We start from the raw sequence: 57,671 nt of genomic DNA on the forward strand, positions 1-57,671 counted from the left end.
TGACGACACTAAAAGAAATAACTTTGTAAGTAAATTATTTAATATAATAACAAATATACACAATCATGAAAATACAAATTGGGATTACAGAAGCACATTTAAAAAACAGCATTTCGATTCTTTCTTCAATTTTGGCGAATGAAATGACTTTATACATTAAAATTCGAAAATTTCATTGGAATGTATCTGGCCAAAGTTTTATGGAACTTCACAAATTATTTGAAGGTCAATACACACAATTGGAAAAATCCATTGATGAAGTAGCGGAACGCATAAGTAAATTGGGCGGAAAAACGATTGGGACAATGAAAGAGTTTGCTGAGCTGACAATTATCAAAGAATCTCCAAATCAGTATCCTGCACAAAAAGATATGATCAAGGAATTAGTGGAAGACCATGAGACTGTTATCGTTCAATTGCGTAAAGATGTAGATACCAGTGCAGATGAAAACAAAGATGCCGTAACTGCCGATTTCCTAACAGGATTGATGGAAGCACACGAAACAATGGCATGGACGCTAAGAAGGTATTTAGAATAAAAAAATTAGTAAATTAAAAAAGACATGGAAAATTCAAGCTATGAAGCTATATATCATTGGGAAAGTTATTGCAGGGTGGGAAAAACATCTTCAAAAACTAATTGGGATGAAGAACAAATAACACTTCAAGATGATGGAAAAGTAGAAGATTTGACAGAACCATCACATCTTCAGAAATAATTTTTCTCGCTATTTTTTAGTCCTTCAGTAGTTCAGATTTTTCAGTAAATTAAAGATAAACCTAGTAAAATGTGTGAATAACACAACATATTCGAAAAGTTTTATAACTTAAATTCGTGCAAAATGAGTAACCTTTGCATAAAATAATTAAACACAATCAAAATGAAAAAAATCTTATTAGTATGTACCTGCTTAGCATTTACATTTATTTCGAAAGCGCAAACCGAAGACAAGAAATGGAATGTCGGTCTTCATGGCGGAGTAACACAATATCAAGGTGATTTAGGTAATAATTTTTATAAAACCGATAAAGCATTTTACGGTTTTGGTGGAGTTTCGGTGTCTAGATATTTAGGTCGTTATTTTGATTTAAATCTTTTACTTTCAAAAGGAACCGTTGGATTCAATAATAATCCTGCAGGAAGTTTTAAAAGTGATTTTAATGCCGCCTCGTTAAATTTAAGATTTAACATGACTGGTCCTGAATCAATTGTTAGACCTTATGTGTTTGCAGGTGTAGGTGCAATGTTGTTTGACAAAAACCTAAACTTTAAAGAAGAAAATATTGACTACATGTTGCCAAATGTTGGTGGTGGTTTAAACTTCAGATTAAGCCCTGTAGTTACCCTTAATCTACAAGAAACATTCAGCTATTCTAATAAAGATAGAAGAGACGGTGTTGTAAGCGGTAAAAAAGATGCTTTTTTATCTCACATGGCTGGACTTACTTTCAATTTAGGAGAAGTAAAAGATGCTGATAATGATGGTGTTTCTGATCGTAAAGATACTTGTCCTGACACTCCGGCTGGAGTAGTTGTTGACGAAAATGGTTGTCCATTAGACAGAGACAAAGATGGTGTTCCTGATTATTTAGATACTTGTCCTGACACTGCAGGATCTGCAGCAATGAATGGTTGTCCAGATTCTGATAATGATGGAGTTGCTGATATCAATGACAAATGTCCAGATACCCAAATGGGAACTAAAGTAGATGCTACCGGATGTCCTATGGATAATGATAAAGATGGTATTCCAAATGATTTAGACCGTTGTCCTGATGTTGCTGGACCAGCAAGTTTAAACGGATGTCCAGATACTGACGGAGATGGTGTTGCTGATATTGATGACCGTTGTCCAACTGTAAAAGGAACAATGGAAAACAAAGGATGTCCTGAAATTACAAAACAAGATATCGAAAGAATCACTTATTTAGGAAGTAAACTATTCTTTGAGAATAACAGTGCTAAACTAAAAGTGGGTTCATTAGTTCAATTAGATGAACTAGTAAGTCTGATCAATAAATATAACGCTTCTAACTTAGTAATTGAAGGTCATGCAGATTCTAATGGTAGCGATGCTATGAATTTAGAATTATCTCAAAAACGTACTGAATCTGTTAAAAATTATTTAATGGAAAAAGGAATTGATGGTTCTAGATTAACTGCAATTGGATACGGAGAAAGCAGACCTATTGCTACAAATGCTACGGCCATAGGACGTGCAAAAAACAGAAGAGTAGAGTTGAAAATGACTTACGAAAAATAGTATTATTTAAGTTGAGTTTAGATTGCATATTTAAAAGGGCTGTTGGAAACAACAGCCCTTTTTTTATGTTTAAAAATGAGAATACGTTTAAAATATCATTTACTGGATTCTATTATAATCTGTGAATTATATAATTCTTGTTTAAAATTATATAATATTTTTTCGCGCTATAATACTGAACTTTAATTCATTATAAAAAAAATTAAATCAATACGTTCCACGATCGCATTCTTACTACAATCAAATTAAGAATATTATGAAATCAACAAAAAAATTAGGCATTTGGATGGATCATTCGTTTGCCCATATAATGGAATTCACCTCCAGGCATTTTGAGATTGAAACCATTGAATCGGAATTTATAACCCAGAAGCATAGCACTAAAACAACTACAAAGTGCAGTGATATTGATAATACGCAGAAAAAGAAACTTTCTGTTTACTACAAAAAGATTGGCGACTACATCCAAAATTACCACCGTGTAATCTTATTTGGCCCCACAAATGCAAAAATAGAACTGTTTGATTTTCTCAGTGAAGATGAACGATTTTTAAAAATAAAATTTGAAATTAAGGACACCGACAAAATGACTCAAAGCCAGCAGCACTCTTTTGTTAAAGAATACTTTTCATAAGCCTAATGTACAATTCGTTTTCACAATAAATTTTAAAAACAAAAAAAATGAAAATACGATCTATCGGAATCATACTGATTATTTTGGGAATAATTATGTTGCTCTACAATACCTTCAATTATGTTACTACCGAAAAAGTAGTTGATATTGGTCCTATCGAAATAAATAAAGAAGTAAATCACCCCATTACATGGTCACCCGTTATAGGTATTGTTCTCGCTGCCGGCGGTGTTGCTCTTTTAATTATCAGCACTAAAAAAAATGTCTGATTTTCGCAGGTTTTTAATTTACTTATCTGTGAATAATGCAACATTTATAAATATTTGTATAACAAATTTTTCGGCCAACAGCGTGAAATTTGTATCATAAAATACTTTAAAAAAAAACTATAATGACTTTACAATTACAATCAACTTTAAAAAAATCCATTTTAGCTTTTTCTGCTATTGTGATGGTGTGGTCTTTCGTATCATGCTCGAAAAATGTTGCTTTTCAAAATTCATCGGCGGTTCCTGCTGCCCAAGGTAATGTAACTGTAAAAAAGGATAGTAATAAAAACTATCTGATAAAAATAAAAATAGCAAACCTGGCAGAAGTAAACAGACTGGAGCCTTCAAGAAATTTTTATGTAGTTTGGATGGAAACTGATGAAGCTGTGATTAAAAATATTGGACAGATAAAAAGCGACAGCGGATTTATGTCTTCAAAACTGAAAGCATCTTTTGAAACGGTTACTTCCTTCAAGCCGGAAAAAATATTTATTACCGCCGAAGATCATGCAGATATCACAACTCCCGGTACACAGCTTATTTTATCTACAAGCAAATTTTAGATAAATTCTACTTTGAATATTAAAAAATTTATGAACAAATTTTATTATTCAAAGTTTATAATTTTTAAAATATAATACAAGTTAATATTTAATACAGATATAAGATGAATACAGAAAAGTCAATCGTAGCGTTAAATAATCTTATTGAAATCAATAGTGAACTAATTGAGGTATATAAAACTGCCACAAAAGTAACTGAAGAGAATGATTTAAAAGATTTGTTTAGTGAATTTGAAAAAACCAGTAAAATTTTCAAATCAGAACTTACAGAGGAGGTACAAAAAATGGGAGGTATTCCGGTCATTAGAACGAAAAGAAATAACGTGGTTATCGCTTTTTGGAGCATTGTGCGATCGAGAACTATTGGTAGAGATAGAGAGGATATTTTGAATACTCTTGAATACAATGAGTTCGTAGCTGTCAAAAGTTATAAAGATACGCTGTCCGCTAATTTTGATTATCTCACTTCTGAAATGCATCAAAAACTTAAAACTCAGCAAAATTTATTAAAGGAACACCACGACAGGGTTAAAAAATTAGGAGACTTAATGTTATCGTATAAATAAAATTTTAGACTTGATTGCATTTTTTAAAAAATGTACTTCATTCTTCACTAATTTAAAATAGTACCTTAATCCAAATTGTAGTCAATAATTATGAAAAAACAATTACCTATCCCTACTTTTTAATATATTTGACTAGCTCAAATTTAAAAAGCCCAAAAAATTAAGAAAAACAGTGATACATGAATGAAATATTAACATCAAAGAAGGAAAGTATTATTACCTCCGTAAAAGAAACTTTTAATGATGTAGGGAAAGTTACATTGTTTGCCGCAAGGTTTTTTACAGAGGTACTCAAGCCTCCGTATGAAATGAAGGAATTCATTAAGCAATGTTACGTTATTGGGTATAAATCTTTGCCATTAGTTACTATTACTGGTTTCATCATGGGTTTAGTTCTTACCTTACAATCCAGACCGACGTTAGCTGAATTTGGTGCCGAGTCCTGGTTGCCAAGCATGGTTGCATTATCTTTGATCAGAGAAATAGCTCCTGTTATCACCGCTTTAATATGTGCCGGTAAAGTTTCCTCTGGAATTGGCGCTGAATTGGGGTCTATGAAGGTTACTGAGCAAATAGATGCCATGGAAGTTTCGGCCATAAATCCTTTCAAATATTTAGTCGTTACAAGAATTTTGGCAACTACACTTATGATTCCTTTATTGGTAATATATGCCGACGGAATTGGAATTATGGGAGGATATGTGGGTATAAATATTAATAGCGACGTGAATTTTTATAGATATACCTCACAAGTCATAGAATCTATTACCTTTTTAGATATTTTTCCTGCTTTGATTAAAACTTTTTTCTTCGGATTTTTTATCGGTATGATCGGATGTTACAAAGGTTTTAACGCAGCTAACGGAACAGAAAGCGTTGGAAAAGCAGCAAACTCAGCTGTAGTAACTGCTTCTCTTTCTATATTTATTATTGACATGCTTGCAGTACAAATAACAGATTTATTTTTCTAAAATGATGCAAGAAAAACCAACAACGGACACCACCCCTATTTCTAAATCCGAGGCCCCAGTTATTGAAATTAAGGATTTGTATAAATCCTTCGGAAAAAACGAAGTTTTGAAAGGCGTAACTTTTTCCGTGAAAAAAGGAGAAAACTTAGTCGTATTAGGAAAATCCGGGTCTGGAAAATCCATTGCTATAAAATGTCTGGTAGGATTAGTAAGCGCTGATAAAGGCATTATCAATGTTTTTGGAACCGATATCACTAAACTGAATAACAATGAACTCAACGAAATCAGAATTCGAATTGGATTTCTGTTTCAAAATGCCGCTTTATATGATTCAATGAGTGTTCGCGAGAATTTGGGTTTTACCCTTAAAAGGCATGCAAAAGACTTATCGGCTGAGGACCTTGAAAATCGAATAATAGACGTTTTGGAAAGTGTGGGATTAGGCGAGGCAATTGATAAAATGCCTTCGGAATTATCCGGTGGTATGCGAAAAAGAATTGGACTTGCACGAACGCTGATCCTAAAACCCGAAATTATATTATATGATGAGCCTACTACAGGATTAGACACTATTACTTCACGAGAAATCAGTGAACTAATGATGGAAATCCAAAAGAAAAACAAAACATCTTCTATCATTATTACCCATGATATGCCGTGTGCAAAACGTACTAGCGACCGCATCATTATATTAAAAGATGGTGTAATACATATCGAGGGGACTTACGAAGAATTAGAGAAAAGTGAGGACGAATGGGTCCGCTCTTTTTTCATATAACCACTAAAAAATAAAAAATGGATAAAGAATCTGGATTCCAATGGAAATTGGGAATGTTTGTAGTAATTGGTTTGTCACTGTTTTTTCTAACCATTTATTTTGTTGGAAAACAAAAAAATTTATTTGGATCTACATTTGAATTAAACTCAAAATTTAATTCTGTAAGCGGCCTTGAGGTGGGAAATAATGTTCTCATTTCAGGTATTAATGTTGGTACTGTAGAACAAATCGAATTTTTAACGGATACTTCTGTAGTAATAAAATTAATTATAAGAGAAGAAGTTCGTAAATACATTAAAAAAGATGCTATTGCAAGTATTAGTTCGGACGGTTTGATGGGTGACAAAATACTGACAATATCCTCGGGAAAAAACTCGAAAATATTGGTCGAAGACAACGATTACATCGCTTCTTCGAGAGCTGTTGATATGGACGATTTGATGATTAGCGTTAAGAAAAGTGTCGATAATGCAGGAGTTATCACAGCACAACTTGCTCAGTTTAGTTACAGCATGAATAATGGAAATGGTGCGTTATCACGATTGGTTTCTGACGAGCAATTTGGAAACAGTATTAAAAACATGGTTACTAATCTCGAAAATAGCTCAAATGAATTTAAAAAATTCACATTAAATATGAACAATGGAAAAGGAGCTTTGTCGAAGTTGGTTAGTGATGAACGAATGGGTAAGGTCATCGACTCTTCTTTAACTAATGTTAAAACAGCAACTAAAGGACTGAACGAAGTTATTGAGGCTGCAAAAAATAATTTTTTATTGCGTGGCTATTTTAACAAAAAGAAAAAAGAAGAAGACAAAAAACTAGAAGAAGCGGCTGATTTAGAGGAGGAAGAGATGAAAAAGGAATTGAAAATAGGCACTGAAAATGATTCTTTAAAATAATTGAAAAGACAACAACAGTTTCAAAAAAATTCAAATTCAAATGTTTTAGTATCTAAAGAATTATTGATAAGAAATTACTCAATTATCAGATGATCAAAGTGTAAATTCCATAACTTAATACCACAGTATTGTAATATCAGTTATGCAGTTGCCTTTATCTTTGCTTTCAACAAATCTCTTAATAACCTAAATAAAATGAAAATGAAAAAAATGAAAACAATAATATCTTTTATCATGCTCGGTTTGCTTATAACTTCCTGCAGCAATAATGATGATCAAAAGGGTAATTATCCGTATGCTGTAAGAATGACTGATGCTCCAGGTCCTTATGATGAAGTAAATGTAGATGTACAGGGAGTAGAAGTTATGGGAGAAGGTGGAAAAACTACCATCCTAAATGTGAATGAAGGAATTTATAATTTATTGGAACTTTCAAATGGAGTTGACGCATTAATTGCTACTGATTCATTAGAAATGTCTAATATTACACAGATAAGACTTATATTAGGAAGTCGAAATACGGTAGTTGTAGACGGTGTAAGTTTTCCTTTAAGTACTACCAGCGCTGAACAAAGCGGGTTAAAACTTAAAGTTAATCAATCACTTCAAGAAGGGATTTTGTATACTGTTCTTCTAGATTTTGATGCCAATAAATCTATTGTAAAATTAGGCAATGGAGGATATCAGTTGAAACCTGTTATCAGAACAATAGAGAGAGCAACAAGCGGTTCTATAAGTGGTAAGATTACAGCTGGTGTAATGGCTGTAGTGGAAGTAAAATCAAATTCAACCCAGTTAACGTACGCTTCTAACGTGAATGCTAATGGCGACTTTATGGTGATGGGGCTTCCGCCTGGAATCTATACGCTGACTGTTACTCCAGCCTTACCTTTAGTGGCTGTAGTAAAAAATAATATTACCGTTACGGCTGGTTTAACTTCGGACATCGGTATTTTAGCAGGATTATAAAAAAGCTAATCAATTATAAATAAGCGCTCCTTTTTCATATGAGAAAGGAGCGTTTTCATAAATAGTCAAAATATATAAAATCATTAAAAGCATCATCCAGCAATACGATATTTTTAATGATTTTTTTTTTGCACTCCTAAAATATATTCACTTTAATACTCTAAATATAATCCAATATGAAAACCGAAAAAGAACTCAACGAAGCCATACTTACAATCACGTTAAAAATTCGCAATGATTATCCCGAATTATTAAAATTCCTTGAAGAAATCCCTATCACAATTCCCGACGTTTCAAATCCTGAAATCAACATAAAAACGCTTACCGATTATTACGAGTCTTTAGAAAACATAGTAAAAAAATACATTTCGAACCATAAAGATTCACCGAAGTAAACTTATTTCATACGGTAGCGGACTTAAAAATAAAGAACGATCAGTTTTTCTAATTGTGTATAATAATCCTGTCATTATTTTAAAATCAGTGAATAATACAACGAATATTTAAAGTTATACAACTACTGTTTTGCCCAAATTCTTCAACTTTGTAAAGTGAAAATTATTTCGCAAGCAATAAGAAAAGTATGAATACACCACAATTAGATGGAAATTGGGAAGTGCAAAAAACAAAATTAAAAGAAAAATTTGCTGCTTTAACTGATAATGACATACTTTTTGCACAGTATAAGAATAAAGAAATGTTAAAAAAACTTCAAATCCAACTTGGGAAGACAAAAGAAGAATTACTTAAAATATTTAAAGAAATTTAAATTTTTGTAACGTATCGCATTTTATAATAGTAATATGATTTAAAAAAATTGTGTCCTATAAATTATTTTATTATCTTTAAACTACTTAACAACAACGAATTAAAGCCAAAATAAATAACTTGACAATAATCAATTTGTCAAAAAAAAAATAAACCAACATGAAAAAATCGATTTTCACATTCGCATTAACAGCCTTTATAATAGCGACAGTTTTAGTAAGTTGTCAGGATACTTCTAAGAAAGAAGAACAGGCCCGAGACAATGTAGAAGATGCAAGAAGAGATCTTGACGATGCAAAAAAAGAACTTTCAGATGCAAGGCAAGCAGCAACTGCCGAAGAATGGAAATCATTTAGAGCGAGCACTGATTCGACAATCAGACAAAATGAACTGCAAATTGCTAAAATGAAAGCCAATATGAAAAATAAAGGTAAATCTATTGATGCTATGTATGCTAAGAAAATTGAAGAGTTAGAACAAAAAAACAATAATATAAAGCTCCAGGTTCAAGCTTATAAAAATGATACTAACAGCGATTGGGAAGCGTTCAAAGAGGAGTACAATCGTGACATAAATGAATTGGGTACTGCAATGAAGAACTTTACAGTAGATAATAAATAATGAATAAAACAAGGCGTGTTCTATACTCGCCTTTTTTATTGGTAAAAAGTATGGCTATCGTATCAACCTCAGATAAATATACACATTAGTATACTACAAAGTGTGAATAATGTAAAATTATCAAAAAGTATTGTAACAATGCTAATAGGTAAGATGCGGATATTTGTAGTATAATAATTCAAAAAATAAATAAGATGAATAATTCAGGAAAACTAATTTTAGCTTCATTAGTATGTAGCTTTATGACTTTCACAAGTGCGCAAGCGCAAGAAAAAACAGCAGCTTATGGTTTCAAAGGAGGACTTAACTTCTCCAATCTTTATACTGATACTGTAGACGATAATAACGTATTAACAGGTTTTAATGCTGGATTATATGCGAAATTCCCTATAACTAACAGCATTGCTATTCAGCCAGAAATTAGTTACACTACCAAAGGTGCAGAATTTGTATACAATAATGCTATTGCAAATGGGACTTCTACATTTAATGTAAACTATATTGAAGTGCCAGTATTATTGGTAGTAAATGTTACTGATAATTTTAATATACATGCTGGTCCGTACGCAGCTTACATGGTTAGTGGAAAAACTACAAACGATTCTAATTTTGGATCTACTCAAAGAGAATTAGATACTGACGATTTTAATAAGTTTGACGCTGGTATTTCTGGTGGAGTGGGAATTGATTTAGATGTAGTAAATTTTGGTGTTCGTTACAACTATGGTTTAACTAAAATAGGGAAAGATAATAGTTTTCTTTCTTCTGACGCAAAAAATAGTGTCTTAAACGTTTATGTAGGACTAAGACTTAATTAATAAATACAAACTAATCTTTAAAAATTAAAAATCATGAGCAATCTTCTTTACACCATCGCAGTAATTCTGGTCATTTTCTGGGCAATTGGATTTTTTGCATTCAGTGCCGGATCAATTATTCATGTTCTTCTTGTAATTGCAGTTATTGCAATTATTTTTAGACTAATACAAGGGCGAAGCCTTTAATTTTACCGCATTATAAAAAATAATCAAAACAAAAAAATAATATTTTAATCATTTAAAACAAATCATTATGAGTAACCTTCTTTACACAATCGCAGTAATTTTAGTAATTTTTTGGGCAATTGGATTTTTTGCATTCAGTCTCGGATCAATAATTCACGTTCTTCTTGTTATTGCAGTAATTGCAATTCTATTCAGACTTATACAAGGTCGCAATATTTAATAAACTAGACTAAATAATAATAATAAAAATAAAATTAAATAATTATGAAAGCAGATAAAGTAATATTAGGAGTTATAGGTGGAGTTGCTGTAGGAGCATTATTAGGAATCTTGTTCGCACCAGAAAAAGGTGATAAAACAAGAACTAAAATTATGGATAAAAGCAATAATTATGCTGACGAACTAAAAGAAAAACTAGACACTCTTTTAGGTTCTATCACCAAAAAATATGAAAAAATTTGGAATGAAGGTGAATCTCTAATTGCTGAAGGAAAATCAAAATTCTATGATGCAAAAAATGAAGGTGAAAACTTAGTTGCAGAGGGAAAATCTAAATTTTACGATGCAAAAAACGAAATTAAGAATACAAATATCTAAGACGATATTTAATTATTAAGAATTTCAACATTAAGTACGATTACAACTTTTATCATGGAAAACAAAGCAACAACAATAGAAATGCTTTTCGAAAAAGCAGAAGATTATACCAGAACTACAGTAGATTTAGTGAAGTTAACTGCAGTCGATAAGACCGCTGACGTGATGTCATCACTCCTTTCTCGATTAGCCGTTTCTATTGTTTTTGTAATGTTTGCCTTATTGGTAAACATTGGCTTATCCTTATGGATCGGAGAATTACTTGGCAAAACCTATTTTGGTTTCTTTGCAGTTTCCAGTGTTTATTTACTAATCGCAATTGTGCTGAACATCTTTAAAGACGAATGGATAAAAATGCCTGTGAGTAATTTTATTATTGTTAAAATGCTTAAAAAAAGTTAATATGAAAAAAATCAACGAGACTGCAACGCTCAAAGAGGCTATCCATTTATTGAAATTAAAACAAGCTAATGAGTTAGTGATACTAAAAGATCAGTACCATTACACGATTGAAAGTCTGAAACCTGTGACTTTAATTAAAAATCTATTTACAGATCTGACCACTACTCCAAGCATGAAGAGAAATTTACTCCAGAATGTTGTTGGAATAACGGCAGGTTACTTGACAAAAAGAGTTTTGGTGGGATCTACCCATAATCCAATCAAAAGAATATTTGGTACTTTATTACAATTCGTTGTAACTAATATAACAACAAAACATTCGGACAAGTCAAAAGAATACGAAGCACAAAATTTTTAATTGTGTATCTATTTTCCGAATGCAAAATTTGCACCTTTAAATTATAATTTCCCATTTATAATTAGGGAAAACCAACTTATATGATTGTATTGATTGTTTTATTTTTAAACAATTTTTTATATCTTCAATTTAGCTTTATAAGTTGTATTCTAAAAGTGTAATCATTTGCTAATGAAGAAGCTGTTAATCCTCTTTATAAGATAAACGGCATTCCTTCCCACAGTAACACAATCCAGTTGAAGTATCGAGATAGAATAAAAAAATAATTGTGATTCAATTATTTTAAAATTCTTCATGACATTTAAAAGCATAAATCTGGTGAAAGAGTAACGATCATTCTAAATTCGTTCCCAAGAAACTTCTACCTTAATTTTATAATACTACAATAAGTAAATACTTTACTTATAACTGGTCAGCTTTATTCAAATAAAGCTACTCTCGAAAACACTTGCCTTACTTTTTAATCTCTTAGATTAAACGATTCTTAAAAATACTTTAGATTATTTTTTATACTATTTAATCAACTACCTAGATTTTTAATAATTTTCTGCGCTAATTTCTTCAAAAATCGCTTTTTCAAACACTTTTTTGTCTACTGAAAGACATTTTAAAACAGCTAATTAAGGGCATTAAAAAATCATTTTCAGCAACTAAGAACATAAATATCTGATTTTAAATTACTTATTCTTCGTTGCTAAAATTTGCATCAGTGAATCTTACAAGTATTTATTTAAATTTCACAATGCTTTCGGGGTTTATTAGCTTAACATTTGTTTAACAATAAAATTAATCCCCTAAAATCTAAAAAAATGAAAGTAAAAAACCTACTGTTAACCTTTGCAATACTATTTATTGCATTAATTTCCGGTTGTGCAAGCGACGATTTCGTAGAAGTCGAAGGAGTTTGTCCAATTGTAATATCTACAATTCCTGCTAATGGTGCTTTAGGAGTTCCGTTCCGACAGGTAATTTCCGCGACTTTCAATGAGGAAATGAATCCTTCTACCATTAATGCTACTACTTTCATAGTTACAGAAGCAACTGGTACAACTATCGCCGGTACAATTTCGTACAGCGGAAACACAGCAACATTTACTCCATCAGCTCCTCTGACTCCAAACACTACTTATACTGCCAGAATTAAAACTGGAGTTAAAGATGTAATGGGTAATGCGCTTCAAACAGATTATGTTTGGACATTTACTACTGGAATGTTAATTGTGCCTATGGTGATTACTACGGACCCAGCAGCTGATGCTGTAAACGTGGCATTGAATAAGACAATTACTGCCACATTTAGTGTGCCTATGGATCCTTTGACATTAAATAATTCTACTTTTATTGTTAAACAAGGAACTACTGAGGTTGCCGGAGTTATTACCTACACAGGATCTACTGTTACATTTACACCAGCGAGTCCTTTCACTCCTAATACACTTTATGTTGTTACAATAACTAACGCTGCAAAGAGTACAGAAGGCGCTTCATTGGCTAGTAATTTTGTTTGGAGTTTCACAACAGAAGCTGCTCCGACAATTACGTCAACAGACCCTACCGATAAAGCAACAGGAGTTCCTCTGAATAAAGTAATTTCTGCTACTTTCAGTGTACCTATGGATCTTTCAACACTAGACGGTTCAACATTTACAGTAAAACATGGAACTTACACAGTACCTGGAGTAATTACATATGCTGGTACAACAGTATCTTTTACACCTACTTTATTAGTTGCAGATACTGATTACACAGTTACCATAACTACTGGTGCAAAAAGTGCGTCAGGTATACCTCTAGCGAGTAATTATGTATGGACTTTTACAACAGGTGCTACTGCTGTCGCAGCTCCAACTGTAACGGCAACAGATCCAATAAGTAATGCAACAGGAGTGGCTTTGAATAAAGTTATTTCTGCCACTTTCAGCGTGCCTATGGATCCTTCCACACTTAACAGCGCAACTTTTTATGTAAAACATGGAACTTATGTTGTGCCTGGAGTAATTTCATATAGTGGCTCAACAGTATATTTTACACCTTCATTATTAGTTGCTGATACTGATTATACCGTTACCATAACTACTGGTGCAAAAAGTTTATCAGGTATGGCTTTAGCTAGTAACTATGTTTGGGACTTTAAAACCGGAGCTACTGCAGCCGTAGTTCCAACTGTAACTTCAACTGATCCAACCGATAAAGCAACAGGAGTTGCATTAAATAAAGTGATTTCTGCCACTTTCAGCGTACCTATGGATCTTTCAACACTAAACGGTTCTACGTTTACTGTTAAACACGGAACTTATACAGTACCTGGAGTAATTACGTATACAGGTACAACAGTTTCTTTTACTCCTACTTTATTAGTTGCAGATACTGATTATACAGTGACTATAACAACTGGTGCGAAAAGTGCAGCAGGTATACCTCTAGCGAGTAATTATGTATGGACTTTTAGAACACTTGCTCCTTCTTCCGCAGCTCCAATTGTAATAGCTACAGATCCAAATAATAATGAAACAGGCGTACCTTTGAATAAAGTGATTTCTGCTACTTTCAATGTACCAATGGATCTTTCAACGCTGAATGGTTCAACTTTCACTGTAAAACATGGAACTTACACAGTACCTGGAATAATTACGTATGCCGGCACAACATTATATTTTACACCTACATTGCTAGTTGCAGATACTAATTATACAGCTACAATAACTACTGGTGCAAAAAGTGCAGCAGGCGTAGCTTTAGCTAGTAACTACGTATGGAATTTCACAACGGTAAAAGCAATAATTGTTACGCCGCCACCAGTTATTGCTGGTTTGGATTTCGGAGTCTTCGGAGGAAATGCAGGGATAACAAATCAAGGAATAAATACAGTAATCAACGGAAGCATTGGAACTACAGCTGCTTCTACTTTGATCACCGGATTCCATGATGGTACAACTGGCGATACTTATACAGAAACACCTCTTAATAGAGGACTTGTAACTGGAAGAATTCATGCTGCACCGCCAGCTCCAGGATCAGCTGCTTCTGCACAAATTGCTGCTAACGGATTATTGGCTGCTCAACAAGCTTACCTTGCTATTTCTCCAGCTCAAAGACCAGGAGGAATGGACCCAGGTGCCGGTGAATTAGGAGGATTAACTTTGGCTCCAGGTGTTTATAAATCAGCAGGTGCTACATTTAACATATCAAATGGTGATTTAACATTAGATGCTAAAGGAGACCCTAATGCAGTTTGGATTTTTCAAACAGCAGCTGGTTTAACAGTAGGTATTGCTGGACCAAATGGTGCTAAAAGTGTTAAATTGGTAAACGGAGCACAAGCTAAAAATGTTTTTTGGTACGTAGGTACTGCAGCCGTGATTAATGGTGCTGGTGGTGGAGTTATGGTAGGAACTATCATTTCTACTGCTGGAATTACATTCTCAACTGCAGGAAATGCTGCTCAGACCGTATTGAATGGTAGAGCAATTTCTTTAGTGGCTTCCGTTACTATGGTGAACACGACTATTAATGTTCCTGCAAACTAAGCATTTACTGTAATAGTCTACAACCAAACAATTACATCCCGTCCCAGGACGGGATATATTTCAAATGATTTTAAAAATAAAAAACATGGACAATAAAAATAATATTAAAAAGGGATTACGCCAAGCTTGGTCTCCCAATAACTTACCCCTAAAAAGTCTGTTAGCAGTCTCTTTAACATGGTTGGGTGCTCAAGCGCCGATTCAGGCACAGGAAACTCTTGAAGTAAAATATGCTAAACCATCATGGTTCTTTGGTGTTGCCGGCGGTGCTAATTTCAATTTTTACGAAGGTTCTACTAATAAGTTAAATGCTGCTTTTACACCTCCTGCAACTTTTCATAATGGAGATGGTGTTGGACTTTTCATCGCGCCACTATTAGAATATCGTCCTGCTAGTTCAAGATGGGGACTGATGTTACAAGCTGGTTATGACAGCCGTAAAGGTACATTTGATCAGGTGCTTACCGCCTGCGATTGCCCTGCTGATTTATCAACTGATCTTAGTTACATCACGGTGGAACCAAGTTTGCGTTTCGCTCCATTCAAATCTAATTTTTATCTTTATGGAGGACCACGTTTGGCTTTCAACTTGGATAAATCATTTACTTATCAGTTAGGAATTAATCCCGCATTTCCAAATCAGGAACCTAGTGCTGCTGTGACGGGTGAATTTAGTGAAATTGAAAAAACTATTTTGTCAATGCAAATTGGTGCAGGATATGATATTCCAATTTCTTCAGATAGCAACAAAACACAATTTGTTTTATCTCCTTTTGTTTCTTTCCAACCTTATTTTGGTCAAAACCCACGTTCAACAGAAACTTGGAATAATACAACCATTAGAGCTGGTCTTGCACTTAAATTTGGACAAGGACAAAATATCCAACAGTCAACTGACATGTTGAAAGATCGTGAAGTTGAATTCTCAGTAAATTCTCCTAGTAATCTTCCTGGTGACCGAAGAATGACTGAAGTTTTTCCACTTAGAAACTATGTTTTCTTTAATCAAGGATCTACAGAAATTCCAAATCGTTATGTTTTATTAACGAAAGATCAGGTTAAAGACTTTAAAGAAGATCAATTGGAGTCATTTGCTCCTAAAAACTTGTCTGACCGTTCTAAACGTCAAATGACAGTTTATTACAATGTATTAAATATCCTTGGAGATCGTATGCAGAAAAATCCTGCTGCTACCATTTCTTTGGTAGGTTCATCAGAAAAAGGAAATACTGACGGTCTTGCAATGGCAGAATCAGTTAAATCATATTTGGTAAATACCTTTGCAATAAATGCATCTAGAATTACAACTAAAGGTCAGAACAAACCAAACATCCCTTCAGAACAACCTGGTGCAACACTTGAATTAGTATTGTTACGTCAAGGAGATCGCAGAGTTTCTATCGAAAGTAACTCCCCGGATTTATTGATGGAATTTCAAAGCGGTCCTGATGCGCCATTGAAACCCGTACAGATTTCTGCTTTACAAGAAGCACCTGTTGAAAGTTATGTTACCTTCAACAATAAAGGAGCTGGTGAAGCGCTGTCTACATGGTCACTTCAAATAGCTGATGAGCAAGGAAAAATACAATCGTTTGGACCTTACACTACGGAAGAAGTAAAAATTCCTGGTCAAGCAATTTTAGGTAGCCGTCCAGAAGGCGATTACAAAGTGAAAATGATTGGTCAAACTAAAAGCGGAAAAATCGTAGAGAAAGAAACGCCTGTTCACATGACACTTTGGACTCCTGCAAAAATGGAAGAAGGTACTAGATACAGCATTATCTATGAATTTAATACATCAAAAGCGATCACGATGTATGAAAAATACCTTACTGAAGTTGTAACACCTAAAATTCCTGTTGGAGCAACGGTTAGCATCAAGGGTCATACTGACATCATTGGTGAAGAAGTATACAATCAAGGTTTATCTCTTGCACGTGCAAATGATGCAAAGAATATCATTGCAAATGCTTTAGCAAAAGCTGGTAGAACTGATGTAAAATTCGATGTTTCCGGATATGGTGAAAATGAGAACAACTCACCTTTTGAAAATAATACGCCGGAAGAACGTTTTTATAACAGAACGGTAATTATTGACATTATTCCTGCTGCCAAATAATTCAAATCAGTAAAGAATACAATTTTTAAATATTCAAAAAGGATAGAAACTAAAAAGTCTATCCTTTTTTTTATGCCATAATTGAAAGTATGAATGTAGTTCCATCCTAGACATTGTAACAAATTCATACAATAAAATTTGACAAATTTCGTCCATTAATACAAAGCATCTAACAATTAAGATTTCAAAAGTTACTTTTTTGCAGAAAAATTAGTATTTTTACTACTCATTTTATGGAAAACATGACTTCAAACGAGAAAATCCTTATCAAATTCTATACTGCTTTTTCCAATGCCGATTCAGCAACAATGTGCGAATGCTACCATTCAAAAATTGAGTTTCGAGATCCCGTATTTGGTTTACTTCAGAAAGATGATGTTTGTCAGATGTGGAAAATGCTGATCGCAAGAAGCAGAGAAAATATAAAAGTCGAATTCTCAGATGTAAAAGCAGATGAATACATAGGTTCCGCTCATTGGATGGCGACTTATAATTTTAGTAAAACGAATAGAAAAGTGGTTAATGTCATTCAGGCCCAATTCCAATTTAAAGACGGACTAATTATAAAGCACACAGATGATTTTGATATTTGGAAATGGTCCAAACAAGCTTTTGGCTTTACAGGATATATATTAGGCTGGACAGGTTTTTTTCAAAAAAAATTACAACAAAAAGCACTATTATCATTAAAAGAATACAAAAAAACTAAAAATGCTAATTGAGACTTTAAAAACAGTACTCAATCGAGATTTAAACCAGTAAAAAACCGATATTCAGTTATTTCAAAATGAAAGTGCCATTTGGAAAATTAAAAAAGGCATCCGTAATTCAACAGAAACTCTTTGATTGCATTTGGTGGGAAACTAAATACAAATAGTGGCGCCGAATTTGGAAAAATCGGATATATCAGAAACAGATTAGTGGAATTTTTACTGAAGGATATTCGAAAAGCAATATTATCATCAAAAATAAATCAAACCATTGATGTCGTTAACAAAGCCCTTACTACTATCTCATCACAAGAATTAAAGGTGGAATATCCAATTTTAATTTTCGAAAATAAAACTTCAACTGAATTTATGTTTATCCATTTGACCACGCAACTCGCCTACCATTTGGGACAAATAAATTAATACAGGCGATTATTGGATAATTAAATCTAATTTTAACAAACATTCAATTTACTGTATTCCAATACGTTAAAATTCGTACTTTTATTAAAAATAGTATATAAAACGAATCCTAATAACGGTTATAATACAAATTTGTATGTTACAATCTTCTGAAACTCCCGTTCCATTTCAATCCAAGAGGAGATTTTATGCTTTAGAAATACTTCAGTTTATAGTACTATCTTCTTTGATTCTCTATTTTGGCAAAACGCTGTTTATTCCTTTAAGTTTTTCATTACTAATTGGTTTTATTCTGTATCCGATCTGTAAATGGATGGAAACAAAAGGGATTAATAAGGCAATTGCCATTGTAATTTGTATTTTAGGAGTAACAATTTTGGTGGGATCGGTAATCTATCTGTTATTCGTACAATTTACTGATTTTCTTCAGGAATGGCAATTTATAAAAGTTAAACTAAACGAAGCGATAAATCAATTGAGCATTTTTATTTTGGAACGATTTGACATAAGTTTGGAAAAACAAACGGATTTCATCAACAATACACTAAACAACTCTGGTTCGCAAGCCATTTCAATTCTACGCAACACTGCCTATTCCCTATCTGAATCTGTGTTTTTTCTACTAATGATTCCTATTTTCTCAGCATTAATACTTTTCCATCGCCATATTTTATCAAATGCTTTGTATGAAATTTTCCCTCCCGGACGAAAAAATACCATTCATGAAATCCTTATTGAAACCATCCATGCCTATTATAATTTCATTAAGGGAATGTTAGTAGTATACTTAATTGTAGGATTGTTAAATAGTATTGGACTAATGATTATTGGAGTACCACATCCTTTTCTATTTGGTTTTATAGCATCAATCCTAACTTTCATTCCCTATGTGGGAATCATGATATCGTCGCTCTTGCCCATTGCCGTTTCCTGGATCACGTACAATTCTATTTGGTATCCGTTAGCTGTAATTGCCGTTTTTTCTATTGTCCAAGCACTCGAAGCCTATATTATATTTCCTTTTGCCGTAGGAAGCCGTTTGAAAATAAATACACTGGTCATTATTATTGTGGTAATCGTGGGAGGCATTATTTGGGGTGCTGCAGGAATGATTCTGTTCATTCCGTTCATCAGTATCATCAAATTGATTGCGGACCGCACACCAAGCTTAAAGACGTTATCCGTCTTATTGGGAGACGGAGAACAAAAGAAAACTACGAAATAATCTATTTCAAAAGGGCAAAATCAAACGTCCAATCTAGCTCTTTTTTATACCATAATTGCCCCTGTGAAACTTCCAGCGGACAGTCAAAATTATTGGTATAAAGTGCTCCGGTTCCTAATCCCTGAGGCATTGGATTATGTTGTAAAAACGTCCATTGCGCGATGGCATTCAGTCCAATATTACTCTCCAAAGCGGAGGTAATCCACCACCCGATTTTATGCTTTTCAGCCAATGAAATCCACTCTTGCGTGCCTCGAAAACCACCTATAAAACTAGGCTTCAAAATGATATATTGCGGCTTTATTTTCTCCAACAATTGTTCTTTTTCTGCCAAATTAAACACACCAATCAGCTCTTCATCCAAAGCTATAGGAAAAGGAGTGATTCTACACAGCTCTGCCATACTGTCAGTGTTGTTTTTTTGTATCGGCTGTTCAATACTATGTAGTTTAAATTCAGATAGTTGAATTAATTTATTTAAAGCTAAATTTGAATCAAAAGCACCATTGGCATCGACCCGAATTTCGACTTGTTCCGGAGTGAAATGTTCCCGAATAAATCGCAATAATTGCAGTTCTTTATCGAAATCTATCGCTCCTATTTTGAGTTTAATACATCGGAAACCCTGCGCTAATTTTTCCTCGATTTGCTGCTTCATAAAAGTCTCTTCACCCATCCAAACCAAACCGTTTATCAAGATGGATTTTGTACCATTTGTAAAGTCAGAAGGAAAAAGTAAAAAAGGAGTTTCACTTATTAAAGACTGGAACGCCATTTCGACTCCAAATTGTATCGAAGGAAACTCCAATAATGCTTCCCAAAGTTGGTCTTTTCCGAAGTGAATATTATCGCAAGTCCATTGCAATTTTTCTTCATAATCCGGCCGGTCATCAATACTCAATCCGCGAAGGATTCCGCATTCTCCAATTCCTTTTTTACCGTCCTGTTCCAAGACAATAAACCAGGTTTCTTTTTCTGTCATAACACCGCGGGAAGTTCCCGATGGTCGTTTGAAGTCCAGAATGTATTTGTGGTAAGTTGCTTTCAAAAGTTATAAAGTATGAGTTATTTTTATCTTGTATCTGACGAATTTTATAAAAACCTAACTATTTATCCATCAACTTCAAAACTCTTTCAAAGTCATTGGAAACTATTCCCGCTTTTTTGAAAGCTGCAAAATCTTGTTTTATTTTTTGAGTCCAACTCAAGCTATCCGTTACATTTTGAGAATTATACTCTTTGTAAATGGCTTTTGCAGAAGAATAATTATCATTCAATAAATAGGCGTGCGCCAAATTCAGTTGTATCAATAACTCCGTATTATCAAGCTTCTCGCCTTCTTTTAGGAATTTAATCGCTTTACCGTATTGCTTCGTCAAAAGATAACTACTTCCTATTGCGTTGTAATCCAAAGCGGTTGCTTTTCCATCATTGATTATTGTAGTAAGTTTCACAATCGCCTCACCTTGCTTTCCTTGTTTTACTAATGCAGCGGCTTGCTTGCGCAAATCATCATACACGCCTTTAGAAAGACTGCTTTCGCCAAAACAACTGTCGCCAAAATCCTTGAATGCTTTAGAGCGCTCTACAGCCAATAATTTCTGGAACTCCTTAAACTTGTATTTGGATTGAATTTTATCGAGAATACAAACGCAAAAATCATCTGAATTAGTCATTTTTTGAGCTAGATTAGAAGTTTTGCATTGATCGATAATTGCTTTTCTGTTTTCAAGCGTCCATCCACGACTGAGTTTGTTATCAACCCAAGGCACAACTTCCAGAATGATTTTCTGGTTCATGATCCAGTTTTTACTCTCGAAACCAAACCATAAATTCCCAGAATTCGATTGCATACAAGCCGATCTCTCAGTAGAAAGTCGTTTGGCATCTTTACTGACTGGAGTATCTTGCACCAAACAAGCATCATCTGTTTTTCCGTCGGCTTTATATTTAGCAGCTAATTCGGCGCTAGAAAAAACAGCATATTTACATTTATCATCTCCTGAGATTTTTGACAAGATAAAAACTGCTCCTGCTGAACCTTGACTAATTCCTGTTGGGTCCGGAATGGCTTTTAAGACTGAAACTAAACTGCCCGCCATTTGCTGATTTTTATCCAAAAGCGTTATTCTATAAACGACTTCAGTGGTACCTTCCGGGAAATCTTGGGTTTTTATAATGATTCGGTCTCTTGCGGAAACCGTGATTTCTTCGGTTGTAGCACGGGTTTTATCCCAATAGCCGTCTTTTTGAGAGAAAACAGTATTTATTGAAACCAGAAATAGCACAAGAAAAGTGAAATATTTATTTTGCATGATTGATATAAAATTTAAACACTAAGCTCACAACGTTTTTCGCAAAGTTCACTAAGTAATTTAGCACTATCAAGCCCTAGCCCAGATTACTTCACTAAACTTTCATTTACATAGGAGTTCAGTGAACTTCGTTTGCAGTGAAAATCCTTTTATCACCCAGTCAGGTTTTCGAAACCTGACTGAGTGATAAAAGATTACTTCACCATACTTTTATTTTATTGAAGTTCAGTGAATTTCATTTGTAACGAATAGCTGGAATAGCTCCAAATAAAAATTACAATTCGATGGAACTTCCTATTTCAAGCAACATCAAATCTTTTCCTTTGTTGAAAAATTTACGAATGGATTCCTCATGGTCAATTTCGATATAACCGAAAGTATCGTAATGGTAGCCCAGAATTTTATCGCAATCCAAGAAATCAGAAGCTATAATCGCATCTTCTACATCCATGGTAAAATTATCGCCTATCGGCAAAATCGCCAAGTCGAGTTTGGTGCGCATAGGGATCAGTTTCATGTCCATAGTAAGCGCCGTATCACCAGCAATATATACATTTTTATGTTCCCCTTCAATGACAAAACCACCCGGATTTCCTCCGTAACTGCCGTCAGGAAAGGAACTGGAATGAATCGCATTTACATATTTCAATTTCCCAAAATCAAAATTCCAACTTCCTCCGTGATTCATCGGATGCGATTGAAAGCCTTTTGCGCCATAATAACCTGCAATTTCAGCATTGGAAACAATTACCGCATTGGTTCTTTTGGCAATTGCCTCGACATCCAAAATATGATCCCCGTGAGCATGCGTTAGCAAAATATAATCTGCTTTTAAAGTGTCAATGTCAATGTGCGCTGCATTTGGATTAGCCGAAATATACGGATCTACAATTATGTTTTTGCCACCAACTTCGATTCCTAATGACGCGTGACCGTAAAATGTTATTTTCATATTTATTAATTTAAAAATGGAATGATTCCCTACTTGATTATTAATTTATCTCCCTCCTAAAAAAGTATTCACAATGATATCCGAAAAAAAGTAAATCATACCTAACGACAACAACACTGAAAGTGCAAAAGTACTCAAAGCAAGTTTTTTTAATTCAGGATCTAATTCCTTGGCATTTTGATTTTTATAGACGGTAACTAAATGTTTAATTAAAGGTATGTACGCCAATAAAAACAAGTATTGATCAAAATGAAAATCGTCAATAATTGTAAAAATTAACACCAAAACCATCGCCGTTACAATCAAAATGTAATGGTATATTTTTGCTTTGGCTCCGCCAATTTTTACGACAATCGTGTTTTTATTCGATTTTCTATCGGATGCTTCGTCTCGCATATTATTCAAATTTAAAACACCAACGCTTAATAATCCAATTGCGACTGCAGGCAAAACCAACAATACATCCAATTGTTTCGAGTATAAAAAATTCACTCCTAAAGTACTCACCAATCCAAAAAATACAAATACAAATACATCACCAAAACCTCTGTAGCCATAAGCTGTATTTCCAACCGTATAGCGAATGGCAGATACAATTGAAAGAATTCCCAAAACTAAATAGAAAAAGGAATACCATAGATTTGTATCTCTAAACGCATAATAAATCAATAACATCGCGGAAAGTAACGTCAAGACTGATGTCATTATAATGGCGCGTTTCATGGCTTGCGGAGTAATCACACCACTTTGTATCGCGCGTTTTGGCCCTACGCGATCTTCATTATCTGTTCCTTTCATGCCATCACCGTAATCATTAGCAAAATTAGATAGTATTTGCAATCCTAATGTTGTCAATATAGCAAAGCCAAACAATCGCCAATTAAAGACTTCTGTTGGCGTTAATATACTATCTGTTGGGTGCGCCAAAGCATACATACTTCCAACTATTATTCCCGAAACCGACAAGGGTAAGGTTCGTAATCGTGCGGCTTCAATCCAATGTTTCATGTTTTATTATTTAAAAATTTGCAGTTTAAATCTTAAGATTTATTGTGTAAACAACTTTAAATCTCGCACTTTAAACCATATTATTACATCCAATTGCTATCGGAAGTTTCTATCTCGTACAACCAAAGGTTGACTTGTTGCTTTACTATTGAATAATTCGCTAACTGAAATTCTATATTTCCTCCTGCAGTATGCAATATTATGGAGCCAATATTCAACTTTTTATGCCAGAAAAGCTGCGACGTTGTAATCGCTTGTATTTTACTAGGTTCAATAATATCATTGCTCACATCCCAAGCGCCGCTTTGCTTAATTATAAAATTCTTATGAATGAATAATCGGTTATTTTTAAATTTAAAATATTGGATTAATCCAATAACTACTACATAAAACGGCACCACATAACTATATTCAAAAATTATAGGTTCAAGCCAATATCCAATCCCCAAAAATCCCAACAAAGGTAACCCTATTGAAAGAACAACAGAAAAAATAAGTTTGCGATAATTAGGTTGTAGCATCTGTCCCCTTTCAGGAATTTGATGAAACAACAATCTCAATATAGAATCTCTCTCTGTTTCACTACATCCCGGAATTTCAATTATTGATTTCCGTTCTTCCTTTTCGCCTCCAGTTGCTTGTTTGATTTTTAATTCTAAAATCCCCATTTTCTTTTGGAAGTAATTTCTGGTGACTGTCGTAATTTGAACTTTTTCTGGCTTGATGATGGTACTTTTTGTATTCAACAATCCAAAAGATAATAACATCGAACCTTTTTGTCGCGTTATTTTGTAATCATAAAACTTGAAAACGATTCGTGTAACATTTACAACCAAAACAACACCAAACAACAACAGTATCGATGTTAAAATAGTTTGCAACACTAAGTTTTTATCAATGTAAGACCCAACTTTTTCTTTGTAAATATTGCTTTCGTCTCCAAAATTTTGAAAATTCTCGTAAATCGTGCTAAAGAAAATCACCAGTAATGCAATACTTTTTCCATAATTAGAAGTTATTCCAACTTTCAGCAAACTCAAAAAACTAATTTTTATGAAAGGATGAGCGGCTTCAAATAGCTTTTGCTCGGTTTCCTCCAAAGTAGTTTCTGCAGTTCCAACTACACGCTGTAATTTATCATTTTCCAACAAACGAGATTTTAATTCCAAAGCCAATTCATGCGAAATCGCTTTGATGGCGCCTTCTTTTTTATTGCTTCCGGCAGTATCTACATCTAATTCATAAACACCAATCAACTTTTGGATAAAAGACTGATTGATATTTACCTGTTGGATTTTGCGCAGTTGAATCGCAGTTTTGGTTTTATTAAAAACGCCTTCTGTTATAATGAATTCCTCATTTTCGGCATCCAAAAAGAAAGTAAAGTTTAGATATTTCAAATAAGAAACAACTCCAATACTTGCGAATACAAGAAGCATTCCCACCACTAAATACACTTTGTTAATTTCATCAAATTTAAAGGCCCAAATTAAGATTATAGGCCATAAAGCTCTTCCATATTGCTGAAGCGCATAAAAAAACATAACCCAGATCCCAACTATGGATTGCCTTTGTGGTTGACTAAAATCAGTTCCCATTACAATTGCTTTTGTATTTTACCCATCAACAATTGTTTGATATTTTCGGCTTGTTCTTTTTCGATCCCGGGGATTTCAATATCACTGGAACTTCCGCCGGCAGTAAAAATTTCTATTTTGGCGAGACCAAAATAACGTGAAATTAATCCTTCATGCAATGCCACATGCTGCACTCTATTATAAGGAATAACGATTGTGTTAGTAGCAATGACTCCGTACCTAAAAAGCACATCGTGTTCGCGGAAAGCAAAACCTTTTTTCTTAAAAGCGATAATAGATAAAACAATTAAGAAAATCGAAAATACAGGAATTACAATTCCTAAAATCAGCCATACTCTTCCAGAAAAAAATTCAGGTTTAAATATTGAAACAATTATCGGAACTAAAACAAGTAATGCAATAATTCTCAGTAGACCAATCAAAACCACTAACAGGTATTTAGGTTGCAAAGCCGTAAAAGAGACCTCCTCGAATTTAGGAAGCTGGCTGGTATCAATCGTTTCGTTTGTGAAATTTTCCATTTTTTTATTTTGTTTCAAGTTTGAAGTTTAACGTTTCAAGTTCTATACTTGAAACGTTAAACTTTAAACTTTTTACCTTTTTTTGCGACTGAACACTAATCCCAAAATTTCGGGACTGAACACTGAACACTAATTACTAATTTACGGCAACCATTTTTTCTCGAAATTCGGTTTTCTTTTCTCCAAGAATGCGTTTCTTCCTTCTTTAGCTTCTTCGGTCATATATGCAAGTCTTGTAGCTTCACCAGCAAAAACCTGTTGTCCCACCATTCCATCATCGGTAAGATTCATCGCAAATTTTAGCATTTTAATTGCCATTGGAGATTTTTGCAAAATTTCCTGCGCCCATTCGTAAGCAGTATCTTCTAATTCAGCATGCGGTATCACAGCATTCACCATTCCCATATCCATAGCATCCTGCGCCGAATAATTGCGTCCCAAGAAGAAAATCTCGCGTGCTTTTTTCTGTCCCACCATTTTAGCCAAATATGCCGAACCATATCCACCGTCAAAACTCGTTACATCAGCATCCGTTTGTTTGAAGATCGCATGTTCTTTACTCGCCAAAGTCAAATCGCACACCACATGCAAACTGTGTCCTCCGCCTACAGCCCAACCCGGAACTACAGCGATAACCACTTTTGGCATGAATCGGATTAAACGTTGTACTTCCAAAATGTTCAAACGATGCTGTCCATCATCGCCCACATATCCTTGATGTCCGCGTGCGTTTTGATCGCCGCCGCTGCAAAAAGAATACACGCCATCTTTAGAGGAAGGCCCTTCGGCAGAAAGTAAAACTACCCCAATTGATGTATCTTCCTGTGCATCATAAAAGGCATTATACAATTCAGCAGTCGTTTTTGGACGAAACGCATTGCGCACATCCGGTCTGTTGAAAGCAATTCTGGCAACGCCATTGCATTTCTTATAAGTGATATCTTCGTATTCTTTTGCAGTGATCCAATTCATCGTAATTAATTTAAAATATTTCAGTGTAAAAATAAATCATTTTTTACATTTTATCTATTCTATTTGCATAAGCTTATGGTAATCCTTCTCTGATTAAAGGCTTTAAAACGTTAAAAAATAATAAAAAATCAGCATTTTAACAGTTGCCAATTCAAATTATTTTTAATTTTGAAATAAGCTAATCAGATGAATACAAATTCTTTATCTTGATTAATTATTGATTCTTCACTGATTTATTAACCTAAAAAAAGAATGTATTGAATGCAATTAAAAATGTTGTCGCTCCTTTTTCTACGGTAATAACTTATAAAAATATTTTCAAAGCCCCGATAAACGAGCTAATGATACTAGCATTTGCCCCAGCAGTAAAAAATAAAAAGTAACACCTACGGTTAATTAAAGAGCTATTTTCTTGTCCTTGCAAAAGTGAGACATTAATAAACAATTGTTTAGAAAATTATCTTACAATATATAGAAAACCAACGGCCAAATCGTGAAATTATTTCTAAACTCGTAAGCAAGTGATTGTACATTTAAAGACAAAACCATCCTTTAAAGTACTTACGCTTAAGTTAATATTTTTAAAATAGTATAAATAATACTATTACGCTTAGAAGCGGATAAAGCTACTTTGAACTTCAAATTTATTTTAATGTTGCCAGAATTTAATGTTCTGAAACAGCATTAAAAAGAGAAAGACTAACCGTTACGATTAGTCTTTCTTTTTTTTTATTCCTTAACCAAGTAAATTCCGTCTTCCTTGATTTCGATTAATTTCTCTCGATATAAAGCTCCTATCGCTTTCTTGAAGGTTTTCTTACTCATTTTCAAAACCGTTTTAATATCTTCCGGATGTGAATTATCAGTCAAACGCAAGAAACCTCTGCTCGCTCTTAACTCATCCAGAATTTTCTCTGCATTTGGCTCTATACTTTGATAGCCTTGAACTTGCAATGCCACATCAATCTTATTATCCGGACGAATTGTCTTGATATACCCTCGCATTCGGTCTCCCGTGCGAATCGCATCATCATAAACTTCATCTTTGTACATCAAACCTTTGTATTTTTCGTTGATGATAACGTTAATTCCTAATTCAGTAATATGGGAAACTATTAAATCTACTTCTTCCCCTTTTTCAACCGTTAGGTGATCATTTTTTAAAAACTGATTCAATTTACTGGAAGCTACCAAACGATTGGTTTTCTCGTCCATATAAAGGTACACCAAGTAGCGTTTCCCTTTTTCCATGGGACGCGCCTGCTCTTTAAACGGAACCAAAATATCTTTTTCCATTCCCCAATCCATAAAAGCACCAATCTGATTGGTATAATTCACACGCAAAAGTGCAAATTCATTCAATAAAATATAAGGTTCTAATGTCGTGGCAACGGGTCTTTCTTCGTGATCCAAGTACACAAAAACAATCAACTCCTCACCTATTTCAAATTCGTTTGGCACGTATTTGTTAGGCAACAGAATGTCATGAATTCCTTCGGGATCTTCTTCTGGATTTCCCAGAAACAAACCTACTTTGGTATCACGTAGAATGGTAAGCGTATTGTATTTTCCTATTTCAATCATTTTCTTTCAATTTCTAAAGCGCAAAGGTACGAAGTTTGAAAATAGTAAATTAAGAAACTGTCTACAAAAAAACAAAGCTAGAATCCAAAAATTAATCTGATAGTTAAGCTCAAAGACTATTATGATAAATAAATAGTTTTGAACTTTTAATTCTTCAAGAACATAATAATTACATCGCAGAAATTGTAAGAAGTAGCAATAATCAGGTATTTAAAATAAAGAAAACTCCATTCGCATTCAAATTAATACATATGTCCTACGATTAGGTCCAACGATTAAGAGTAGGTCCAACAACTTGGCAGATTTCTGTTTTAGTAAAACTTTATTCTTAATTCTAACTATAATCATACAGAAAATTCAGCTTTAATACGCTACTTAACTTGGCCGAAACGTTTTAGACAATTGTTTTGAAATCAGTGAAATAGAAATCTATTTTTAAATTATAGTTGAAGGCTAAAAAACATAAATTTTAATAATCTGAAAGTTCTGAAAAAAACGTATACTTCGCGTTCATTATCATTGACCCATTTAATAATCAATTTTACTGAATTGTTGGAGTTAAAAAATATTTATCCCAATTAAAAATAAAATGAGATTTTAATGTAAAGAGACTTGAAAAAATTAAAAAAACTCAAGCAAGTGTTTATGATTTAAGAAAAAAAATTATTGATATAGGGAAATTCATATATTCGCCTGAAAATAAAGAAAGGGAAAATAAAACATACAGGTGAAATTAAACTTAAAATTAAAAACTGTAACGTTGAAATTTTAGATAACTTGAAAGAGACAATATAAAATTTAACCAAAGTTATCCATCTTTAAATTTCTAAAAAAAAGCTTTCTCAACGTGAATTTCCAATTCATGATCACTAAAAAATACAATTATACATCCGTAGCAAGCATTTGGAAAACGCTTACGACAACAAACGCAACATATACCACAAACACTTTGTAAAGTTAATCGATTATTGCAAAAAAAAAGAGGACTCAAAAGCCCTCTTTTTTATAATATTATCACTCGGAATATGCTTTGTAATTGAATAATTACTCTACCATAACGGTGTCAAATTCCATCTCATCCACAATTTCTATTGCAACTTCTGGTTTAGAACCTTTTATTGCATTAAATTTTTCTAATTGTTCCAGTTCACCTTCTTCGCCACTGAAATACGGAAAAACATCCATGATAGGCGATTCCGAAATTGCTGGTATAGTATAGTCGCCCATCGTGCCTTTCATGACGCTAGTGGTGTTATCAAAAGCTTCTTTTACATCATTGGCTTGCACTAGTAAATAAATATTTGATTTTCGTTCTTTCCCGCTTTCTTCGTCATATGCCAATAAGGAAACTTTAGATCGAAACCAACGATCTGCATTTTCGAAGGGGTGAATTTCGGCATAATTAGCCACTTTTATATTGGTGATTTTAAATTCTTCGCTGATATATGCCGACATTTCTTCATTGATTCTGCTTTCAGCTTCGGTGTAGGATAACGCATCCACCAAGTACGGTTCTGTCGTAATCTTTTGTGCGCCAGTTTCGTCTGTTTTTCTATATTTTACTTTGCATTCGTACCAAATTGTGCTCATTTCTATTTTTTTTTAGGATGTCAAAGATAGATTTTAACGCAAAAAAAAAGCAATATTCCTAAAATAGATATCCACAATTTCGTAAAAAGAAAATATAGTAATGAAAGGCCTGCCTTTATCGGATTAAAGCGACAACTGGAAAACTAATTTGTTATTAAAAATCAAAAAAAAAATACCGCTATCATTATGAAAACGGCATTTTTTGAATTTGTGTAAAAGATATTAGCGGGTAAAAACCAAATGATTGCCTTCCGATAAATTAGCGTCAAAATGATAACCATCGTAATTGAAACCTTTTAAATCTTCTATAGTTTGAGCATTGGTATCAATAATATAACGCACCATCATTCCTCGCGCCTTTTTGGCAAAAAAACTGATTATTTTTAATTTTCCGTTTTTGTAATCTTTAAATTCTGGCGTAATTACCGGAACTTTCAACGCGTTGACATCAATTGCCGAAAAATATTCATTACTGGCCAAATTGACAAACAATTCGTCTTCCTCAAGCTCTTTATTCAAAGCATTAGTTATAATTGGACTCCAAAATTCATGCAGGTTTTTGCTTTCGCCGATAGGTAATTTGGTTCCCATTTCCAAGCGGTACGCCTGAATTAAATCCAATGGTTTGAGCAGTCCGTATAATCCAGAAAGTATTCTTAATCGGTCTTGTAAAGCTTCTATTTTTTTTAATGGAATCGAATAGGCATCTAATCCAATGTAAACATCTCCATCAAAAGTATATACGGCAGGGCGTGCGTTAGTAGCCGTAAAAGGTGTTTTCCAATCCTGATTTCGTTTCCAGTTCAAATCAGCCAATTTATCTGAAATACTCATTAAATCCGATAATTCAGCAGGATTTTTTTCTTTTAAAATTTTTTGAACTTGACGCGCTTCTTTCAAAAATAATGGCTCGGTATGCAATTGGGTGGGTAACTGTTTCTCGAAATTTAAAGATTTGGCTGGGGATATTACAATTTTCATACACAATACTCTTTCGAGCGATTTCTATTAATTTTTTACAAAAGTACTAATTGAAAGTAAGAAATCAAGAATCTATAAATTGATTTGCTCAATAGACTAATAGATAATAGAGATTGATCGCTATTTTAATTATTTTTGAGGTCCAATAAAACTAAAAACCTTCCTATAATTATGAATATAATTGGAATTCGAAAAGCAACGCTATCAGATTTGGAAACCATCCAAAAAATAAGTATCCAAACTTTCATTGAAACTTTTGCAGCGGTGAATACGCCAGAAAACATTACCAATTATATACGTGACAGCTTAAATACAGAACAATTATCGGCTGAATTAAACAATGTAAATTCACAGTTTTATATCGCTTACTCAGACACTGAAGTTGTGGGATATTTAAAAATAAACTTTGGTGATGCCCAAACGGAAGTGATCAACGAAAATACTTTAGAAGTGCAACGGATTTATGTCATCCAAAATTTTCATGGCAAAAACATCGGACAACTGTTGCTTGACGAAGTAAAAAAAATTGCAAAAAATTCTGGCGTCGAATTTATTTGGCTTGGTGTGTGGGAAGAAAATCACAGAGCACTTCAATTTTACACTAAAAATGGATTTGTTGTCTTTGACAAACACGTTTTTATAATGGGTAATGACGAGCAAACAGATTTATTGATGCAACTTCGAATACAATAACAATTATCTAATTTTAAATTGTCGCTTTCAGAAGCCCTTCTAAAACCCTATTTGGCTTATTTTTGTATCAAATATTTTCAAAAACTATGAAACAGCAAGTAATTATTATAGGAGCCGGACTGGCGGGATTATCAGCTGCCGTTCATTTGCACCGTCAAGGGCGAAAAGTTCTCCTTCTGGAAGCCAGTGATCGTGCGGGCGGAAGAATAAAAACCGATTCCCATGAAGGTTTTCTTTTCGACAGAGGTTTTCAAGTGCTTTTGACGGCATATCCTGAAACGCAAGCATTACTTAATTATAATGATTTAAAACTAAAGAAAATGTTACCCGGAGCAACTGTGCTTTATGATGGAGGCAGTTTTGAAATCGCAGATCCATTCCGAAGACCTTCGGCAGCATTTGCCACTCTTTTTGCTCCCGTTGGTACTTTAAAAGATAAAATCAATACGCTTTGGTTAAAAAATAGGTTACAAAAATTAACCGTAAAAGAAATTTTCGAACAAACGGAACAAACAACTAGCAAACAGTTGGCTGAATACGGTTTTAGTCCAAAAATGATTGATCGTTTTTACGCTCCCTTTCTGTCAGGAATTTTTTTGGAAAATGAATTGAGAACTTCACGAAGAATGTTCGATTTTGTAATGAAAATGTTTTCAGATGGTGATGTGGCGGTTCCTGAATTAGGAATGGAGGAAATTCCAAAACAATTAGTTGCCATGCTTCCGGAGGGCAGTATTCAATGCCATACCAAAGTGATTGCTATTGATGGCAATACCATAACTATTGAAGACGGAACTGTTTTTGAAGCCAACCAAATCCTTTTGGCCACGACCGCAAATACCTTGACCCAAAAATACTTTCCGAAGCAAAAAATGACTTCACATCAGGTTACTAATATTTATTTTGAAGCTAATGAAGCCCCAACGAAGAAAGCAGTGGTCATTTTAAATGCTTCAACAAACAAAAAATGGGTAAATAATTTGACCGTCATGTCTAATGTTTCCAACGCTTATGCTCCAAAAGGAAAAGTGCTTATTTCCGTTTCCTATAATGGAATTCCGACTGTTGATGACGCGACTTTGGCCGAAAACATGAAGCAGGAAATGAAACGATGGTACGGTGAAAAAGTAAATTCATGGAAAATGCTAAAGGCATATCGCATTGAATATGCTTTACCAACTCAGGAAAGTGTACGAAATGAAATCGCTGCTTCGGAGATAAAAATCTCAGATAGGCTGTTTATTTGCGGAGATAACTTGTTGAATGGCTCCATAAATGCTGCTCTAAAAACGGGACGATTGGCTGCTGAAGCGATGAAAATATAGCTTATTATTTTAAACCAAAACTTTCCCCAGTTATAGCTTTCAACTAATTTGCCAAGAATTACACCAATCAGTACAAGTTAATTTGTGGAGATTTGTGTAATTCGTGGCAACGTCATTTTTAATTATTACCAAGCCGAAGCACTAATCTAATCAGTTGCAGACGAGAGCTTTTATTACTCTTGTTGAGATTAATCCTGATCGATAACCAATTTATACGTTGGATCTTCCATAATATTTACATCAATGATGGCTTCTGCATTTTTAAGCAACAAAATACAATCGGTACTCAAATGGCGCAAATGTACTTTTTTACCTTGTTTGTGATACCGATGCGTAATAACATTCAATGCTTCAATTGCTGACATATCAGAAACTCTGCTTTCCTTAAAATCAATTATAACTTCATTTGGGTCACTCAATACATCAAACTTTTCAATAAATGCAGTTGTAGAGGCAAAAAACAAGGGTCCATATATTTCATAATGCTTCACTCCGTTTGCATCAACAAATTTTCTGGCGCGAATGCGTTTAGCACTTTCCCATGAAAAAATCAAAGCTGAAATAATCACTCCAATTAAAACGGCTAAAGCCAGATTGTGCAGTAGAACAGTAATTAAAGCCACTATTACGACAAGAAAAACATCGTTTTTGGGCATTTTGTTAAATATTTTTAAACTAGCCCATTCAAAAGTTCCTATCGCAACCATAATCATAACGCCGACTAAAGCCGCCATGGGTAAAAGTTCAATTACAGGAGCACCAAACAAAATAATTACTAAAATTGTCAGTGAAGCGACAATACCAGACAAACGGGCTCTGCTTCCTGCTGATAAATTAACCAGTGTTTGTGCTATCATTGGACAACCTCCCATACCAAAGAAAAACCCGTTCAAGATATTAGAACTGCCTTGCGCAATACATTCTCTATTTCCGTTACCGCGAGTCTCCGTGATTTCATCCACTAAATTCAAGGTCAGCAAACCTTCTGTCAATCCCACTGCAGCCATAATTAAGGCATAAGGGAAAATTATTTTTAAAGTCTCTAAAGTAATAGGAATATTCGGAATGTGAAATGGGGGAAAACCTCCGCTTACCGAGGCAATATCTTTCACTGTTTTTGTTTCGATTCCTATGAAAAAAACCAAAGCAAATACCACGATAATAGCCACTAATGAAGCCGGAATAGCTTTTGTTATTCTAGGAAGCAACACCACAATTCCTATTGTTAGTGCTACTAAACCTGCCATAATCAACATTGGAGTTCCCGTAAGCCATGTAGTTTCTCCATTAACCACCATTTTAAATTGTTCCAATTGAGACATAAATATAATGATTGCCAATCCATTAACAAAACCAAACATTACGGGATGTGGCACCAGTCGGATAAATTTTCCGAGTTTAAAAACACCCACTAAAATTTGTAAGATACCTGCCAGCGCAACCGCCGCGAATACATATTCTAAACCATTTGACTTCATTAAGGCAATCAAAACAATCACCGTTGCGCCTGCTCCACCAGAAATCATACCGGGTCTACCTCCAAATATTGACGTAACCAAACCCGCAATGAAAGCAGCATACAAACCCATTAATGGGGGAAAACCGGCTAATATGGCAAACGAGAGCGACTCAGGAATCATAGTCATAGCCACAGTAAGTCCGGCTAAAATTTCTGTTCTGTAATTTACCTTTTGAGATAAATCAAATAAATTAAAAACTTTTTTCATGTGATAATTATAATAAAAAACGTCCGATATAATTTCGTAATCAGAAATTGTATCGAAAAAAAAATCAGCTAACTGTTTTTGGGAAAATCCCTCGATTTAAAGGCTATAAATCAGGGCGGAGTACCTTCAGAAATTGCTATTATAACGTTTTTCATAAGAAGTGCAAAAATAAAACTTTTTTCTCGGCTGACCAAACAGTTAGTGAAAATGCTTAAATTTGGCTAAAATTACAACTTTTTTTCAGTAATCAACCTTTTAATTGTTACATCATTATCATTAAAATTGAGGATCGCTTCTAAAAAAAGAACCAGCAAAATACTATCGATTCAATTAAAAAACCATGAAATTATTACATATTTTATTCTTCGCTCTTTTTCTGAATTCAAGTTACTCGCAATCGACGAATGACTATTTTGAAAAGATCAGAAACAATGAAGCAGAACTAACTGCTTTCTTTTCGCAAATGCCAAAAGGCGGCGATTTACATCATCATTTTTCAGGTTCTATTTACGCGGAACCGTTATTAAGACATGCAATTTCAAAAGATTTTTACCTCAATATTGAAACGATGGATGTTTTAAAAGAAAAACCATCAACCGGAAACTGGGAATTATTTTCAACATTAAAAAGCAACGGAACATTAGACATTTATAAGCAAAAAATCATGCAGAAATGGTCTGTAAAAGACTATAATCATGTCGATTATCCATCGGATAAATTATTTTTTGAATCATTTATGAAGTTTGAACCGGCCATAAAAGGGAATTTTGGACAAGGATTATTGGAACTTAAAAACAGAGCCATTTCAGAAAATGTCAGTTACATTGAAACCCAGCTGTCTACGATTCCAACTGCAATGAACACGGATAATCTGACGAAATTCGATAATCGATTACGAAGATTAGCTTTGGCAAAAGACGAAAAAGGACTTCTAAAATCATTGGATTCTGTTTATAGTTCCTTACTGAAAAAAGATGCAGAATCTTACGCCAAAGATTTCAACACCAATTTTGTGGCAAAGCTTCACAAGGACCTGAAAATTGATGACAAGCAATTTACCATGCGGTATCAAAATTTTGTGCTGCGATTCATGGAACCCGTGGATTTATTTAAAAATCTGGTAATCGCATTCATTTCAGCAGATGAAAGTCCGTTGATGGCAGGAGTTAACATTGTTTCTCCTGAAGATGGCGAAACTTCGATGAAGGATTATTGGTTGCACATGGTCATGTTTAAATATTGTCATTCTCGTTATCCAAATGTAAAATACACAATGCATGCCGGCGAACTGACTCTTGGTTTAGTGCAACCGGAAGATTTGACTTGGCATATTGGCGCAGCCGTTTATACTGCGGGAGCCAATCGTATTGGCCACGGAGTTGATATGGCATACGAGAAAGATTCCTATGATTTATTGCGTTACATGGCGAAGAAAACTATTCCTATCGAAATTAACTTAGTGAGCAACGAATTCATTTTGAAGGTGAAAGAAAGCCGTCATCCATTCACTTTATATAAAGAATTTGGCGTTCCAATAGTAATAAGTACCGATGATGCAGGGATTTTACGCACGAATATGACGGAGCAATATGTTTTGTTGTCCAAAAGATACAAAGATGTTTCTTACATCGATATTAAGCAATATGTATACAACAGCATTAATTATAGTTTTATAAAAGAGGCTTCCGTAAAAAAGCAATTACTAAAAGATTTAGATTCCAGATTTAAAACTTTCGAAGCAAATTTTCCGCTGAAATAGACCGTTGACGAGATTGCGAGTAAAGAAAAGATTCCCCAAAATATCATCTTCATAAGTACTCGTTTTTTTTTGAAAAATCAGCTTAGAACAAAATTTTAAAGAGCTATTTCTCTATTTTGACTTTATTTTAACCGAGAAAAAATCTGAAAAGAAAACAAACTAAATAGCAATCCCCTATATTTGCAGTCTAAAAAAATTAATGCAAAAGCCATGTTCTGGTTTTTAAATCAGCATATAATATTATTGAATAATGAGCAGATCTTTCATTTGGTATTTCAGAAGACACCCCATACTTTATAAAATTCGATTTAGATTATTATCTAAAAGATCTTGTAGAGACTCCATTGAAGATTTTTCTTATAATGAAATGAATAAAAAAACTGATATTCCAAAAATTTATCATGAACTGAATTCATTAATTTTCAAACAGTTAAAATCCGAAATAACTGATCTCGATAAAGCAAAACAAATAGCCACCTGGCTGAGAAATAACATAAAAGGCGGACCTGGATTAGGTAAATCCTCAGCTACGGCCTTAAGAAAAATGATGAACGGGGAAGGCGGCGTTTGCAGCGATTTTTCGCAAGTCTTTAATAATTTTTGCGTTATTAATGATTTAAAAGTAAAAGAATGGGGACTAAAAATAATGTCAAATGACTCAGCGATAAGCGGCGGACACGCTTTTAACGAAGTTTATTCCAAAGAATTTCAAAAATGGGTTCTGATTGATGTTTCTAAATCAATACTTTTTTATGATGTAAGTCCCGGAATTCCATTATCCGTTTTCGAAATTGTACAACGAAAAAATGAAAACCACAAAATTTCCTTTTCCAGTTTTAATGACCTAATTACAACTGAAAACAAAAGGATAAATGACTTGTATGTGACTTCTGATTTTTCTGCTTTTGTGATCACAAATTACAGCAACAAAGTATATGATTCGTATTTAGACAAACTCACATTCCTTCCGGAATCTATCATTCATGGATTATTATTTCTTATAGGGAAAAGCTACACTTTTGAGTTTCTAAAAAATAAAGAAAATAAAAAAGAATCCCTTGACCATCTAAAAAAAAAGTAAACTACTCTTAAATGGTTTAAATTTTAAATAAAAAAATATCCGCTCTTCAGCGGATATTTTTTTATTTATGATTTTGAATTTTAATTATTTAGGATTTAGAATTAACTCGATTCGTTTGATGACATCTTCATAATGGTATTTGGTTTCTGCATTTGCAGCTCTGGTTTTAGCAACTGATAAAGTGGATTTTAAGGCAGTCAACTCTCCTCTTACCAATCCTCTGACATCCGATTGAGCCACATTATAATAATCAGACGGACGGCCTAATTTAATTTCTTCTTTCATTAGGTAACCCATTCTTTCTATGTGTGCCCGTTGTAAATTTCTTCTGTAAATAGTGACATTCGAACCTAGGCTGGCTTCTTTCCAGATTCCTCTGCGCATATCGCCCAGTAAATCCAACGCTTTGTAATGAGAAGTACCCATTATTTCTGCATCCATTAATCGGCCAATACGCTCAAAACTCAATACGCTATTCAAATGTCTGGCTTGTAAATTTCGGAAACGTTCTGTGTACCCGGCGTAATCAATGTTTTTCAGCGTACTTACATTCACCAACCAAGTTGGAGATGCAAAAGCATTGGCCTGCAACCATTGCATGGCTTCCTGTTGCTTTACTTTTGGTACAATATCATAAATGCTTCCTTTTTGATTTGGTTTTTTTGTAGATTCATAAACACCTCCAACATTGGTGACTACATGCCCTACGTATCTGCTCCAGACATCCAGCATTTCTTTGTGTAACTCATCTAAATCTTCGTAATTATTTGTCACATCGCTGGTCCATTCTGATAAATGCGCCGCTACGTATTGCAAGTTTTTAAGTCCATAAGAACTTGCTTTCATTGAATTATTTCCGATGTCTTCCGTTTGCGAAGACGGATCAAAACTACTGCTTTGTTTCCCAAATTTATAATTAGGATTTCCGGATTTTTCCATAATCCATCGGTCTAATGTTGGCACTTCTACCTCAGGTGAAGTCGCATTTGGAATAACTCTGTATCCCCAATTGGTGGCATAATGATCATAAGGACCCATTTGGCGTATAAAACGAACGTTCTTATCTCCCGGTTGTGCAATGTAATTAAAACGGGCATAATCCATTAAACTCGCTGCGATTCCGTTTTTCTGTGTAAAATCACCATTTCTGTAATTTTCAGTATCATACGCGCAACTTGCACCCATATTATGAGGAAAACCAAGAGCATGCCCCACTTCATGAGCGATAACCATACGCATCATTTCGCCCATTTCTTCATCACTTGTATTTAATGTTCTTGCTGTTGGATTTGCAGCTCCCGTTTCTAATAAATATCTATTACGGTACGAACGCAAATGGTTGTGATACCAAATTACATCACTCTCAATTATTTCTCCCGTTCTGGGATCAGAAACGCTCGGCCCAACGGCATTACGCGTCGTGCTCGCCACATAACGAATTACGGAATAACGGATGTCTTCCGGACTAAAATCAGGATCTTGTTCTTTTGTGGGTGCGTCTTTGGCAATAATAGCATTTTTAAAACCAGCAGTTTCAAAAGGCTTTTGCCAGTCTTCAATTCCTTGTTTGATATACTTGCGCAATTTTTCAGGCGTGGCAGGATCTAAATAATAGACAATAGGTTTAATCGGTTCTACCAGTTCGCCTTTTGCGTAAGCGACAGGATCTTTAGGCTCCAACCTCCAGCGACGAATAAAAGTTTTGCTGTCTGATTTCAGTTCAGAGCTTCCATAATCGATTTGATTAATAGTAAACCAGCCCACTCGCGGATCAGCTAATCTTGGCTGCATTGGTTTTTCAGGTAATAAAATCATCGATTGATTCATCTGAATGCTTATCGTTTCTGCATCTTGCAGAACGGGCGGCTTAGAAGCGTTGTAAGTAAAATCCTGAATCACTTCAATATTCGTCGGAAAACTTTTCATTGTATTGATAAAACTGCGGGAATCATCCATTCCTTTTACCTTGTATGTCTCCCTCATTTCTGCCGATAAACCGCTTATAGATTTCACATCAGTGCCATAAAACTTAGTTACATCAATCACTGTATTAGCGGAATCTTTGCTAAAAGCTACAATATCAAAAGCAAATAATGTAGGTTCATAATTATTCGATTTCACCGAAATACTGATAGGTAAACTATCATTGGCAACAGAATTATATGATTTTAATTTAATGAGTATTTTGTCCTGAAAACGCTGCCAAACAATTAATTGTTCATTGGTTTCGGAACCTGCGTTTACATATCCTCCGCCTAAATTAGCAGGAAGTTTAGACAAACGGCTCACTAACAGCATGTCTTTATCCAAGTGTTTATTGGGTATTTCAAAGAAATATTTTTTATCTACTTTGTGTACCGTAAACAATCCTTGGTCAGAAACGGCATCTTTGGTTATTACTTTGCTGTATTCCTTAATTGTAGACTCCGGTTTTTTTTCTGCAGGTGGAGCTACGGCTGTACTTTTAGCTTTTTTTCTTTTGGACTGCGCAAATTGAGTGGTAGGCACAAGCATAGTGACTGCGATCGCGGTTAAAATGAAATATTTATTCAAATTATTGGTTTTTAAGGTTAATTTTTAATTGATTTTTAATAGCATTCTAATTGTTAATGAGGTAACTCTGAAAAGTAGATTATTATAAATTACACTTTCGACACGAATTTACACAATCGCTGTGAATTACAAAACTAATCCAAAAGTAATTCTGAAATAATACAATATAGGTATAAGTCAAGATAACTTTCCATTCTGCTTTATACTATTACTTTCCATTCTTCTAAATTAGCCCAAACACTAATTTTTCGCGAAGTAGATTTTTAAAATTTTATAATGACCTCTTATTTGACATAGGCGTTATGACCGGTAAAACTGAAATCAGCAATGCGATCATTGAACTTTCTGCGGAAGTAAACTCAATTAATACCGAAGTAAAAATGCGCGATAATCATTTGCGAAGTGCCGAATTCTTCGATGTGGAAAAATATCCGAAGATGACTTTTAAAAGTACCTACAACAAAAAAATCGAAAAATATCAGGAAAAATTCAATTAATGGGCAATCTAAAGCCAGCACAGCCGGTTTTAAGTTTAGCGGAATTCTAAAACGTTCTGATTTTAATATTAGTGCCAAATTCCTCGCATCAAAGATTAGTGATATAATAAAAATTAAGACAGATTCCGAATCCATAAACAATAATAATCTAAAGACAGAATGAAAAACAGGTATGTATCAATTTTATTTCAATTGACTAATCCTAAGGAAGAAATCCTTTTTTAGAATTTATTATTTATAAATAACTGTAATAAAACACTTTGTCTTTATTTTAACAACAGAAAATTGATTAAATTTATGGTAAAATATTCCATTTATTGCTTTCTCTTTAGTAAACGATAGATTGCTGGAAAGTATAAATTGAAGCATCATTGCAGCAATTATAAAAAGTTTAAGATGGCATTTATAGACTATTACAAAATATTAGAAGTGGATAAAAAAGCGACCGAAGCCGAAATCAAAAAGGCTTATCGCAAACTTGCACGCAAGTACCATCCCGATTTAAATCCGAACAATAAGGAAGCTGAAAGAAAGTTCAAAGAAATTAATGAAGCCAATGAAGTATTGAGCCATTCCGAAAACCGTAAAAAATATGATGACTACGGTGAAAATTGGCAACATTCCGAAGAATTTGAAAAGTCCAAACAACAACGGCAGTACCAAGGGCAAGGCCAACAGGGAGGATTTGGAGCAGGAGGTTTCGGCGGAGGCGGTGATTTTTCAGATTTTTTTGAATCGATGTTTGGTGGCCGTTCCTCTGGCGGCGGACCAAGAAGTGCGCAATTTAAAGGACAGGATTTTAATGCTGAGCTACATCTTAATCTAAAAGACGTATACACTACCCAAAAACGCGCGCTGACTGTCAATGGCAAAAACATACGCATTACCATTCCTGCCGGAGTCGAAAACGGACAACAGATTAAAATAAGCGGTTTAGGTGGCGAAGGTTCGGGCGGCGGTCCTAAAGGCGATTTGTACATCACTTTCACAATAGAAAACCACACTAACTTCAAATTGGATAAACATAATTTATACGCTACTGTAAATTTAGATTTATATACCGCAATACTGGGTGGCGAGATCACTGCAGACACATTTGACGGAAAAGTAAAACTGAGCGTAAAATCAGGAACCCAAAACGGAACTAAAGTCAAACTGAAAGGAAAAGGGTTTCCCGTCTATAAAAAGGAAGGGGAATTTGGTGATTTGTACTTAACCTATCAAATACAAATTCCGACAAATCTTTCTGAAAAAGAAAAAGAATTATTTACGGAACTCGCTAAGTTACGAACGTTATGAACATAAAAAATCAAATCCAAAGATCAGAATTATGTACCCATTATAAAATGGAGCTGTCTTTTTTTACGAACCTCAACGAAATGGGTTTACTAGAAATATAAACAGTCGAAGCTATTGCTTACGGTTGTACTACTGCGGTTAATAAAATTGAAAAAATGATGAGCAACCTTCAGGAATTGAATTTAAATATGGAAGGAATTGATTTGGTATTTAATCGTCTAAAATGAAAGACACTTAACAAAACAAATTAACTTCCCTGAATAATTAATTGCGTTTGTAAGAAAGTGAAAAAGATAAGTCCTAAATTAAATTACTTTAAAGAATTTTGTTTCAAAGTGTTGAGAAACAGAAAAAATTAAGACGTAGCTTAGTGAATTGACTATTTAATAACCTAAAAATATAAATTATGAAAACAGTACTTGTACCAACAGATTTTTCTATTCCTGCAGATTCTGCTATTCGTTATGCTTTAAACATAGCAGAAAAATTTGATGCCTCACTAATTTTATACCATTGTTTTATTCCTTTTGAGAGCGGCTTTTATCCGCTGAGTATGAGTACTAAGGATAATCTTGAGAACATGGAAACTATAGTTAACCGCCTTACAAAAATTAAGGATACAATTCTAAAGAAAAACCCCAATCTTTCCATTTCTGTTCATGTAGATCAAGGACCCGAGGAAATTCGACTTATTGCTTTTTGCAAAAAAAACAAAATTGATCTTATTATTATTGGAACCTCAGGTGCCAGCGGTTTAAAGGAAAAATTAATTGGTAGTTTTACCGCTGAGATAATTACTAAATCCCCCTGTGCTGTGATAGCAATTCCAGAAAATTATAAATTCAAACTTCCCTCAAAGATTACCTATGCATCGAACTATTCCAAAAGAGATAAAAAAGTGCTGCAGACTTTACTAGAATTAAACCAACTTTTCAACGCTAAAATCAACATTCTTCATATCGATTGGGGAATAACACTTTTTACGGCAGATGAAGATCATGAAAAGTATAAAAAAACAATCGAAAATCATTTTAAAAATTTTGAGTTTACTTTCAACCATACAGCTGGAAAAGATGTCGCAGAGACTATTTTACAGGAAACGGTACTAGACAAGACAGACATGATCGTGATAAATCCATTAAAGAGAAAGGGACTCTGGAATCGTATTTTTCACAGAAGCGTCGCTAAAAAAACAGCCTATCACCTACATGTTCCTTTACTTTCAATACCCAGTAAATAAGGCAATTGCATTGAAATTCCGCAACATAATTACAACTAAATAGCAGAATAAAAGTATATATTAAAAATCGCTGCTTAATCATCGGATTTCTGCTCCCTGCAGGAAAAATTCAGAAACCCTTAAAAGTCATCAACGAAATAATCATTTCAATATGAGTACTTTATATCTGCATATTCTCGGATTTTTGACTGCAACAGCAGTGATTGTAGTAACGGGTTCTCAGCTTTCTAAATATGGTGATATGATGGCCGGTATTCTTGGCTGGGGGAAAATGTTTGTGGGTATTATTCTTTTAGCATCAGTGACATCGATGCCTGAATTGATGAATGGCATAAGCTCCGTGGTTATCCTGGACGCTCCGGATCTTGCCGTAGGTGATATCGTGGGAAGCTGCGCTTTCAATATACTTATTATTTCCATAATGGATTTGTTTTATGATCCCAAAAAGCCGTTAACGTCCGTCGCCCAAACAGGCCACGTGATTGCCGCATCTTTTGGAATTATCCTCTTAAGCTTGGTTGGTTTTGCTATTTTAATGCCTGATATTTTTGGAACTATCATATGGATTGGAGAATTCAGTATTTTATTTCTGGTATTTTACCTGATAGCCATTCGAGTAATTTTCCTTTATGACAAAAAAGAGAGTAATCATCGGGAAAAAAACAAAAATTCCTATCCTCTTTCCTTGAAACAAGTGATTCTGCGCTACGCTTTGAATTCAGTTGTTTTAATGGCAGCAGCAATGTTACTGCCTTATTTTGGTGAACACCTTGCAGAGAAGAGCGGTTTGGGGCAAAGTTTTTTTGGCACATTATTCATTGCTGCTTCGACTTCACTTCCCGAAGTGGTTGTATCTTTAGCTGCCATCCGTTTGGGTACCATTGACCTTGCGATTGGTAATATCTTTGGAAGTAATATTTTTAATATCGCCATCCTGGCGCTTGATGACATCCTTTATACTAAGGGACCCATTTTTCAATATACAAGTCCCAATCATATTATACCAGTTCTAGGAACTATTATCATTACGGCAATTGGTATAATTGGTATTGTTTTCAAAGAAGAAAAAAAATGGAAACTCGCCATTGACACTGCTTTAATAGCAATAGTTTACGTATTGATGATGGTCTTGTTATATTATGTAAAATAAAAACGATGAAATGGCATTTACTTCCTCTTTCAGAAATCACACAGTTGTTGAATACAACTCCAAGTGGTCTTGACGCAATAACAGCTTCGGAGCGCTTAATCGAACACGGTAAGAATCAAATTGAAGACTCGAAAAAGAGGAGCGTTTTACAGATGATTCTTTCTCAGTTGACTGATTTCATGATATTAATTCTAATTGCGGCGGCAATTATTTCGGGTATCGTAGGCGATCTTACAGATACAATAATTATTCTTACTATTATTATTCTTAATGCTGTCGTTGGATTTATCCAAGAATATCGGGCTGAAAAAGCCATGGAAGCATTAAAAAAAATGGCGGCAAACCTTGCTCGTATTTTACGCAAAGGCGATATGATGGACATTCCAGCTTCGGATCTTGTTCCGGGTGATGTTGTCATGCTCGAAGCAGGCAATATTATTCCGGCAGACATCCGTTTTTTTGAAACTTATCAAATAAAAGTGGACGAATCAGCGCTTACCGGTGAATCCAACAATGTTGAGAAAAGCACTGATGAGCTTCCTGAAGGAAACTATGCACTAGGTGACCAAACCAATATGGGGTACAAGGGAACTCATATCACCAATGGACGGGCACTAGCTTATGTTGTCGCAACAGGAATGGAAACGGAACTGGGACTAATTGCTAAAATGATTCAGACCGACGAAACCAGTACCCCGTTACAGAAACGATTAGCCGCTTTTGGCAAACGATTATCAGTAGGAATACTCATTATTTGTACCATCATCTTTTTTATAGGATGGCTGCGCGGGGAGCCTATTTTATTAATGCTGATTACTTCCATTTCACTCGCTGTTGCCGCTATACCCGAGGCTATGCCAGCGCTTGTAACCATTGCGCTTGCATTTGGCGCAAAGCGGCTAGTGAAAAGCAATGCCCTAATCAGGAAGTTACCGGCTGTAGAAACACTTGGTTCTGTTACGTTCATCTGTTCAGACAAAACGGGAACCCTTACGCTGAATAAAATGACTGTACAAGAAGTTTATGAAACAGCCGACAAAAAATTTAACACCGTTTTTGCCGGAAGAGATGCATTGGTCATGGCAATGGCTTTGAACAATGATGTTTCTAAAGATAAAAACGGAATATGGCTAGGCGATTCAACCGAAGTTGCCTTAGTACAATATGCTTTCGATAAAAATTTAGAACGAACCAATTTAGAATTAGAGTTTCCCCGAATTGCAGAATTGCCTTTCGATTCAACGCGAAAATGCATGACAACCTTGCATGAAACCGAAAATGGAATAATCGCCATAACAAAAGGTGCTGTAGATGTATTACTAAATAAACTTACGGATAATCAAAAATCACTCATACCTCAGTTTGAACTCGAAGTCAACGAAATGGCTAAGAAAGGCTATCGAGTTTTAGGATATGCCATGAAAACACTTCCATCGATACCGGAAAAATTAATTGCAGACGAAGTAGAATCCTCCTTAACATTAATTGGTTTTGCCGGAATGATTGACCCACCAAGGGAAGAAGCAAAACAAGCTGTGACAGAATGTAAACAGGCGGGCATAATTCCAGTCATGATCACAGGTGACCACAAACTTACTGCAGAAGCCATTGCAAAGCATTTGGGAATTATCACTTCTGAAGAAGACTTAATTGTTACAGGTTCAGAGCTTGCGGCGCTAACGGTAAAGCAATTTCAAGATATTGTTGAAAAAGTCAAAGTTTATGCTCGTGTAAATCCCGAACAAAAATTAGAGATAATAAATGCTTTACAAAATAAAAATCAATTTGTGGCAATGACAGGTGATGGTGTTAATGATGCACCAGCCCTTAAAAATGCTGATATTGGAATCGCTATGGGAATCAACGGTACTGAAGTTTCTAAGGAAGCATCACACATGATTTTGCTTGATGATAATTTTGCCACCATCGTTATAGCCGTGAGGCACGGACGAAGAATATTTGACAACATTTTGAAATTTATTAAATATACTATGACCAGCAACAGCGGCGAGATTTGGGTGATTTTTCTGGCTCCGTTCTTGTTATTACCTGTACCGCTGTTAGCAGTCCATATTCTTTGGATAAATTTAGTGACAGATGGGTTACCAGGCTTAGCACTGGCATCAGAACCATCCGAACCCAATATTATGAATCGTCCTCCAAGAGATCCAAAACAGAATATTTTTGCCGGAGGAATGGCAATACACATTTTATGGGTAGGATTACTAATGGGCGTCGTCACGCTTGGGATGCAAGCTTGGGCAATCCACAGCGACAATACGCAATGGCAAACGATGGCTTTCACCGTTCTTTGCTTTAGTCAACTGGGACATGTAATGGCAATCCGTTCAGAAAGAGAATCAATTTTTAAAATAGGAGTGTTTACAAATAAGCCTTTACTAGCTGCTTTAGTATTAACTGTTGCGCTACAGATGATGATAATTTATACCCCATTTTTTAATGATATCTTCAAAACAGAACCACTTTCTTTAAATGAGTTGCTGCTGACCTTAGCTGTATCAAGTATCGTATTTTGGGCTGTAGAAATAGAAAAATGGATAAAAAACAGAAAAAGATAAACTTCAATCGTTGAATATATCAGTAGCCCTTTTCGGAGTGTTCATCGCTATTTTCTGTGAAGGAAAACAATAGTTCCCTTCAAAAACTTAAGTATTTTATTTCTTTTTACAGGAAAAAATTTAATTTTTTTGATTCCAATTTGGCACGACATTCTTAACTGTAAAAATAAAAAACTTGAATGCAAAAATATTTCTATTATTCTCCAAATGGTTTTTATCGACAAACTCATCAAAATAATAGTTGAACAACATGTATATATACTGATAATCAGATAAATAGTTGTATATTTGAGTAGCCACTTTCTGTTAAAAATAAATTCATTTTACATATGAAAAGTAGTTTTAAAATATTTGAATTATTCAAAGTTTTTTTACTTGAAATTGGTGAGCTCTCTTATTTTGCAGGTCGTTTTTTTAAAGAAGTTTTTAGGCGTCCTTCGGAATTCAGAGAGTTTTTGAGGCAGTGCTTTAATATGGGAAATCGTTCTTTGCTTCTTGTAGCCGTCACGGGATTTATTATTGGATTAGTTTTTACCTTACAATCACGTCCAACGCTTCAGGAATTTGGTGCCGTGTCCTGGATGCCTTCAATGGTGAGTATTTCGCTTATTCGGGAAATAGGACCTATTATAACCGCTTTGATTTGCGCAGGTCGTATCGGTTCCGGAATTGGAGCTGAATTAGGTTCCATGCGAGTAACGGAACAAATTGATGCTATGGAAGTCTCTGGAACAAATCCTTTCAAATATTTGGTGGTAACGCGCATACTGGCTACCACTTTGATGTTGCCAATTTTGGTAATTATTGGCGATTTTATTGCCATTTTCGGTTCTTTTTTGGTCGAAAACATTAAGGGGAACGTATCATTCCTACTGTACTACAATCAGGTTTTCGATGCATTAGAGTTTGGTGATTTGATTCCCGCAACAATTAAAACGTTTTTTTTTGGATTTGCTATAGGATTAGTTGGCTGTTATAAAGGATATTACTGCAAAAAAGGCACAGCTGGTGTTGGTTTAGCTGCTAATTCAGCAGTTGTTTTTACCTCGATGTTGCTCTTTATTATTGACTTTGTGGCTGTTTTTGTTACCGACATATTTTATGATTTATAACTGATGATCAATACGCTTATGCAAAATCAAAAACCTATCATAGAAATTAAAGACTTAAAAAAAAACTACGGCAGCAATCACGTTTTGGCTGGTTTTAATATGGTTTTGTATGAAGGTGAAAATCTGGTTATCATGGGCAAATCCGGTTCTGGTAAATCCGTAATGATAAAATGCCTCATTGGATTAGAAGAGCATGACAGCGGGTCTATTGAGGTAATGGGAAAGGACATCAACGAACTTAACCGCGAGGAATTGGACGATCTTCGTACAGAAGTGGGTTTTCTATTTCAGGGCAGTGCTCTTTATGATTCGATGACCGTCAGAGAAAATCTGGAATTCCCACTGCGACGCCATAAAAAGAAGTTCGGAAAAATAAAAGACACCACTCCGCTGGTTATGGAAGCATTGGATAACGTAGGATTAGCACATACTATTAATTTAATGCCCGAAGAACTTTCAGGAGGAATGAAACGAAGAATTGCTCTGGCCAGAACTTTAATCCTGCAGCCAAAAATAATTCTTTATGATGAACCAACCACCGGATTAGACCCAATAACCGCAAAGGAAATTTTGCTATTGATGATGTCTATTCAGAAAAAATACAATACTTCGGCAATTATAATCACGCATGATGTGGACTGTGCCAGAGTAATTTCGAACCGAATGATTTTATTAGTGGATGGGTTAAATTACATCGAAGGCACATTTGAGGAATTATCAACCTCAACTGATCCTAAAGTACAAGCTTTCTTTAAATAGAGTAAGAATGGAAAAGTCGACATCACAAAAATTACGCTTGGGTCTTTTCGTAATCATCGGATTACTGATCTTTGTATTGGCTGTGTATTTCATTGGCGATAAACAAAAAATGTTTGGTAAAACCAGCCATCTTAAAGCGATTTTCAATAATGTGAGCGGGTTACAGTTAGGTAATAATGTACGCTATTCAGGGATCAATGTAGGAACGGTTCGAGGAATCGAAATGATTAATGATTCCACTATCAAAGTTGATATGATTATAGATGAAACTATTTTCCCCCATATCAGAAAAAATGCTGTTGCTACAATAGGTTCTGATGGATTGGTAGGGAATATGATCATCAATATTATTCCGGGAAAAGGAATGGAATCATCCGTGGCGCCTGGAGATGAGATTAAATCACTTAGTCGCATTCGTACGGATGATTTATTGAATACGTTAGGAGTTACCAATAAAAACGCAGCACTTCTTACCGCTGACTTATTAAAAATCACAGATCAAATAAATAATGGAAAAGGAACAGTTGGACTATTGTTGAAAGATACCTCGATAGCAAATAACCTCAAAGAGACAATACATTATTTAAAAATTACTAGTAAAGGAACTTCAGAATCCGTGACAAGATTGAATCGGCTCATTTCTTCTTTAGAAAATAAAAATAATGTAATTGGACTTCTAAAAGATACGGCTGTGGCCAATAATATGAAGGAGGTAGTGCTCAATTTAGAGAAATCAAGTACTGAAATAAACAAGGTAGTAACTAATCTCAATTCAACGATAGTTAATATTAAAGACGGAAAAGGTGCGGTCAACTATCTTTCTAATGACCCTGAATTAGTTCGGAAAATAGATTCAACGATGACAAATATTAACCAAGCCAGTTATCGTTTGAATGAAAACATGGAAGCCTTAAAACACAATTTTCTATTTCGTGGTTATTTTAAAAAACAGGAAAAAGCAAAATTGAAGGAACAAAAAAAACAAGAGGTACAAAACTAGATTTGGAGATAAATTTAAGTGTAGACTCACATAAAACTCGTTGAAACCATGGTTACAGTAGAAAAACTAGGGATAATTCTCAGCCCCACCAACAACGAATTTGAAAATAACGGTGTATTTAATCCCGGTATTTATCAGGAAGGGACTACCATTCATATTTTGTATCGTGCCGTACAAAATGGAAACCTATCTACCATTGGGTACGCAAAATTGGATGGACCGTTAAAAATAATACAAAGAAATGAAAAACCCTTGATTGCCCGGGAATACAATTATGAAAAAAATGGTGTAGAAGATGCCCGAATTGTAAAAATTGAAGATACTTATTATATCACTTACACGGCCTATGACGGAGTAAATGCTATGGGAGCTCTAGCCACATCAAAGGATTTGATTCATTTCGAAAAGCATGGAATCATAACTCCCCATGTGAATTATCAGGAATATGAAAGTCATGTGAATTGCTGCAGTGAAAGGGAACTAAATCCAAAATACCATCAATATTATAATCTTTTTGCACAAATAGGTTTAGTGGAAGATGAGTTTAGATTATTAAGAGATAAGGACGTAGTGCTGTTCCCAAGAAAAATAAACGGAAAATTTGTGATGTTGCATCGCATCTGGCCTGGAATTCAGATTGTACATTTTGACCATTGGAAAGATTTAAACGACTCTTTTTGGGAAAATTATCTTCAAAATCTGGTGGACCATATCGTATTGGATCCCAAAGATATATTTGAAGTAAGTTATATTGGAGCAGGTGGTCCGCCAATTGAAACGGCTTTTGGCTGGTTACTTATTTATCATGGCGTACAAGAAACTACAACAGGAAAAATATACCATGCCAAAGCTGCATTGCTGGAGTTGGACAGACCGGAGAATGAAATTGCAAGACTACCCTACCCACTCTTCTCACCTACCATGCAGTGGGAACTGGAAGGAGAAGTCAGCGATGTAGTGTTTCCAACTGGACATGCGTTATTTGGGGAGGATTTATATATTTATTATGGTGTGGCTGACAAACACATGGCGGTAGCCAAATTAAACATCAACGAATTACTATTGGAACTAAGAAAACAACCTTAAAACTTAACAACATGAAATTTGAAAAAGGAATAAAAATGCTGGTAGTGAGTTCTTACCCGCCTAGAGAATGTGGATTAGCAACTTTTTCTAATGATATCGTAAATGCAGTTAACAATGTTTTTGGAGATACACTTCCTATAGAGGTTTGTGCGTTGCAAAATAGCGAACAACATTTTGATTATAATGATGAGGTAAATTATATTTTGCCTGTAGACTCATTAGAGGATTACCGCTTGGTCGCCGAAAAAATTAATGAGCGAGATGATATCGCATTAGTATGTATTCAGCATGAATTTGGACTTTTTAGAGGAGAATATGGTGATTACATCCTTTCCTTCATATTGGCGTTAAACAAACCTATTGTAACTGTTTTCCACACCGTACTTCCAAATCCTGATGAAAAAAGAAAAAAAGTAGTCCATGCGATAGTAGATTTATCTGATAAAATAATTGTTCTCACTAACAGATCCAAAGAAATTTTGACAAGTTACTATGATTGTCCAACATCTAAAACGCTTGTAATTCCGCATGGCAACCACAATGTGCTGTGGGAACAAAAGGAACTGTTAAAGATAAAATATGGGTTTGAAGGCAAAATCGTTTTGGCGACATTTGGATTAATCAGTGAGAATAAAAATATAGAAACAGTGCTATACGCATTACCCGAAATAATTACTGAACATCCTGAAGTAATTTATCTGGTTATTGGAAAAACGCATCCTGAAGTTTTTAAAAACGAAGGGGAAAAATACCGAGATAAACTATTAAATATCGTAGAAAAACTTCAGCTGGAGAAAAATGTTATTTTTATTAATGAATATCTTGAATTGTGGCAGTTACTGCATTATTTAACGCTGTCGGAGATTTATTTGTTTTCTTCTAAAGATCCCAATCAAACCGTGAGTGGCACTTTTGCATATGCTATGAGTTGTGGCTGTGCGGTGATTTCCACACCGATACCCCACGCTATAGAAACGTTGATTGACGGTAACGGAATGCTGTTAAAAAATTTCGACCGAACTGAAGAATTTCAAAAAGCGATACTGTATCTTATTGAAAATAAAGAGGTACGAATAGCGATGGGCAAAAATGCTTATGTCGAGGCACATGCCACAAATTGGGAAAACATCGCCATACAATATCGGTTGCTTTTTGATCAACTGACCAATAGAGAAGACGACTTGAGATTCAATTTTCCTCCAATAAAATTAGATCATATCGAAAAACTTACCACTGATTTTGGAATCCTTCAATTTTCTAAATTTAGCGATCCGGATCCTGAATCGGGTTATACACTGGATGATAACGCCAGAGCGTTAATAAATATGGTTTTGTATTATAATTATAATAAAGACGATGCTGCCTTGCGACTTGCATCGATTTATTTAAGTTTTATTGAAGGTATTCAGCAAGAAAACGGTTGGTTTGATAATTATAAGGACTTTGAACATCATTTGACAGATCAAAATTCAGAAGTCAATCTGGAAGACGCAAATGGAAGAGCCATATGGAGTCTGGGCACTGTAATTGGATATAAAACAATACTACCGCAGGATTTAGTAAATCGGGCTCAGAACTGCTGGACTAAAGCCCTTTGCAGAATTGACGATATTAAATCCCCAAGAGCAATTGCTTATGCTTTAAAAGGACTTTACCAATATCATAATATTTATAAAGACGAGCACACGAGGCGGCATATAGAAAATCTTGCTGACGAGCTGTTGCGCCATTATAATATCAATTCAGCGGAGAATTGGTGCTGGTACGAAGATTATATGACCTACGCCAATAACGTATTGCCTGAGGCTATGATGTACAGTTACTTAGTCACAAAAAAATTGAAATACAAAAAAATTGCGGTAATCACATTTGATTTTCTGCTTTCACATTATTTTATGAAGGGACAGCTTAAAGTAATTTCAAACCGAGGATGGTTCAAAAAAGAAAATGAAAGGGTTTTTTATGGTGAACAACCCATTGAAGTATCTACCACAATTATTGCATTGGATTTGTTCTATGAAGTCACTAGAAATACAAAATACAAAGACCAGCTCAAACTGGCCTTTATGTGGTTTTTAGGGAACAATCATCTCAAACAAATTATGTATAATCCTGAAAATGGAGCCTCATACGATGGCCTTGAAGACAAACATGTTAACATTAATCAGGGAGCTGAATCTACTTTATGTTTTTTTAAATCGCGGATTATTATGGAAAAATATATCTATCAAAAAAAGAAATACACCAAAATTCTAGCATAATACTACTTTACAACTGCTGTAAAATATATTTCTTAAATCGTTTTCAGAGCATTTATGAGTATATCAATATCTTCTTTTGTGTTGTAATGGCTGAACGATACCCGTAAACTTGGTTTTTTTAAATCGTCATTGGAAAGCATTTCGGCTAAAACATGTGACGGTTTAATACTTCCTGATTGACAGGCGCTACCGCGGGAAACGGCAATTCCTTTCATGTCCAAATGGAATAAAATCATCGCTGTTTTATCCTCTGAAAAAGGTAGAATAAAATTTAAAACCGTGTAAAATCCATCTTTACTACCATTGATTTCAAAAGCTGGAAATTCAATTTCAAGTTTAGTTATAAGATAGTTTTTTAATTCTGAAATATAATTCCGCTCCGCTTCTAAATTATGTTGCGAAATTTCCAATGCTTTTGCCATTCCGGCAATTTGATGTAAAGCTTCCGTTCCGGCTCGCAATCCTTTCTCTTGTTCGCCACCAAAAAACAATGGCTGTAAACCAGAATTTTTTCGAATAAAAGCAAAACCACTACCTTTTGGTCCGTGAAATTTATGCGCACTAGCCACAATAAAATCAACTGGTAATTTTTGCAAATCAATTATTGTCTTTCCAATAGATTGTACAGTATCTGAATGAAAAAGTGCATTATGCTCTTGGCAAATACGGCCTATTCGTTCTAAATCTAAAACAGTTCCAATTTCATTATTCACATGCATCAGGCTGACCAATGTCTTCTTTTGCTGTGAAAGCAACTCTACTAAATCCGTGATATCAATTTCACCATTTGGTTTTACCGCGACATAATCAATCTGAATGCCATATTCTTTTTCCAAGACCAAAGCCGTATACAAAACCGCATGATGTTCAATTTTACTGGTAATTATTCGCTCGACCTTTAAATCCTTAACAGCAGAACGAAGAATCCAATTATTGGCTTCGGTACCACAGGAAGTAAAAATGATTTCTTGAGCAGTAGCATTTAAGTTTTTGGCAATTGATTTTCTGGAGAGCTCCAAGATACTTTTTGCCGCACGGCCCAGACTATGAGTAGATGATGGATTTCCATAATCTTCCGTCAATACTTTAGTCATTTCTTGAACAACTTCGGCACGAATAGCAGTTGTAGATGCGTTATCGAGATATACTTTTTTCATTTTTTTATAATTATAAATTATTTTAAATTACAATTTCTGCTGGAACGATTTTCGCCTTTTTAGAAAAAATAATCTTCTTATTAAAAACAATTATCGAAATGATAATCAGGAAATACGAAAATAACTGAAGCGTGCTCACCTTTTCATGAAAATAAAATAGTGCTAACATAAACCCAATAATTGGGTTAATGTAGATCATGATGCCTACAGCTGATGAATTAATCCCTTTTAAAGCATACAAGTTTAAAAATAACGGAATAATCGTAAAAAACACAACTATTATTAATAAACAGCTATAGAATAAAGATTCTGTTGGTAAAGCTCCACTATGTTTAGGATAAAAAGGAAGCAGAATAATTGCAGTAAATACTAATTGAATGGTCAAGACAAGGAATTTATCCAACTCACTGTTTTTTCGCTGACTCACTAAATACATTGCATAAGTCGCTGCCGTAATAAGACTGTAAAAAATATCTTCAAAATGATTTAATGACAACAAAACACAGCTAAAAGCGCCTATCGATACTGCGAACCATTGCCATTTACTCAATTGTTCTTTCAATAAAACAAAAGCTAATATAGTCGTTAAAATCGGGCAAATCAAATAGGCTAGCGAAGCTGCTTTTACGCTAATATGATTCATCACATAGATAAAAACAAACCAGTTTGAGGATAGAAATAAGCCACCGCCAAGTGTCAAAACAATAACACTTCGCTTTTGTTTTGGAGTCATTGCTTTAAAATAATTCCAGTTTTGCAACATGACATTTCGTCGAAAAATAACATTGATAATTACCATCAGCGCTACACTAAAAAACACGCGGTAAAATAAAATATCTAACGAAGAATAATTATGTAAAGGCTTTAACGCTAAACTAAAAAAACCCCAAATAAAAAAGGCAGAAAAAGCAGCTAAATAATAGTTATTGGGTCTCATTTTAGGGTAAAATTTGCGCAAAGATAATGATTTCTACTCGCTTTGAATTAATCCAAAAGCAGCAATAGAATAATGCACCATCTATTAAATTCCACTTTCAATCTGAAAATTAAATACCCAATATACTGTTAATTAATCTATTTTTAAAAGGGAATGCAATTGAAACAGATTAAAAATTCTATTTTTGTTTCAAATAGTATAAAGATGAAAAAAGTTGTAAGCCTGTTGGTTTTTGCATTTATGTTAAACAGTTGCAATGATGGAGATTTAATTCAAGAAGATATTGATTTTGAAGATGTTGCCGCGCAGAGTTGTCAGACAAAAGGTTTGCTCTTTAAATTAAAAGCTAATGAAGCGCTTATTCTTGAAATTCCTGGTGTTACTTTCCCAACACAAACCACCTCTCAAGAATTAGACATTAATGAATCAAATCGTGTCCTATATCGTTTTTACAGCGGAGCGGTAACTTCTGCAACACTTTGTGAGAGTATTCCGCCGGCACAACCTATTGTTACCGATCAATGGACCGGGAGTAATGGAAAAATCCAAATTAACACTACCGCCGTAAAAACAGTAAATACAACTGATAACAGTACTAAAATAACGGGATACAGTCATAATATAACTTTCAAAAACATCACTTTTGTTAGAAGTAACGGAACTCAAGTTTACGAAACATTCCCTTTCGGAAACTATGTTATTTCGGCTACGCCGCTACCGTTTGCGTTTAACAAAACGCTAAAACAATGCAGTGTTTCTAAACAAATATATGACAAGAACAGTAGTGAAGCATTAATTCTCGATATAGATCCAACTTTGATTTCTAATGTAGCTACGCCGCTGAATGTTCCAAGAACCGGATTAGTCAGCAATACTAAAAACAAGCTTACTTATCGCTTATTTTCAGGATTACTAACCGATAACTACTTTTGTAACGCTACTTATCCAGCAACACCCGTGGTAAGCGAAGAATGGATTGCGGTTGCCGGAGTAGGTAATGAAAGTGGAATTGTGGAAGTAACAACCACAAGTTTTGGAACTGGTTTTAAACATACCATTGTTCTTAAAAAAGTAAAAATCAAGAAAGGAAATAGTGATTTTCTTCTGGGCGATAATTACCTTTATGGCGAATTATTGACTACTAATTAATCTCTAAAAAGATGCCGAAACAGTGATCAAAAATATCTTGTTTATGCCTAAAAAAAGGTCCGATTTTAAAGTACATTTTCAAATGAAAATTGCTTAAAAATCGGACCTTTTTTTGCTCTCTTAAAAAACAAAATAGTACCTACATGGCACTTTGCTTAATAAAAACTTCTGTTGCTCCTTGACCGTATTTTTGATAATTCCCTTCCTGAAAAGCAATATTATCATAACGACCCAATAAAAAATCAAGCTCTGCTTTTAGAACCCCTTCACCAACACCGTGAATAAAAACAATCTTTGGGATCCGATTGCGGATAGCAAATTCGATGTGTCGTTTTGCCGTTTCAGTCTGCAAAGTCAAAATATCGTAATTCGACATTCCACGTTTGTTTGGCACAAGTTTTTCAATATGTAAATCGAACTCTGGAGCCGGAATTTCATTTTTTGATTTCTTCTCTTTAACAAAATTTCGCGTTTTAGGAATCTCTTTCTCTTTAGTAACTTCACTTACATTGATTCTTTTAATGGACTCCATTAAATTACTGGAATCGTTTACTTTAAGTAATTCTTTGACATAAAATGTCATCATAAATCCATCCTCTGTTTCTATAGTAACCTGAGTATCTTTGACCGATAATACTACTCCGTTCATCGCCTCGTCCAGCACTGAAACTTTATCTCCTTTATTAAACATTTTCGTCTTCTTTATCTTGATTCTTACTTGGCGTTTTGGCACTCAACTGCATCATTCCTATCATGAAAACTACAATTGCAATTACCATTATATATACATTTTTCTCAGCACTTACCTGCTGATATAAAGCAACAGTGATGGCAATAATCATTATCGGAATTATAAAATTTTTCATCTCTTTAGGTATCAGATTCCAAAAGTAAGGAATTTAAACTTGCTCTATTTATTATTGAAAAGTTTTCTTATTTTTTCGTAAAATTGTAAAAATAAAAAACTTTGGATTTACAGAAATATATGTTTCCGTGTTTAAGCAAAACACTCTTCGGAGTGGAGTGTTTGGGCTGTGGTTTTCAGAGAGGATTTGTACTGCTTTTACAAGGTGATTTATCCGGATCTTTCAAGATGTATCCAGCCATTTTTACGAC

Annotated in this window: 57 protein-coding genes (1 of these 57 only partly in view); 41 read left to right on the forward strand and 16 right to left on the reverse strand. The window is 34.4% G+C overall.

Translation table 11 applies throughout. The features are described from left to right. Window positions 1–65 precede the first annotated feature (65 nt). From E0F89_RS11265 to E0F89_RS11380, 25 genes are all read left to right on the forward strand, one after another. Window positions 66–539: a Dps family protein gene (locus E0F89_RS11265; protein ID WP_207915815.1), complete on the forward strand. Its 474-nt coding sequence runs from the start codon at window positions 66–68 to the stop codon at window positions 537–539. A 24-nt stretch (window positions 540–563) separates the two neighbouring features. Further along, a complete protein-coding gene (locus E0F89_RS17130; RefSeq protein WP_165930015.1) occupies window positions 564–719 on the forward strand; it encodes a hypothetical protein in 156 nt (51 codons plus the stop codon). A 162-nt stretch (window positions 720–881) separates the two neighbouring features. Then, window positions 882–2,264, forward strand: a complete 1,383-nt coding sequence (locus E0F89_RS17500) for an OmpA family protein (RefSeq protein WP_131909881.1) — start codon at window positions 882–884, stop codon at window positions 2,262–2,264. Window positions 2,265–2,520: 256 nt separating this feature from the next. Beyond that, the gene (locus tag E0F89_RS11275) at window positions 2,521–2,898 is read left to right on the forward strand and encodes a hypothetical protein (protein WP_131909882.1); all 378 of its coding nucleotides are present in this window, start codon (window positions 2,521–2,523) and stop codon (window positions 2,896–2,898) included. A gap of 47 nt (window positions 2,899–2,945) precedes the next feature. Then, window positions 2,946–3,167, forward strand: coding sequence for a hypothetical protein (locus E0F89_RS11280; protein ID WP_131909883.1), 222 nt, complete (start codon window positions 2,946–2,948; stop codon window positions 3,165–3,167). Window positions 3,168–3,289: 122 nt separating this feature from the next. After that, window positions 3,290–3,730: a hypothetical protein gene (locus E0F89_RS11285; protein WP_207915817.1), complete on the forward strand. Its 441-nt coding sequence runs from the start codon at window positions 3,290–3,292 to the stop codon at window positions 3,728–3,730. Between the two features lie 104 nt (window positions 3,731–3,834). Continuing rightward, window positions 3,835–4,296, forward strand: coding sequence for a PA2169 family four-helix-bundle protein (locus E0F89_RS11290; RefSeq protein ID WP_131909884.1), 462 nt, complete (start codon window positions 3,835–3,837; stop codon window positions 4,294–4,296). Window positions 4,297–4,475: 179 nt separating this feature from the next. Beyond that, window positions 4,476–5,267 (forward strand): MlaE family ABC transporter permease, encoded by a 792-nt coding sequence (locus E0F89_RS11295; RefSeq protein WP_394345968.1) that lies wholly within the window; start codon window positions 4,476–4,478, stop codon window positions 5,265–5,267. 1 nt (window position 5,268) lies between these two features. Beyond that, a complete protein-coding gene (locus E0F89_RS11300) occupies window positions 5,269–6,045 on the forward strand; it encodes an ABC transporter ATP-binding protein (RefSeq protein ID WP_131909885.1) in 777 nt (258 codons plus the stop codon). 17 nt (window positions 6,046–6,062) lie between these two features. After that, window positions 6,063–6,947: an MlaD family protein gene (locus E0F89_RS11305; RefSeq protein WP_131909886.1), complete on the forward strand. Its 885-nt coding sequence runs from the start codon at window positions 6,063–6,065 to the stop codon at window positions 6,945–6,947. 210 nt (window positions 6,948–7,157) lie between these two features. Continuing rightward, entirely contained in the window at window positions 7,158–7,916 is a 759-nt protein-coding gene (locus E0F89_RS11310; protein ID WP_165930016.1) for a DUF4382 domain-containing protein, read from the forward strand. Window positions 7,917–8,092: 176 nt separating this feature from the next. After that, window positions 8,093–8,311: a hypothetical protein gene (locus E0F89_RS11315; protein ID WP_131909888.1), complete on the forward strand. Its 219-nt coding sequence runs from the start codon at window positions 8,093–8,095 to the stop codon at window positions 8,309–8,311. 188 nt (window positions 8,312–8,499) lie between these two features. Beyond that, on the forward strand, window positions 8,500–8,685 hold the full coding sequence (locus E0F89_RS11320) for a CsbD family protein (protein WP_131909889.1): 186 nt from the start codon (window positions 8,500–8,502) through the stop codon (window positions 8,683–8,685). A gap of 158 nt (window positions 8,686–8,843) precedes the next feature. Continuing rightward, window positions 8,844–9,305 (forward strand): sll1863 family stress response protein, encoded by a 462-nt coding sequence (locus E0F89_RS11325; RefSeq protein ID WP_131909890.1) that lies wholly within the window; start codon window positions 8,844–8,846, stop codon window positions 9,303–9,305. 194 nt (window positions 9,306–9,499) lie between these two features. Then, window positions 9,500–10,123 (forward strand): porin family protein, encoded by a 624-nt coding sequence (locus E0F89_RS11330; RefSeq protein WP_262709536.1) that lies wholly within the window; start codon window positions 9,500–9,502, stop codon window positions 10,121–10,123. Window positions 10,124–10,156: 33 nt separating this feature from the next. Continuing rightward, window positions 10,157–10,309 (forward strand): lmo0937 family membrane protein, encoded by a 153-nt coding sequence (locus E0F89_RS11335; protein ID WP_131909892.1) that lies wholly within the window; start codon window positions 10,157–10,159, stop codon window positions 10,307–10,309. A gap of 67 nt (window positions 10,310–10,376) precedes the next feature. Further along, entirely contained in the window at window positions 10,377–10,529 is a 153-nt protein-coding gene (locus tag E0F89_RS11340; RefSeq protein WP_131909893.1) for a lmo0937 family membrane protein, read from the forward strand. Between the two features lie 44 nt (window positions 10,530–10,573). Then, entirely contained in the window at window positions 10,574–10,906 is a 333-nt protein-coding gene (locus tag E0F89_RS11345) for a YtxH domain-containing protein (protein ID WP_131909894.1), read from the forward strand. A 54-nt stretch (window positions 10,907–10,960) separates the two neighbouring features. Further along, complete coding sequence (locus E0F89_RS11350) at window positions 10,961–11,308, forward strand: hypothetical protein (RefSeq protein WP_131909895.1); 348 nt, start codon at window positions 10,961–10,963, stop codon at window positions 11,306–11,308. A 1-nt stretch (window position 11,309) separates the two neighbouring features. Then, window positions 11,310–11,666 (forward strand): hypothetical protein, encoded by a 357-nt coding sequence (locus E0F89_RS11355; protein ID WP_131909896.1) that lies wholly within the window; start codon window positions 11,310–11,312, stop codon window positions 11,664–11,666. An 809-nt stretch (window positions 11,667–12,475) separates the two neighbouring features. After that, window positions 12,476–15,193, forward strand: a complete 2,718-nt coding sequence (locus tag E0F89_RS11360) for an Ig-like domain-containing protein (RefSeq protein WP_131909897.1) — start codon at window positions 12,476–12,478, stop codon at window positions 15,191–15,193. An 85-nt stretch (window positions 15,194–15,278) separates the two neighbouring features. Further along, window positions 15,279–17,312 carry an OmpA family protein gene (locus E0F89_RS11365; protein WP_131909898.1) on the forward strand — a complete coding sequence of 678 codons (2,034 nt, stop codon included), beginning with the start codon at window positions 15,279–15,281 and terminating at the stop codon, window positions 17,310–17,312. A gap of 233 nt (window positions 17,313–17,545) precedes the next feature. Further along, complete coding sequence (locus tag E0F89_RS11370; RefSeq protein ID WP_317126096.1) at window positions 17,546–18,034, forward strand: nuclear transport factor 2 family protein; 489 nt, start codon at window positions 17,546–17,548, stop codon at window positions 18,032–18,034. A gap of 120 nt (window positions 18,035–18,154) precedes the next feature. Then, window positions 18,155–18,445: a DinB superfamily protein gene (locus E0F89_RS11375; protein WP_317126097.1), complete on the forward strand. Its 291-nt coding sequence runs from the start codon at window positions 18,155–18,157 to the stop codon at window positions 18,443–18,445. Window positions 18,446–18,581: 136 nt separating this feature from the next. Next, window positions 18,582–19,670 carry an AI-2E family transporter gene (locus E0F89_RS11380; RefSeq protein WP_131909899.1) on the forward strand — a complete coding sequence of 363 codons (1,089 nt, stop codon included), beginning with the start codon at window positions 18,582–18,584 and terminating at the stop codon, window positions 19,668–19,670. Between the two features lies 1 nt (window position 19,671). Here the strand turns inward: E0F89_RS11380 and E0F89_RS11385 are convergent, their stop codons facing one another. The 10 genes from E0F89_RS11385 to yaaA all read right to left on the reverse strand — a co-directional run bounded on the left by E0F89_RS11385 (window position 19,672) and on the right by yaaA (window position 31,191). After that, window positions 19,672–20,718 carry an o-succinylbenzoate synthase gene (locus E0F89_RS11385; RefSeq protein ID WP_131909900.1) on the reverse strand — a complete coding sequence of 349 codons (1,047 nt, stop codon included), beginning with the start codon at window positions 20,716–20,718 and terminating at the stop codon, window positions 19,672–19,674. Window positions 20,719–20,776: 58 nt separating this feature from the next. Continuing rightward, the gene (locus tag E0F89_RS11390) at window positions 20,777–21,985 is read right to left on the reverse strand and encodes a tetratricopeptide repeat protein (RefSeq protein WP_131909901.1); all 1,209 of its coding nucleotides are present in this window, start codon (window positions 21,983–21,985) and stop codon (window positions 20,777–20,779) included. 274 nt (window positions 21,986–22,259) lie between these two features. After that, window positions 22,260–22,937 carry a metal-dependent hydrolase gene (locus E0F89_RS11395; protein WP_131909902.1) on the reverse strand — a complete coding sequence of 226 codons (678 nt, stop codon included), beginning with the start codon at window positions 22,935–22,937 and terminating at the stop codon, window positions 22,260–22,262. 45 nt (window positions 22,938–22,982) lie between these two features. Continuing rightward, on the reverse strand, window positions 22,983–23,945 hold the full coding sequence (gene menA / locus E0F89_RS11400) for a 1,4-dihydroxy-2-naphthoate octaprenyltransferase (RefSeq protein WP_131909903.1): 963 nt from the start codon (window positions 23,943–23,945) through the stop codon (window positions 22,983–22,985). An 83-nt stretch (window positions 23,946–24,028) separates the two neighbouring features. Then, the gene (locus E0F89_RS11405; RefSeq protein WP_131909904.1) at window positions 24,029–25,543 is read right to left on the reverse strand and encodes a PH domain-containing protein; all 1,515 of its coding nucleotides are present in this window, start codon (window positions 25,541–25,543) and stop codon (window positions 24,029–24,031) included. Further along, a complete protein-coding gene (locus tag E0F89_RS11410; RefSeq protein WP_131909905.1) occupies window positions 25,543–26,064 on the reverse strand; it encodes a PH domain-containing protein in 522 nt (173 codons plus the stop codon). The genes E0F89_RS11405 and E0F89_RS11410 overlap by 1 nt, the downstream gene beginning before the upstream one ends. Window positions 26,065–26,205: 141 nt before the next feature. Continuing rightward, window positions 26,206–27,036, reverse strand: coding sequence for a 1,4-dihydroxy-2-naphthoyl-CoA synthase (locus E0F89_RS11415; protein WP_121365212.1), 831 nt, complete (start codon window positions 27,034–27,036; stop codon window positions 26,206–26,208). 729 nt (window positions 27,037–27,765) lie between these two features. Then, window positions 27,766–28,620: a CvfB family protein gene (locus tag E0F89_RS11420; protein ID WP_091208223.1), complete on the reverse strand. Its 855-nt coding sequence runs from the start codon at window positions 28,618–28,620 to the stop codon at window positions 27,766–27,768. A gap of 1,044 nt (window positions 28,621–29,664) precedes the next feature. Beyond that, window positions 29,665–30,210 carry a DUF4494 domain-containing protein gene (locus E0F89_RS11425; protein WP_131909906.1) on the reverse strand — a complete coding sequence of 182 codons (546 nt, stop codon included), beginning with the start codon at window positions 30,208–30,210 and terminating at the stop codon, window positions 29,665–29,667. A 222-nt stretch (window positions 30,211–30,432) separates the two neighbouring features. Beyond that, window positions 30,433–31,191: a peroxide stress protein YaaA gene (yaaA, locus tag E0F89_RS11430; protein ID WP_131909907.1), complete on the reverse strand. Its 759-nt coding sequence runs from the start codon at window positions 31,189–31,191 to the stop codon at window positions 30,433–30,435. A 171-nt stretch (window positions 31,192–31,362) separates the two neighbouring features. On the opposite strand from yaaA, the gene E0F89_RS11435 reads away from it, so the two are divergent. Beyond that, a complete protein-coding gene (locus E0F89_RS11435; protein ID WP_131909908.1) occupies window positions 31,363–31,884 on the forward strand; it encodes a GNAT family N-acetyltransferase in 522 nt (173 codons plus the stop codon). An 86-nt stretch (window positions 31,885–31,970) separates the two neighbouring features. Then, window positions 31,971–33,209, forward strand: coding sequence for an NAD(P)/FAD-dependent oxidoreductase (locus E0F89_RS11440; protein ID WP_131909909.1), 1,239 nt, complete (start codon window positions 31,971–31,973; stop codon window positions 33,207–33,209). A 188-nt stretch (window positions 33,210–33,397) separates the two neighbouring features. Here E0F89_RS11440 and E0F89_RS11445 read toward each other — a convergent pair whose 3' ends face one another. Continuing rightward, entirely contained in the window at window positions 33,398–34,936 is a 1,539-nt protein-coding gene (locus E0F89_RS11445; protein ID WP_131909910.1) for a SulP family inorganic anion transporter, read from the reverse strand. A gap of 340 nt (window positions 34,937–35,276) precedes the next feature. Between E0F89_RS11445 and E0F89_RS11450 the strand changes: the two genes are divergently transcribed. Next, the gene (locus E0F89_RS11450; RefSeq protein WP_131909911.1) at window positions 35,277–36,695 is read left to right on the forward strand and encodes an amidohydrolase family protein; all 1,419 of its coding nucleotides are present in this window, start codon (window positions 35,277–35,279) and stop codon (window positions 36,693–36,695) included. 367 nt (window positions 36,696–37,062) lie between these two features. Continuing rightward, entirely contained in the window at window positions 37,063–37,776 is a 714-nt protein-coding gene (locus tag E0F89_RS11455) for a transglutaminase-like domain-containing protein (protein ID WP_243699511.1), read from the forward strand. 84 nt (window positions 37,777–37,860) lie between these two features. Here the strand turns inward: E0F89_RS11455 and E0F89_RS11460 are convergent, their stop codons facing one another. Beyond that, entirely contained in the window at window positions 37,861–40,329 is a 2,469-nt protein-coding gene (locus E0F89_RS11460) for a zinc-dependent metalloprotease (RefSeq protein WP_131909913.1), read from the reverse strand. Between the two features lie 302 nt (window positions 40,330–40,631). On the opposite strand from E0F89_RS11460, the gene E0F89_RS11465 reads away from it, so the two are divergent. The 10 genes from E0F89_RS11465 to E0F89_RS11510 all read left to right on the forward strand — a co-directional run bounded on the left by E0F89_RS11465 (window position 40,632) and on the right by E0F89_RS11510 (window position 53,312). After that, entirely contained in the window at window positions 40,632–40,826 is a 195-nt protein-coding gene (locus E0F89_RS11465) for a YceI family protein (protein ID WP_131909914.1), read from the forward strand. Between the two features lie 396 nt (window positions 40,827–41,222). Continuing rightward, window positions 41,223–42,125 carry a DnaJ C-terminal domain-containing protein gene (locus tag E0F89_RS11470; protein WP_131909915.1) on the forward strand — a complete coding sequence of 301 codons (903 nt, stop codon included), beginning with the start codon at window positions 41,223–41,225 and terminating at the stop codon, window positions 42,123–42,125. A 406-nt stretch (window positions 42,126–42,531) separates the two neighbouring features. Beyond that, window positions 42,532–43,365 (forward strand): universal stress protein, encoded by an 834-nt coding sequence (locus E0F89_RS11475; protein WP_131909916.1) that lies wholly within the window; start codon window positions 42,532–42,534, stop codon window positions 43,363–43,365. A gap of 151 nt (window positions 43,366–43,516) precedes the next feature. After that, window positions 43,517–44,515, forward strand: coding sequence for a sodium:calcium antiporter (locus tag E0F89_RS11480; protein WP_131909917.1), 999 nt, complete (start codon window positions 43,517–43,519; stop codon window positions 44,513–44,515). 5 nt (window positions 44,516–44,520) lie between these two features. Further along, window positions 44,521–47,094, forward strand: coding sequence for a cation-translocating P-type ATPase (locus E0F89_RS11485; RefSeq protein WP_131909918.1), 2,574 nt, complete (start codon window positions 44,521–44,523; stop codon window positions 47,092–47,094). A 329-nt stretch (window positions 47,095–47,423) separates the two neighbouring features. Continuing rightward, complete coding sequence (locus E0F89_RS11490) at window positions 47,424–48,206, forward strand: MlaE family ABC transporter permease (RefSeq protein WP_131909919.1); 783 nt, start codon at window positions 47,424–47,426, stop codon at window positions 48,204–48,206. An 18-nt stretch (window positions 48,207–48,224) separates the two neighbouring features. Next, entirely contained in the window at window positions 48,225–48,965 is a 741-nt protein-coding gene (locus tag E0F89_RS11495) for an ABC transporter ATP-binding protein (RefSeq protein ID WP_131910051.1), read from the forward strand. 7 nt (window positions 48,966–48,972) lie between these two features. Beyond that, window positions 48,973–49,965, forward strand: coding sequence for an MlaD family protein (locus tag E0F89_RS11500; RefSeq protein ID WP_131909920.1), 993 nt, complete (start codon window positions 48,973–48,975; stop codon window positions 49,963–49,965). A gap of 48 nt (window positions 49,966–50,013) precedes the next feature. Beyond that, on the forward strand, window positions 50,014–51,051 hold the full coding sequence (locus E0F89_RS11505; RefSeq protein ID WP_131909921.1) for a glycoside hydrolase family 130 protein: 1,038 nt from the start codon (window positions 50,014–50,016) through the stop codon (window positions 51,049–51,051). An 11-nt stretch (window positions 51,052–51,062) separates the two neighbouring features. After that, on the forward strand, window positions 51,063–53,312 hold the full coding sequence (locus E0F89_RS11510) for a glycosyltransferase (protein ID WP_131909922.1): 2,250 nt from the start codon (window positions 51,063–51,065) through the stop codon (window positions 53,310–53,312). A gap of 32 nt (window positions 53,313–53,344) precedes the next feature. Here the strand turns inward: E0F89_RS11510 and E0F89_RS11515 are convergent, their stop codons facing one another. Together E0F89_RS11515 and E0F89_RS11520 are read right to left on the reverse strand one after the other, a co-directional pair. After that, window positions 53,345–54,469, reverse strand: a complete 1,125-nt coding sequence (locus tag E0F89_RS11515; protein WP_131909923.1) for a cysteine desulfurase family protein — start codon at window positions 54,467–54,469, stop codon at window positions 53,345–53,347. A gap of 22 nt (window positions 54,470–54,491) precedes the next feature. Continuing rightward, on the reverse strand, window positions 54,492–55,406 hold the full coding sequence (locus E0F89_RS11520; protein ID WP_131909924.1) for an EamA family transporter: 915 nt from the start codon (window positions 55,404–55,406) through the stop codon (window positions 54,492–54,494). A gap of 204 nt (window positions 55,407–55,610) precedes the next feature. Here E0F89_RS11520 and E0F89_RS11525 point away from each other — a divergent pair, with 204 nt between their 5' ends. Further along, window positions 55,611–56,555: a hypothetical protein gene (locus E0F89_RS11525; RefSeq protein WP_131909925.1), complete on the forward strand. Its 945-nt coding sequence runs from the start codon at window positions 55,611–55,613 to the stop codon at window positions 56,553–56,555. Between the two features lie 139 nt (window positions 56,556–56,694). Here E0F89_RS11525 and E0F89_RS11530 read toward each other — a convergent pair whose 3' ends face one another. Both E0F89_RS11530 and E0F89_RS11535 read right to left on the reverse strand, forming a co-directional pair. Then, complete coding sequence (locus tag E0F89_RS11530; RefSeq protein WP_131909926.1) at window positions 56,695–57,246, reverse strand: Smr/MutS family protein; 552 nt, start codon at window positions 57,244–57,246, stop codon at window positions 56,695–56,697. After that, entirely contained in the window at window positions 57,239–57,421 is a 183-nt protein-coding gene (locus E0F89_RS11535; protein WP_131909927.1) for a hypothetical protein, read from the reverse strand. Before E0F89_RS11535 ends, E0F89_RS11530 begins: the two co-directional genes overlap by 8 nt. A gap of 119 nt (window positions 57,422–57,540) precedes the next feature. On the opposite strand from E0F89_RS11535, the gene E0F89_RS11540 reads away from it, so the two are divergent. Further along, window positions 57,541–57,671, forward strand: partial view of a DUF2752 domain-containing protein gene (locus E0F89_RS11540; RefSeq protein WP_243699516.1) — the 5' portion only. Its footprint extends 130 nt past the window's final position; only the first 131 of its 261 coding nucleotides appear in the window; it begins with the start codon at window positions 57,541–57,543; the stop codon falls past the right edge of the window.

It is taken from the genome of Flavobacterium caseinilyticum, from assembly GCF_004349085.1.
Taxonomy (GTDB): Bacteria; Bacteroidota; Bacteroidia; order Flavobacteriales; family Flavobacteriaceae; genus Flavobacterium; species Flavobacterium caseinilyticum.

What these genes read in the sequence shown, in the direction of transcription:
- E0F89_RS11295 (WP_394345968.1), top strand. Translation starts at nt 4,476, where the DNA reads ATGAATGAAATATTAACATCAAAGAAGGAAAGTATTATTACCTCCGTA.
- E0F89_RS11285 (WP_207915817.1), top strand. Translation starts at nt 3,290, where the DNA reads ATGACTTTACAATTACAATCAACTTTAAAAAAATCCATTTTAGCTTTT.
- E0F89_RS11305 (WP_131909886.1), top strand. Translation starts at nt 6,063, where the DNA reads ATGGATAAAGAATCTGGATTCCAATGGAAATTGGGAATGTTTGTAGTA.
- E0F89_RS11275 (WP_131909882.1), top strand. Translation starts at nt 2,521, where the DNA reads ATGAAATCAACAAAAAAATTAGGCATTTGGATGGATCATTCGTTTGCC.
- E0F89_RS11390 (WP_131909901.1), bottom strand. Translation starts at nt 21,985, where the DNA reads ATGCAAAATAAATATTTCACTTTTCTTGTGCTATTTCTGGTTTCAATA.
- E0F89_RS11510 (WP_131909922.1), top strand. Translation starts at nt 51,063, where the DNA reads ATGAAATTTGAAAAAGGAATAAAAATGCTGGTAGTGAGTTCTTACCCG.
- E0F89_RS11440 (WP_131909909.1), top strand. Translation starts at nt 31,971, where the DNA reads ATGAAACAGCAAGTAATTATTATAGGAGCCGGACTGGCGGGATTATCA.
- E0F89_RS11470 (WP_131909915.1), top strand. Translation starts at nt 41,223, where the DNA reads ATGGCATTTATAGACTATTACAAAATATTAGAAGTGGATAAAAAAGCG.
- E0F89_RS11355 (WP_131909896.1), top strand. Translation starts at nt 11,310, where the DNA reads ATGAAAAAAATCAACGAGACTGCAACGCTCAAAGAGGCTATCCATTTA.
- E0F89_RS11450 (WP_131909911.1), top strand. Translation starts at nt 35,277, where the DNA reads ATGAAATTATTACATATTTTATTCTTCGCTCTTTTTCTGAATTCAAGT.
- E0F89_RS11330 (WP_262709536.1), top strand. Translation starts at nt 9,500, where the DNA reads ATGAATAATTCAGGAAAACTAATTTTAGCTTCATTAGTATGTAGCTTT.
- E0F89_RS11410 (WP_131909905.1), bottom strand. Translation starts at nt 26,064, where the DNA reads ATGGAAAATTTCACAAACGAAACGATTGATACCAGCCAGCTTCCTAAA.
- E0F89_RS11380 (WP_131909899.1), top strand. Translation starts at nt 18,582, where the DNA reads ATGTTACAATCTTCTGAAACTCCCGTTCCATTTCAATCCAAGAGGAGA.
- E0F89_RS11500 (WP_131909920.1), top strand. Translation starts at nt 48,973, where the DNA reads ATGGAAAAGTCGACATCACAAAAATTACGCTTGGGTCTTTTCGTAATC.
- E0F89_RS11335 (WP_131909892.1), top strand. Translation starts at nt 10,157, where the DNA reads ATGAGCAATCTTCTTTACACCATCGCAGTAATTCTGGTCATTTTCTGG.
- E0F89_RS11395 (WP_131909902.1), bottom strand. Translation starts at nt 22,937, where the DNA reads ATGAAAATAACATTTTACGGTCACGCGTCATTAGGAATCGAAGTTGGT.
- E0F89_RS11420 (WP_091208223.1), bottom strand. Translation starts at nt 28,620, where the DNA reads ATGATTGAAATAGGAAAATACAATACGCTTACCATTCTACGTGATACC.
- E0F89_RS11515 (WP_131909923.1), bottom strand. Translation starts at nt 54,469, where the DNA reads ATGAAAAAAGTATATCTCGATAACGCATCTACAACTGCTATTCGTGCC.
- E0F89_RS11405 (WP_131909904.1), bottom strand. Translation starts at nt 25,543, where the DNA reads ATGGGAACTGATTTTAGTCAACCACAAAGGCAATCCATAGTTGGGATC.
- E0F89_RS11310 (WP_165930016.1), top strand. Translation starts at nt 7,158, where the DNA reads ATGAAAACAATAATATCTTTTATCATGCTCGGTTTGCTTATAACTTCC.
- E0F89_RS11485 (WP_131909918.1), top strand. Translation starts at nt 44,521, where the DNA reads ATGAAATGGCATTTACTTCCTCTTTCAGAAATCACACAGTTGTTGAAT.
- E0F89_RS11480 (WP_131909917.1), top strand. Translation starts at nt 43,517, where the DNA reads ATGAGTACTTTATATCTGCATATTCTCGGATTTTTGACTGCAACAGCA.
- E0F89_RS11370 (WP_317126096.1), top strand. Translation starts at nt 17,546, where the DNA reads ATGGAAAACATGACTTCAAACGAGAAAATCCTTATCAAATTCTATACT.
- E0F89_RS11320 (WP_131909889.1), top strand. Translation starts at nt 8,500, where the DNA reads ATGAATACACCACAATTAGATGGAAATTGGGAAGTGCAAAAAACAAAA.
- E0F89_RS11455 (WP_243699511.1), top strand. Translation starts at nt 37,063, where the DNA reads ATGAATAAAAAAACTGATATTCCAAAAATTTATCATGAACTGAATTCA.
- E0F89_RS11360 (WP_131909897.1), top strand. Translation starts at nt 12,476, where the DNA reads ATGAAAGTAAAAAACCTACTGTTAACCTTTGCAATACTATTTATTGCA.
- E0F89_RS11340 (WP_131909893.1), top strand. Translation starts at nt 10,377, where the DNA reads ATGAGTAACCTTCTTTACACAATCGCAGTAATTTTAGTAATTTTTTGG.
- E0F89_RS11290 (WP_131909884.1), top strand. Translation starts at nt 3,835, where the DNA reads ATGAATACAGAAAAGTCAATCGTAGCGTTAAATAATCTTATTGAAATC.
- menA (WP_131909903.1), bottom strand. Translation starts at nt 23,945, where the DNA reads ATGAAACATTGGATTGAAGCCGCACGATTACGAACCTTACCCTTGTCG.
- E0F89_RS11280 (WP_131909883.1), top strand. Translation starts at nt 2,946, where the DNA reads ATGAAAATACGATCTATCGGAATCATACTGATTATTTTGGGAATAATT.
- E0F89_RS11325 (WP_131909890.1), top strand. Translation starts at nt 8,844, where the DNA reads ATGAAAAAATCGATTTTCACATTCGCATTAACAGCCTTTATAATAGCG.
- yaaA (WP_131909907.1), bottom strand. Translation starts at nt 31,191, where the DNA reads ATGAAAATTGTAATATCCCCAGCCAAATCTTTAAATTTCGAGAAACAG.
- E0F89_RS11265 (WP_207915815.1), top strand. Translation starts at nt 66, where the DNA reads ATGAAAATACAAATTGGGATTACAGAAGCACATTTAAAAAACAGCATT.
- E0F89_RS11505 (WP_131909921.1), top strand. Translation starts at nt 50,014, where the DNA reads ATGGTTACAGTAGAAAAACTAGGGATAATTCTCAGCCCCACCAACAAC.
- E0F89_RS11525 (WP_131909925.1), top strand. Translation starts at nt 55,611, where the DNA reads ATGAAAAAAGTTGTAAGCCTGTTGGTTTTTGCATTTATGTTAAACAGT.
- E0F89_RS11535 (WP_131909927.1), bottom strand. Translation starts at nt 57,421, where the DNA reads ATGAAAAATTTTATAATTCCGATAATGATTATTGCCATCACTGTTGCT.
- E0F89_RS11365 (WP_131909898.1), top strand. Translation starts at nt 15,279, where the DNA reads ATGGACAATAAAAATAATATTAAAAAGGGATTACGCCAAGCTTGGTCT.
- E0F89_RS11350 (WP_131909895.1), top strand. Translation starts at nt 10,961, where the DNA reads ATGGAAAACAAAGCAACAACAATAGAAATGCTTTTCGAAAAAGCAGAA.
- E0F89_RS11475 (WP_131909916.1), top strand. Translation starts at nt 42,532, where the DNA reads ATGAAAACAGTACTTGTACCAACAGATTTTTCTATTCCTGCAGATTCT.
- E0F89_RS11415 (WP_121365212.1), bottom strand. Translation starts at nt 27,036, where the DNA reads ATGAATTGGATCACTGCAAAAGAATACGAAGATATCACTTATAAGAAA.
- E0F89_RS17130 (WP_165930015.1), top strand. Translation starts at nt 564, where the DNA reads ATGGAAAATTCAAGCTATGAAGCTATATATCATTGGGAAAGTTATTGC.
- E0F89_RS11530 (WP_131909926.1), bottom strand. Translation starts at nt 57,246, where the DNA reads ATGTTTAATAAAGGAGATAAAGTTTCAGTGCTGGACGAGGCGATGAAC.
- E0F89_RS11520 (WP_131909924.1), bottom strand. Translation starts at nt 55,406, where the DNA reads ATGAGACCCAATAACTATTATTTAGCTGCTTTTTCTGCCTTTTTTATT.
- E0F89_RS11490 (WP_131909919.1), top strand. Translation starts at nt 47,424, where the DNA reads ATGAAAAGTAGTTTTAAAATATTTGAATTATTCAAAGTTTTTTTACTT.
- E0F89_RS11435 (WP_131909908.1), top strand. Translation starts at nt 31,363, where the DNA reads ATGAATATAATTGGAATTCGAAAAGCAACGCTATCAGATTTGGAAACC.
- E0F89_RS11300 (WP_131909885.1), top strand. Translation starts at nt 5,269, where the DNA reads ATGATGCAAGAAAAACCAACAACGGACACCACCCCTATTTCTAAATCC.
- E0F89_RS11425 (WP_131909906.1), bottom strand. Translation starts at nt 30,210, where the DNA reads ATGAGCACAATTTGGTACGAATGCAAAGTAAAATATAGAAAAACAGAC.
- E0F89_RS11345 (WP_131909894.1), top strand. Translation starts at nt 10,574, where the DNA reads ATGAAAGCAGATAAAGTAATATTAGGAGTTATAGGTGGAGTTGCTGTA.
- E0F89_RS11465 (WP_131909914.1), top strand. Translation starts at nt 40,632, where the DNA reads ATGACCGGTAAAACTGAAATCAGCAATGCGATCATTGAACTTTCTGCG.
- E0F89_RS17500 (WP_131909881.1), top strand. Translation starts at nt 882, where the DNA reads ATGAAAAAAATCTTATTAGTATGTACCTGCTTAGCATTTACATTTATT.
- E0F89_RS11315 (WP_131909888.1), top strand. Translation starts at nt 8,093, where the DNA reads ATGAAAACCGAAAAAGAACTCAACGAAGCCATACTTACAATCACGTTA.
- E0F89_RS11445 (WP_131909910.1), bottom strand. Translation starts at nt 34,936, where the DNA reads ATGAAAAAAGTTTTTAATTTATTTGATTTATCTCAAAAGGTAAATTAC.
- E0F89_RS11495 (WP_131910051.1), top strand. Translation starts at nt 48,225, where the DNA reads ATGCAAAATCAAAAACCTATCATAGAAATTAAAGACTTAAAAAAAAAC.